The organism is uncultured Ruegeria sp. (genome assembly GCF_947497005.1).
Classification (GTDB): Bacteria; Pseudomonadota; Alphaproteobacteria; order Rhodobacterales; family Rhodobacteraceae; genus Ruegeria.
Genome location: NZ_CANMFF010000014.1, coordinates 56,019 through 111,381 on the forward strand (window position 1 = coordinate 56,019; position 55,363 = coordinate 111,381).

General features: G+C 58.2%; 58 protein-coding genes (2 of these 58 only partly in view). 31 read left to right on the top strand and 27 right to left on the bottom strand.

The window, feature by feature from the left end; translation table 11 throughout:
* Together Q0816_RS18360 and Q0816_RS18365 are read left to right on the top strand one after the other, a co-directional pair.
* A protein-coding gene (locus tag Q0816_RS18360; protein ID WP_298853352.1) for a bifunctional 4-hydroxy-2-oxoglutarate aldolase/2-dehydro-3-deoxy-phosphogluconate aldolase crosses the window boundary here: on the top strand, positions 1–70 show its end. It extends 563 nt beyond the left edge of the window; 70 of the gene's 633 nt are visible here — the last part of the coding sequence; its start codon lies beyond the left edge, outside the window; it ends in the stop codon at positions 68–70.
* A 51-nt stretch (positions 71–121) separates the two neighbouring features.
* Positions 122–1,312 (top strand): aminotransferase class V-fold PLP-dependent enzyme, encoded by a 1,191-nt coding sequence (locus Q0816_RS18365; protein WP_298853353.1) that lies wholly within the window; start codon positions 122–124, stop codon positions 1,310–1,312.
* Between the two features lie 124 nt (positions 1,313–1,436).
* On the opposite strand, the gene Q0816_RS18370 is transcribed toward Q0816_RS18365, so the two are convergent.
* Positions 1,437–2,552 carry a pyridoxal phosphate-dependent aminotransferase gene (locus Q0816_RS18370; RefSeq protein WP_298853355.1) on the bottom strand — a complete coding sequence of 372 codons (1,116 nt, stop codon included), beginning with the start codon at positions 2,550–2,552 and terminating at the stop codon, positions 1,437–1,439.
* Between the two features lie 87 nt (positions 2,553–2,639).
* Here Q0816_RS18370 and Q0816_RS18375 point away from each other — a divergent pair, with 87 nt between their 5' ends.
* The gene (locus Q0816_RS18375) at positions 2,640–3,710 is read left to right on the top strand and encodes an SMP-30/gluconolactonase/LRE family protein (protein WP_298853357.1); all 1,071 of its coding nucleotides are present in this window, start codon (positions 2,640–2,642) and stop codon (positions 3,708–3,710) included.
* Positions 3,711–3,775: 65 nt separating this feature from the next.
* Positions 3,776–4,558, top strand: a complete 783-nt coding sequence (locus Q0816_RS18380; protein ID WP_298853359.1) for a crotonase/enoyl-CoA hydratase family protein — start codon at positions 3,776–3,778, stop codon at positions 4,556–4,558.
* On the opposite strand, the gene Q0816_RS18385 is transcribed toward Q0816_RS18380, so the two are convergent.
* From Q0816_RS18385 to Q0816_RS18400, 4 genes are all read right to left on the bottom strand, one after another.
* On the bottom strand, positions 4,559–4,891 hold the full coding sequence (locus Q0816_RS18385; protein ID WP_298853508.1) for a DUF1992 domain-containing protein: 333 nt from the start codon (positions 4,889–4,891) through the stop codon (positions 4,559–4,561).
* Positions 4,892–4,930: 39 nt separating this feature from the next.
* Positions 4,931–6,094 carry a benzoate/H(+) symporter BenE family transporter gene (locus tag Q0816_RS18390; protein ID WP_298853362.1) on the bottom strand — a complete coding sequence of 388 codons (1,164 nt, stop codon included), beginning with the start codon at positions 6,092–6,094 and terminating at the stop codon, positions 4,931–4,933.
* 144 nt (positions 6,095–6,238) lie between these two features.
* Positions 6,239–9,394, bottom strand: coding sequence for a valine--tRNA ligase (locus Q0816_RS18395; RefSeq protein WP_298853364.1), 3,156 nt, complete (start codon positions 9,392–9,394; stop codon positions 6,239–6,241).
* Positions 9,395–9,473: 79 nt separating this feature from the next.
* A complete protein-coding gene (locus Q0816_RS18400) occupies positions 9,474–10,202 on the bottom strand; it encodes a dienelactone hydrolase family protein (RefSeq protein WP_298853367.1) in 729 nt (242 codons plus the stop codon).
* Between the two features lie 114 nt (positions 10,203–10,316).
* On the opposite strand from Q0816_RS18400, the gene Q0816_RS18405 reads away from it, so the two are divergent.
* A complete protein-coding gene (locus Q0816_RS18405) occupies positions 10,317–12,608 on the top strand; it encodes a xanthine dehydrogenase family protein molybdopterin-binding subunit (RefSeq protein WP_298853369.1) in 2,292 nt (763 codons plus the stop codon).
* Positions 12,586–13,662, top strand: coding sequence for a DUF2235 domain-containing protein (locus tag Q0816_RS18410; RefSeq protein ID WP_298853371.1), 1,077 nt, complete (start codon positions 12,586–12,588; stop codon positions 13,660–13,662). The genes Q0816_RS18405 and Q0816_RS18410 overlap by 23 nt, the downstream gene beginning before the upstream one ends.
* A 228-nt stretch (positions 13,663–13,890) precedes the next feature.
* On the opposite strand, the gene Q0816_RS18415 is transcribed toward Q0816_RS18410, so the two are convergent.
* Positions 13,891–14,157 carry a hypothetical protein gene (locus Q0816_RS18415; protein ID WP_298853373.1) on the bottom strand — a complete coding sequence of 89 codons (267 nt, stop codon included), beginning with the start codon at positions 14,155–14,157 and terminating at the stop codon, positions 13,891–13,893.
* A gap of 375 nt (positions 14,158–14,532) precedes the next feature.
* Positions 14,533–15,108: a GcrA family cell cycle regulator gene (locus Q0816_RS18420; protein ID WP_298853375.1), complete on the bottom strand. Its 576-nt coding sequence runs from the start codon at positions 15,106–15,108 to the stop codon at positions 14,533–14,535.
* 126 nt (positions 15,109–15,234) lie between these two features.
* Here Q0816_RS18420 and Q0816_RS18425 point away from each other — a divergent pair, with 126 nt between their 5' ends.
* Positions 15,235–16,038, top strand: a complete 804-nt coding sequence (locus tag Q0816_RS18425; protein ID WP_298853377.1) for an ABC transporter permease — start codon at positions 15,235–15,237, stop codon at positions 16,036–16,038.
* Here Q0816_RS18425 and Q0816_RS18430 read toward each other — a convergent pair.
* Both Q0816_RS18430 and Q0816_RS18435 read right to left on the bottom strand, forming a co-directional pair.
* Entirely contained in the window at positions 16,035–17,270 is a 1,236-nt protein-coding gene (locus tag Q0816_RS18430; protein ID WP_298853379.1) for an MFS transporter, read from the bottom strand. The genes Q0816_RS18425 and Q0816_RS18430 overlap by 4 nt on opposite strands.
* A 101-nt stretch (positions 17,271–17,371) precedes the next feature.
* On the bottom strand, positions 17,372–18,256 hold the full coding sequence (locus Q0816_RS18435) for a DMT family transporter (protein WP_298853510.1): 885 nt from the start codon (positions 18,254–18,256) through the stop codon (positions 17,372–17,374).
* A gap of 273 nt (positions 18,257–18,529) precedes the next feature.
* On the opposite strand from Q0816_RS18435, the gene Q0816_RS18440 reads away from it, so the two are divergent.
* A complete protein-coding gene (locus Q0816_RS18440; RefSeq protein WP_298853381.1) occupies positions 18,530–19,717 on the top strand; it encodes an aspartate aminotransferase family protein in 1,188 nt (395 codons plus the stop codon).
* Positions 19,718–19,791: 74 nt separating this feature from the next.
* Positions 19,792–20,718 carry an ornithine carbamoyltransferase gene (gene argF, locus Q0816_RS18445; protein WP_298853384.1) on the top strand — a complete coding sequence of 309 codons (927 nt, stop codon included), beginning with the start codon at positions 19,792–19,794 and terminating at the stop codon, positions 20,716–20,718.
* Here argF and Q0816_RS18450 read toward each other — a convergent pair.
* Complete coding sequence (locus tag Q0816_RS18450) at positions 20,715–21,308, bottom strand: ferric reductase-like transmembrane domain-containing protein (protein ID WP_298853386.1); 594 nt, start codon at positions 21,306–21,308, stop codon at positions 20,715–20,717. The two genes, argF and Q0816_RS18450, sit on opposite strands and share 4 nt — an antisense overlap.
* A gap of 3 nt (positions 21,309–21,311) precedes the next feature.
* Positions 21,312–21,800, bottom strand: coding sequence for a twin-arginine translocation pathway signal (locus tag Q0816_RS18455; RefSeq protein ID WP_298853388.1), 489 nt, complete (start codon positions 21,798–21,800; stop codon positions 21,312–21,314).
* A 275-nt stretch (positions 21,801–22,075) separates the two neighbouring features.
* On the opposite strand from Q0816_RS18455, the gene Q0816_RS18460 reads away from it, so the two are divergent.
* Positions 22,076–23,038: a pirin family protein gene (locus Q0816_RS18460; protein ID WP_298853390.1), complete on the top strand. Its 963-nt coding sequence runs from the start codon at positions 22,076–22,078 to the stop codon at positions 23,036–23,038.
* A 77-nt stretch (positions 23,039–23,115) separates the two neighbouring features.
* Positions 23,116–24,090 (top strand): 2-dehydropantoate 2-reductase, encoded by a 975-nt coding sequence (locus Q0816_RS18465; protein ID WP_298853392.1) that lies wholly within the window; start codon positions 23,116–23,118, stop codon positions 24,088–24,090.
* A gap of 9 nt (positions 24,091–24,099) precedes the next feature.
* On the opposite strand, the gene Q0816_RS18470 is transcribed toward Q0816_RS18465, so the two are convergent.
* From Q0816_RS18470 to hrpB, 3 genes are all read right to left on the bottom strand, one after another.
* On the bottom strand, positions 24,100–25,578 hold the full coding sequence (locus tag Q0816_RS18470) for an inorganic phosphate transporter (protein WP_298853394.1): 1,479 nt from the start codon (positions 25,576–25,578) through the stop codon (positions 24,100–24,102).
* An 89-nt stretch (positions 25,579–25,667) separates the two neighbouring features.
* A complete protein-coding gene (locus Q0816_RS18475; RefSeq protein WP_298853395.1) occupies positions 25,668–26,126 on the bottom strand; it encodes an NUDIX hydrolase in 459 nt (152 codons plus the stop codon).
* A 168-nt stretch (positions 26,127–26,294) separates the two neighbouring features.
* Complete coding sequence (gene hrpB / locus Q0816_RS18480) at positions 26,295–28,748, bottom strand: ATP-dependent helicase HrpB (protein ID WP_298853512.1); 2,454 nt, start codon at positions 28,746–28,748, stop codon at positions 26,295–26,297.
* Positions 28,749–28,921: 173 nt separating this feature from the next.
* Here hrpB and meaB point away from each other — a divergent pair, with 173 nt between their 5' ends.
* The 4 genes from meaB to Q0816_RS18500 all read left to right on the top strand — a co-directional run bounded on the left by meaB (position 28,922) and on the right by Q0816_RS18500 (position 31,606).
* Positions 28,922–29,893 (top strand): methylmalonyl Co-A mutase-associated GTPase MeaB, encoded by a 972-nt coding sequence (gene meaB, locus Q0816_RS18485; RefSeq protein WP_298853397.1) that lies wholly within the window; start codon positions 28,922–28,924, stop codon positions 29,891–29,893.
* A gap of 186 nt (positions 29,894–30,079) precedes the next feature.
* The gene (rpmB, locus tag Q0816_RS18490) at positions 30,080–30,367 is read left to right on the top strand and encodes a 50S ribosomal protein L28 (protein ID WP_170362546.1); all 288 of its coding nucleotides are present in this window, start codon (positions 30,080–30,082) and stop codon (positions 30,365–30,367) included.
* Positions 30,368–30,774: 407 nt separating this feature from the next.
* Positions 30,775–31,125, top strand: coding sequence for a hypothetical protein (locus Q0816_RS18495; protein WP_298853406.1), 351 nt, complete (start codon positions 30,775–30,777; stop codon positions 31,123–31,125).
* Positions 31,126–31,165: 40 nt separating this feature from the next.
* Positions 31,166–31,606 (top strand): copper chaperone PCu(A)C, encoded by a 441-nt coding sequence (locus Q0816_RS18500; RefSeq protein WP_298853408.1) that lies wholly within the window; start codon positions 31,166–31,168, stop codon positions 31,604–31,606.
* Positions 31,607–31,731: 125 nt separating this feature from the next.
* On the opposite strand, the gene Q0816_RS18505 is transcribed toward Q0816_RS18500, so the two are convergent.
* Entirely contained in the window at positions 31,732–32,340 is a 609-nt protein-coding gene (locus Q0816_RS18505) for an HdeD family acid-resistance protein (RefSeq protein ID WP_298853410.1), read from the bottom strand.
* A 61-nt stretch (positions 32,341–32,401) separates the two neighbouring features.
* The gene (locus Q0816_RS18510; RefSeq protein ID WP_298853515.1) at positions 32,402–33,100 is read right to left on the bottom strand and encodes an NAD-dependent deacylase; all 699 of its coding nucleotides are present in this window, start codon (positions 33,098–33,100) and stop codon (positions 32,402–32,404) included.
* A 28-nt stretch (positions 33,101–33,128) separates the two neighbouring features.
* Between Q0816_RS18510 and Q0816_RS18515 the strand changes: the two genes are divergently transcribed.
* Positions 33,129–33,572 (top strand): low molecular weight protein-tyrosine-phosphatase, encoded by a 444-nt coding sequence (locus Q0816_RS18515; protein WP_298853412.1) that lies wholly within the window; start codon positions 33,129–33,131, stop codon positions 33,570–33,572.
* On the opposite strand, the gene Q0816_RS18520 is transcribed toward Q0816_RS18515, so the two are convergent.
* Together Q0816_RS18520 and Q0816_RS18525 are read right to left on the bottom strand one after the other, a co-directional pair.
* Positions 33,569–34,522, bottom strand: a complete 954-nt coding sequence (locus Q0816_RS18520; RefSeq protein ID WP_298853414.1) for a LysR family transcriptional regulator — start codon at positions 34,520–34,522, stop codon at positions 33,569–33,571. The genes Q0816_RS18515 and Q0816_RS18520 overlap by 4 nt on opposite strands.
* Before the next feature lie 65 nt (positions 34,523–34,587).
* Positions 34,588–34,896 (bottom strand): hypothetical protein, encoded by a 309-nt coding sequence (locus Q0816_RS18525; RefSeq protein ID WP_298853417.1) that lies wholly within the window; start codon positions 34,894–34,896, stop codon positions 34,588–34,590.
* A gap of 194 nt (positions 34,897–35,090) precedes the next feature.
* On the opposite strand from Q0816_RS18525, the gene Q0816_RS18530 reads away from it, so the two are divergent.
* The 3 genes from Q0816_RS18530 to Q0816_RS18540 all read left to right on the top strand — a co-directional run bounded on the left by Q0816_RS18530 (position 35,091) and on the right by Q0816_RS18540 (position 38,837).
* Positions 35,091–36,101: a hypothetical protein gene (locus Q0816_RS18530; RefSeq protein ID WP_298853419.1), complete on the top strand. Its 1,011-nt coding sequence runs from the start codon at positions 35,091–35,093 to the stop codon at positions 36,099–36,101.
* 157 nt (positions 36,102–36,258) lie between these two features.
* On the top strand, positions 36,259–38,073 hold the full coding sequence (gene lepA / locus Q0816_RS18535; protein WP_298853421.1) for a translation elongation factor 4: 1,815 nt from the start codon (positions 36,259–36,261) through the stop codon (positions 38,071–38,073).
* Positions 38,074–38,240: 167 nt separating this feature from the next.
* Positions 38,241–38,837 (top strand): hypothetical protein, encoded by a 597-nt coding sequence (locus Q0816_RS18540; protein ID WP_298853423.1) that lies wholly within the window; start codon positions 38,241–38,243, stop codon positions 38,835–38,837.
* A 339-nt stretch (positions 38,838–39,176) separates the two neighbouring features.
* Here the strand turns inward: Q0816_RS18540 and Q0816_RS18545 are convergent, their stop codons facing one another.
* Positions 39,177–40,058 (bottom strand): class I SAM-dependent methyltransferase, encoded by an 882-nt coding sequence (locus Q0816_RS18545; protein ID WP_298853425.1) that lies wholly within the window; start codon positions 40,056–40,058, stop codon positions 39,177–39,179.
* A gap of 211 nt (positions 40,059–40,269) precedes the next feature.
* Here Q0816_RS18545 and Q0816_RS18550 point away from each other — a divergent pair, with 211 nt between their 5' ends.
* Together Q0816_RS18550 and Q0816_RS18555 are read left to right on the top strand one after the other, a co-directional pair.
* Positions 40,270–40,590, top strand: coding sequence for a hypothetical protein (locus Q0816_RS18550; RefSeq protein ID WP_298853427.1), 321 nt, complete (start codon positions 40,270–40,272; stop codon positions 40,588–40,590).
* Between the two features lie 105 nt (positions 40,591–40,695).
* Complete coding sequence (locus Q0816_RS18555; RefSeq protein ID WP_298853428.1) at positions 40,696–41,145, top strand: hypothetical protein; 450 nt, start codon at positions 40,696–40,698, stop codon at positions 41,143–41,145.
* A gap of 74 nt (positions 41,146–41,219) precedes the next feature.
* Here the strand turns inward: Q0816_RS18555 and Q0816_RS18560 are convergent, their stop codons facing one another.
* From Q0816_RS18560 to Q0816_RS18575, 4 genes are all read right to left on the bottom strand, one after another.
* Entirely contained in the window at positions 41,220–41,462 is a 243-nt protein-coding gene (locus Q0816_RS18560) for a hypothetical protein (RefSeq protein ID WP_298853430.1), read from the bottom strand.
* Between the two features lie 27 nt (positions 41,463–41,489).
* Positions 41,490–41,663 (bottom strand): type II toxin-antitoxin system Phd/YefM family antitoxin, encoded by a 174-nt coding sequence (locus Q0816_RS18565; protein WP_298853432.1) that lies wholly within the window; start codon positions 41,661–41,663, stop codon positions 41,490–41,492.
* An 833-nt stretch (positions 41,664–42,496) separates the two neighbouring features.
* Complete coding sequence (locus Q0816_RS18570; protein ID WP_298853434.1) at positions 42,497–42,634, bottom strand: entericidin A/B family lipoprotein; 138 nt, start codon at positions 42,632–42,634, stop codon at positions 42,497–42,499.
* Positions 42,635–42,694: 60 nt separating this feature from the next.
* Positions 42,695–43,036, bottom strand: a complete 342-nt coding sequence (locus tag Q0816_RS18575) for a helix-turn-helix transcriptional regulator (RefSeq protein WP_298853436.1) — start codon at positions 43,034–43,036, stop codon at positions 42,695–42,697.
* 368 nt (positions 43,037–43,404) lie between these two features.
* Between Q0816_RS18575 and Q0816_RS18580 the strand changes: the two genes are divergently transcribed.
* The 6 genes from Q0816_RS18580 (at position 43,405) to Q0816_RS18605 (ending at position 47,289) form a co-directional block, all read left to right on the top strand.
* Positions 43,405–44,037 carry an ATP-dependent Clp protease proteolytic subunit gene (locus Q0816_RS18580; protein WP_298853438.1) on the top strand — a complete coding sequence of 211 codons (633 nt, stop codon included), beginning with the start codon at positions 43,405–43,407 and terminating at the stop codon, positions 44,035–44,037.
* A 132-nt stretch (positions 44,038–44,169) separates the two neighbouring features.
* A complete protein-coding gene (gene clpX, locus Q0816_RS18585) occupies positions 44,170–45,438 on the top strand; it encodes an ATP-dependent Clp protease ATP-binding subunit ClpX (protein ID WP_298853440.1) in 1,269 nt (422 codons plus the stop codon).
* Between the two features lie 196 nt (positions 45,439–45,634).
* Positions 45,635–45,997, top strand: coding sequence for a RidA family protein (locus Q0816_RS18590; RefSeq protein ID WP_298853442.1), 363 nt, complete (start codon positions 45,635–45,637; stop codon positions 45,995–45,997).
* A gap of 79 nt (positions 45,998–46,076) precedes the next feature.
* Positions 46,077–46,460, top strand: a complete 384-nt coding sequence (locus Q0816_RS18595; RefSeq protein ID WP_298853444.1) for an NADH:ubiquinone oxidoreductase subunit NDUFA12 — start codon at positions 46,077–46,079, stop codon at positions 46,458–46,460.
* A gap of 11 nt (positions 46,461–46,471) precedes the next feature.
* On the top strand, positions 46,472–46,924 hold the full coding sequence (gene mlaD / locus Q0816_RS18600; protein ID WP_298853447.1) for an outer membrane lipid asymmetry maintenance protein MlaD: 453 nt from the start codon (positions 46,472–46,474) through the stop codon (positions 46,922–46,924).
* Complete coding sequence (locus Q0816_RS18605) at positions 46,921–47,289, top strand: DUF2155 domain-containing protein (RefSeq protein WP_298853449.1); 369 nt, start codon at positions 46,921–46,923, stop codon at positions 47,287–47,289. Before mlaD ends, Q0816_RS18605 begins: the two co-directional genes overlap by 4 nt.
* Here the strand turns inward: Q0816_RS18605 and aat are convergent.
* The 4 genes from aat to Q0816_RS18625 all read right to left on the bottom strand — a co-directional run bounded on the left by aat (position 47,244) and on the right by Q0816_RS18625 (position 50,466).
* Complete coding sequence (aat, locus tag Q0816_RS18610; RefSeq protein ID WP_298853451.1) at positions 47,244–47,876, bottom strand: leucyl/phenylalanyl-tRNA--protein transferase; 633 nt, start codon at positions 47,874–47,876, stop codon at positions 47,244–47,246. The genes Q0816_RS18605 and aat overlap by 46 nt on opposite strands.
* A gap of 48 nt (positions 47,877–47,924) precedes the next feature.
* Positions 47,925–49,274 (bottom strand): acetyl-CoA carboxylase biotin carboxylase subunit, encoded by a 1,350-nt coding sequence (gene accC, locus Q0816_RS18615; RefSeq protein WP_298853452.1) that lies wholly within the window; start codon positions 49,272–49,274, stop codon positions 47,925–47,927.
* A gap of 9 nt (positions 49,275–49,283) precedes the next feature.
* A complete protein-coding gene (accB, locus tag Q0816_RS18620) occupies positions 49,284–49,778 on the bottom strand; it encodes an acetyl-CoA carboxylase biotin carboxyl carrier protein (RefSeq protein WP_298853454.1) in 495 nt (164 codons plus the stop codon).
* A gap of 151 nt (positions 49,779–49,929) precedes the next feature.
* The gene (locus Q0816_RS18625) at positions 49,930–50,466 is read right to left on the bottom strand and encodes a LuxR C-terminal-related transcriptional regulator (protein WP_298853456.1); all 537 of its coding nucleotides are present in this window, start codon (positions 50,464–50,466) and stop codon (positions 49,930–49,932) included.
* A gap of 198 nt (positions 50,467–50,664) precedes the next feature.
* On the opposite strand from Q0816_RS18625, the gene Q0816_RS18630 reads away from it, so the two are divergent.
* The 4 genes from Q0816_RS18630 to Q0816_RS18645 form a co-directional block, all read left to right on the top strand.
* The gene (locus tag Q0816_RS18630; RefSeq protein ID WP_298853458.1) at positions 50,665–51,957 is read left to right on the top strand and encodes a helix-turn-helix domain-containing protein; all 1,293 of its coding nucleotides are present in this window, start codon (positions 50,665–50,667) and stop codon (positions 51,955–51,957) included.
* A 77-nt stretch (positions 51,958–52,034) separates the two neighbouring features.
* Positions 52,035–52,415 carry a response regulator gene (locus Q0816_RS18635; RefSeq protein ID WP_298853461.1) on the top strand — a complete coding sequence of 127 codons (381 nt, stop codon included), beginning with the start codon at positions 52,035–52,037 and terminating at the stop codon, positions 52,413–52,415.
* Positions 52,415–52,720, top strand: coding sequence for a hypothetical protein (locus tag Q0816_RS18640; RefSeq protein ID WP_298853464.1), 306 nt, complete (start codon positions 52,415–52,417; stop codon positions 52,718–52,720). The genes Q0816_RS18635 and Q0816_RS18640 overlap by 1 nt, the downstream gene beginning before the upstream one ends.
* Positions 52,720–55,363: the 5' portion of a sensor histidine kinase gene (locus Q0816_RS18645; RefSeq protein ID WP_298853467.1), read on the top strand. It continues 35 nt past the right edge of the window; 2,644 of the gene's 2,679 nt are visible here — the first part of the coding sequence; the start codon lies at positions 52,720–52,722; the stop codon falls past the right edge of the window. Before Q0816_RS18640 ends, Q0816_RS18645 begins: the two co-directional genes overlap by 1 nt.

The following is a 55,363-nucleotide window of genomic DNA, read 5'->3' on the forward strand; positions in this document are numbered from 1 at the left end:
GATGGTCGAGAGCGGAGATTGGGCCGGGATCCAAACACTTGCGCGCGAGGCATCGAAGCTGGCGGATTGACGCCGCGCGACCCCTGAGTAATGTGGGCGTCAATTCAGACAGGTTGACCCCATGACACAGACAGGTGCCCATTCCGAAGGGCGGACATATCTGGCCATTCCAGGCCCTTCGGTGATGCCGGACGCGGTCCTGCAGGCCATGCATCGCCCATCGCCCAATATCTATGAAGGCGAGCTTATCGACATGATGCCAGCTCTGACCCGTGATCTGTGTCGGGTTGCGGGCACACAGCACAACGTTGCCATCTATATCGCCAACGGCCACGGCACGTGGGAAGCCGCTCTGTCCAACGTGATTGCTCCCGGCGAAACCGTTCTGGCACCCGCTTCGGGACGGTTCACCCACGGCTGGGCCGAAATGGCCGAGGGGATCGGGGCAAAAGCGCAGCTGATCGACTTCGGAACGTCCTCAGCATGGGATTTCGACCGGATCGCAGATGCGCTGCGTTCGGACGATTACCATCAGATCAAGGCCGTTCTGGCGGTGCATGTGGATACCTCCAGTTCGATCCGCAACGATATCCCGGCGTTGCGCAAACTTCTAGACGATCTGGACCACCCGGCGCTGTTGATGGCCGACTGCATTGCCTCGCTGGGCTGCGACCGGTTCGAGATGGACGAGTGGGGCGTCGATGTCACCGTCACCGCCTGTCAAAAAGGTCTGATGACACCGGCAGGGGTCGGCTTTGTCTTTTTCAACGAAAAGGCGCAGGCCAAGCGGTCCGCCATGCCGCGCGTCTCGCAATACTGGGATTGGCAGTCGCGCGCCAATCCGGACCTGTTCTATCAATATTTCAACGGCACCGCGCCTACACATCACCTCTACGGTTTGCGCGCGGCACTGGATCTGATCCACGCGGAAGGGATCGAGCAGGTCTGGGCCCGCCACGAACGCCTCGCCAATGCCATATGGGCGGCGTGTGAGACATGGGAGGAAGGCGGCGCGTTGCATCTGAACGTTGCCGACCGTGCCCACCGCAGCCACGCCGTCACCGCTCTGCGCCTGACGGATGGCCGGGGCACCGCCCTTCGCGCCTTCACCGAAAACCAGTTGGGCCTGACGCTGGGCATTGGCTTGGGGATGGAGGACCATGACGGCTGTTTCCGCCTCGGCCATATGGGTCACGTCAACGGTCAGATGGTGCTGGCCATTCTGGGTGGCATGGAAACGGCCATGGCCGCACTCGATATCCCCCGTGGCAAAGGGGCTCTCGAAACCGCCGCTGCGGTGCTCGCTGCCTGATATAGTTTTGGCATCTCAGCCCAGATCGGCCTCTTCATCGGGCTATAAATACCTTCTGGGGAATCGCGCTTTGGCGCGATGGGGGCAGACAGCCCCCTTTTCCCAAACCAAAAGATAAGGGAGATCATTCAAATCGTGCCCGCGCCGTCGCAAGTGCCTTGGGCAAAGCGGTGGCAAACGCATCCAGATCAGAAGCCTCGCCACAGCTTACCCGAATGCACCTGTTCTGCGGTGCTGCAAACGGCATTCGAACAAAAATTTCCTGCGCAACCAGTGCATCCAATACGGCATTGGCAAAAATCCCGTCCTGTCCACAGTCGATCGCCACGAAATTGGTGGCCGAAGGCAGGGGTTCCAATCCGTTGGCACGGGCTATAGTTCCTATCCGTTCACGCGCCTCTGCGATCTGTGCCTGTATGTGCTCCAGCCACGTGCCATCTTGTAAAGCCGCCAAAGCCCCGGCCTGCGCCGCGCGGTTTATGCCGAAATGATTGCGCACTTTGTTGAAAGCCGCGATCAGTTCCGGCGTGCTTAGGGCATACCCAACCCGCGCACCCGCCATACCATAAACCTTTGAGAAGGTCCGCATTCGGATCACGCGAGGGTCATCCACGCTAAGAGGTGCCGCTGTCCCGTCCGGTGCGCATTCCACATAAGCTTCATCCAGGACCAGCAGGCATCCCTCGGGCAACGCGTCCATCGCGGCTACAATATCCGCGCCGGAATGCCAACTTCCCATCGGATTGTCGGGATTGGCCAGATAGACCAGCTTGGCACCAACCTCAGCAGCCTTGGCAAACAGGGCCGAGGGGTCTTCGTGATCACCTGAATACGGCACCTTGTGAAGAACACCGCCGAACCCGGCCACATGATAGTTGAAGGTCGGATAGGCTCCGTCTGATGTGACCACAGTATCTCCGGGGCCGACGATCAAGCGCACCAGATATCCCAAAAGCCCGTCAATTCCTTCACCTACAACGATATTGTCCCGTGACACACCATGATGGTCCGCCAGTGCATGGCGCAGGTCATAGTTTTCGGGATCGCCATACATCCAACTCTGGGACGCGGCCTGCGCCATAGCTTCGATTGCATGCGGTGAGGGGCCAAAGACGCTTTCATTTGCTCCCAATCGCGCAACAAATGGCGCACCGCGTTGACGCTCTTGCGTTTCAGGGCCGACAAAGGGCACGGTGGAGGGCAGGGATTGGGCAAGCGAGGTGTATCGAGGTCCGGTCATGTCCGCAGATAACCTCAAGCCCATTCATTGAGCAAGCGCACACCACGCTTGGGTGCGCTGGAAAAGACATACGAAAAAGGAGCGCAGATGCGCATTATCTTTGCCGCTATTCTCCTGGGCCTTGCCTATCTTCTATTCTGGCCCGTCCCCGTTGCGCCTGTTGCTGTTGAGATGCCGGACGATAGCGGGTTCACTGGGGATTTCGTTGAAAACACGGGGCTCGACGCAGCGCAGTTGATCCAACTGCCGGGGAAAGAGATTGGCCCTGAAGATATCGCGGTGATGCCTGATGGAACAGTCTACACAACCAGCCTGTCTGGCATCCTCTACCGCATTGACGAGGCAGAACCGATTGAAGTCGACCAAATTGGCGGGCGTCCTTTGGGCCTTAGGGCAGGGCCGGATGGCGCGCTTTACATCGCTGACAGCTTTCGGGGTGTGATGCGTTGGTCTGGTCCGGGTTCGCTGGAAACCGTGGTGGCTGACATCGACGGTGCGCCGGTGATCTATGCCAACCAGCTGGATGTAGCACGAGATGGCACGATCTTTTTCTCGAACTCCTCTGACAGGTTCGACCCTGAAACCATGGGTGGGACCAAGCCGACCTCGGTCCTGACCATTTGGGAACAGTCCGATACAGGCTATGTCGCCCGTCACACGCCCGACGGCCGCACTGAGAAGATCGCCGAGGGATTTGTTTATACCAACGGCGTCGCCCTTTCACCTGATGAAGATTTTCTGCTGATCGCGGAAACAGGTCGCGCGCGTGTGCACAAGCTTTGGCTGACCGGACAAAAAGCGGGACAGCAAGAAATCTTGCTGGAAAACCTGCCCGGCTATCCTGACAACCTTGAAGCACAGGGGGACGGCACTTATTGGATGGCCTTCGCCAGCCCCCGTGTGCCATCCGAGGCTCTGATGCCGTACCCCTTTCTACGCAAGGTCATCTGGCGGTTGGGCCCGACTGTGCGCCCCGCGCCGATCCATCGTGGCATGATGGTGCAGTTCGATGGCGATGGCACGATCCTGCGCACATTACAGGACCCACAAGGCCGCTTGGGTATCACAACAGGGGGCAAGGTCGCAGGCGATCAGTTCTATGTCATGACCCTCGACTCCCCTTGGTTCGGCCGGATGCCCATCAGCGATATGCCCTGACGTCGCAGTGGTATTGCGCAGCCCGTCCGGGCATGGTTACCGCAATTGAATTTCGGGAGGTCCCCATGTCACGCGTATCTGTCACCTACCAAGATCACGTTGCCCATGTCACTTTGACCCGAGGCGATAAGATGAATGCCTTGGATGACGCGATGATCAAGGCGCTGCTGTCCGCCGGGCAAGAGGTCGCCGCCTCGGACGCCCGCGCCGTGGTTTTGTCCGGTGAGGGCAAGAGCTTTTGCGCCGGGCTCGACATGGCAAGCTTCGCAAAGATGGCGCATATGGACCCAACCGAATGGCTGATGACCCGCAGCCAAGAGGACGCCAACGAGATGCAGGAACTGGCCCTGATTTGGCGTCGTGTCCCAGTGCCGGTGATCTGCGCCATTCAGGGCGTGGCCTATGGTGGTGGCCTGCAGATCGCGCTGGGCGCGGATATCCGTATCGCGCACCCCGAGGCGAAGCTGGCCGTGATGGAAATGAAATGGGGCATTATCCCAGACATGGGCGGCATGGTTCTGTTGCCCCGACTGGTTCGCTCGGATGTGCTGCGCCTGCTGACCTACACAGCCCGCCCCATCGGTGCATCGCAAGCAGCCGATTGGGGTCTTGTTACGCAGCTGTCCGATGATCCGCTGACCGAAGCTCTGGCGATTGCCGAGAGTATCGCTGGCCAAAGCCCCTCGGCCATCCGTGCCGCCAAGCGCCTGATCGAAGTTGCTGAATCTCAGGGGCGTGCCGACGTTCTGATGGCGGAATCTGCTGAGCAAGTGGAACTAATTGGACAGCCTGATCAGATGGAAGTGGTTATGGCGCAAATGCAGGGCCGCAAGCCCGACTTCAAATGATCAACGCATAAAGGCCCGCCGCGCATCGCGGGCCATGTTGTAGCGCATCTCCAGATCGGCAATCCGCGCCATTGCGGCCTTGCGGTCGGCTGGGTCAGTCAGGGCTGAATAATTTTGCCGCTCCGCGTCGAGCTGCTTTTTGATGTCGAACTCTTCTGGCAAGACACCGGCCTGCGCCATGATCCGGTGACCGGCGGCGATGGCCGGATCACTCATGGCCTCTGAGGATCGGTCGGGCAATGGTTGGCCTTCGCCGTCCAAACCCTGCAATTGACCCTCGGCCTGCGCTTTTTTGATCTGGCGTTCGACCAGTTTTCCCAAGGCTCCAAACATGTGCATATCATACCGCCTGTGGTGTTCTGATGGAAGGGATCACCGCACTCGGTTTGTCACCAGATAGGCGATACCTCCAGCCAGAAGCCCCCAGACCGCAGCCCCCATTCCAAAAACCGTGATGCCAGAGGCGGTGATGGCCAGCGTCAAAATGGCAGCCTCCCGCTCGGCTGGGACATCCAGCGCGGCGTGAATCGCGTTGGCCAGTACCCCGATCAGGGCAACCCCCGCCAGGGTGCCCATCAGCAGAGGGTCGGCAAGGGAGGCAAAGCTGGTGATCGCCACGGCAAAGATGCCGAAGAGGCAGTAGAACACGCCGCCCATGATCGCCGACCAGTAGCGTTGCGCTGGATCGGGGTGGCTATCCTCGTTCGAACACATCGCGGCGGTGATGGCGGCCAGGCAGGTCGCAGGCGCTCCGAACGAGGCGGACAGAAGGCTCGCGCCGCCAACAGATGAAAACAGTTGGCCGGGAACCGGAGCGAAGCCATAGCTGCGCATGACCGCGACACCGGGAATGTTCTGCGTCGCCATGGTGACAATGAACAGCGGTAGGCCGATCCCGAAGGCCGACGCGATCGAGAAGGACGGCATCGTCCAGACCGGTGCCGCAATCAGACGATCCGGCATCAGTTGCGCGTTGCCAGCGTTCAGCGACACAATAATGGCTGCCGCAACCACTGCGGCCGGGACAGCGAACAAACGGTTGACCCGCCCGGCAAGGAACCATGTCAGGATCACAGGCAGTGCCTGCCACGGAATCTCCACCGCTGCCTTGAACGGCACGAGGCAAAGCGGCAAGAGAACACCCGCCAGCATCGCTTGCGCCAGTGTTGTCGGGATTGCAGCTGCCAGCCGTCCCAGCGGTTTCCACAGCCCGGCCAGAACAGTCAGTGCCCCGGCGCACAGAAATGCTCCGATTGCGCCAGAAAAGCCTTCGGCTGGGGCGGTGGAAACGGCCAGCAACGCAACCCCCGGGGTCGACCACGCCACGCTGATGGGCATCTTGTACCAAAGGCTTAGAGCGATGGCCGCAAGCCCCATCGCGATTGCCGCGCTCATCAGACCCGACGCAGCCTGCGCCGGGGACGCAGCCATCGCATCCAGCCCCTGAAGAACGATGGGGAACGAGCTGAAGAATCCGACTATAGCTACAACCAACCCAGTTGAGACGGTCTGCATCGGAGGGAAATGTCGCACCATCATGGCCTCAGAGGATTGTTTCGCAGAAGTGCTAACAAGTGCGGGGCGGCACGAACAAGGGGGAAAGTACTGAGCGCAAAGAAAAACCCCCCCGTCAGATGTGACCGAGGGGTGGGGTTCTGAGTATTTATGAAAAGACGAAAATCAGGCGATTTCGGCCAGCCGGGCGAGGGCTTCGTTCAGTTTCGCCTCTTCTTCTTCACGTGCGGCAAGGTTGGCCTTGGCTTCGGCAACAACCTCTTCCGGGGCCGAAGCTACGAATTTGGGATTGTTCAGTCGCCCGCGCAGCCCGCCGAGTTCCTTGGCCAGCTTGCTCTTTGCTTTCTCCAAACGCTCCTTTTCAGCACCGATGTCGATGATATCCGCCAGCGGCAGGCCAAACGATGCGCCGGGGGCCGCAATCGAAATGGTGCCCTTGGGCAGTTCATCTGCTTTGGTCAGGCTGTCGATCCTTGCGAGACGCTTGATTAACGCCTCGTTGCGGTCCCAGGCGGCTTGGCCGTTGGCGTCGATCTCGGTCACCAGCATCGGCACATACAGGCCAGCCGGAACCCGCATCTGCGCGCGGGCCGAACGGGTGTTTTCGATCACCGAAATTACCCAGTTCATCTCACGGTCCGCATCCGCGTCGATCAGGTCACCGGCGGCGTAGGTCGGCCAGTCGGCGTGGACGACCATCTTGGCGCGGCTGCCGGTCAGACCCCACAACTCTTCGGTGATGAAGGGCATGATCGGATGGAGCAGGACCATGCACTGATCCAGAACCCAGCGCATGGTGGCGCGGGTTTCGGCCTGTGCTTCGGCATCTTCGCCCTGCAGCAGTGGCTTGGAGAGCTCCACATACCAGTCGCATACCTTGCCCCAGACAAAGGCATAAAGCCCGTTTGCGGCATCGTTGAAGCGATAGTTTTCCAGCGCCGCATCAACTTCTTCGCGCACGCGGGCGGTTTCGCCGATGATCCAGCGGTTTACGGCGGCCTTGGGCTTCAGATCGGCCACATCCAGCTGCGGAACGGCGTCGGTGAAGACCTCGTTCATTTCGGCAAAACGGACGGCGTTCCACAGTTTCGTGCCGAAGTTGCGGTAGCCGGTGATGCGTTCGCGGGACAGTTTCAGCACACCGCCGATGGCGGCCATTGAGGCGTTGGTAAAGCGCAGCGCGTCGGCGCCGAATTCGTCCACAATCTCCAGCGGGTCGATGACATTGCCGGTGGTCTTGGACATCTTCTTGCCCTTCTCGTCGCGGACGAGCTGGTGCAGGTAGACAGTGTGGAACGGGATCTGATCGACCACGGCCAGTTGCATCATCATCATCCGGGCGACCCAGAAGAACAGGATGTCGAAGCCGGTGATCAGAACGTCCGTGGGAAAGTAGCGCTCCAACTCCTCGGTTTGCTCAGGCCAGCCCAACGTGCCGATGGGCCAGAGGCCGGATGAGAACCAGGTGTCGAGGACGTCAGGGTCACGCCAAACCGGATATACCAGCTTGGTCGGATCTTGTTCGATTGCATACTGCGCAAGGCTTTCGGCGAATTGATGGATCGCTTCCTGCTTGTCGGCGACTTCGATGACGGTCGCGTGGCTCAGCGGGCTGGGAATGTTGGCGTTGTCATCAAGGAACTTTTCGGTAACGGCCTCAAGGCTGGGTGCACATTCCATGATATTGCCACGGTGCAGCATGCCACCTTCGTTCAGCAAGCGACCCATCTCGACGAGGTCGAGGCTTCCGTCATTGTCGTCGTCGATGAACTCTTCTGCTGACAGGTCGAGACCGTACCAAACCGGAATTTGGTGTCCCCACCACAACTGGCGCGAGATGCACCAAGGCTCGATGTTTTCCAGCCAGTGGTAATAGGTTTTCTCGCCCGATTCAGGGATGATCTTGACCGTGCCGTCTTTGACCGCATCCAGCGCGGGACCAACGACCTTTTCGGCATCCACGAACCATTGGTCGGTGAACATCGGCTCGATGACAACCTTCGAGCGGTCGCCGAAGGGCTGCATGATCGGTTTGCTTTCGACCAGCGGCACCAGTGCCGCCGGGTCGTCGTCTTCGGCCAGCTTGGTGCCCAGAACTGGATCGTCGGCGCTCGTCATGACGGCCAGACCATCGGCGGTGATCTCTTCCACCACCTTCGCCCGGGCCTCGAACCGATCCAGCCCGCGCAGGTGATCGGGGACCAAGTTAATCGCGTCGATCTCGTTCTCGGTGAATTCACGCCCGCGCGCGTATTCCTGCGCCTTGCCCGCCTCTTCGGCGTAAGGCGCGCCATCGGCCCGCATCGCGCCTTTGGTGTCCATCAGACGATACATTGGAATGCCGCCGCGCTTGGCCACCATGTTGTCGTTAAAGTCATGCGCGCCGGTGATCTTCACCGCGCCCGAGCCGAAAACCGGATCGGGGTAGTCATCGGTGATGATCGGAATCTGGCGGCGATGCTCTTTCGGCCCGACCGGAATTTCGCAGAGCTTCCCGACAATTGGCGCGTACCGCTCATCCGAAGGATGAACCGCAACCGCACCGTCTCCCAGCATCGTTTCGGGCCGTGTGGTGGCGATCGAGATATAATCGCGCTCTTCCTCAAGGACGATGTTTCCATCCTCGTCTTTTTCGACATAAGTGTAGGTCTCACCGCCTGCCAAGGGGTATTTGAAGTGCCACATGTGGCCCGCGACTTCGATGTTCTCGACCTCAAGATCCGAGATAGCGGTCTCAAATTGCGGATCCCAGTTGACCAGTCGCTTGCCGCGATAGATCAGGCCCTTTTCGTACATGTCGACGAAAACCTTGATCACAGCGTCATGGAAATTGGCCGAGTTCTCATGCCCCGTACGCGGATCGCCCGCGGCTCCGGCCATGGTAAACGCGTTGCGCGACCAGTCGCAGGATGACCCCAGACGTTTCAGCTGCTCGATGATCGTGCCGCCGTATTCGCCCTTCCATTCCCAGACTTTTTCGAGGAATTTCTCTCGGCCCAGTTCATTGCGGCTGGGTTGCTGGGTCGCGGCCAGCATCTTCTCGACCTGCATCTGGGTGGCGATGCCCGCGTGGTCCTGACCCGGCTGCCACAGCGTGTCAAAGCCGCGCATTCGGTGCCAGCGGATCAAAATATCCTGTAGCGTGTTGTTGAACGCGTGGCCCACGTGCAGCGCGCCGGTCACGTTGGGCGGCGGGATCATGATGGTAAAGCTCTCATCGCGCGAGCGGTTCGCGCCTGCCTTGAAGGCTCCGGCCTGTTCCCAGGCCTCATAGATGAGGGCCTCGGCCTCGGCCGCGTTGAATGTCTTTTCCATCGCCATGGGATGCGTCCTGCGTCAACAAATTTGGGTCTGCGCCTGCAATAGCGAATGCACGCGCCAAGGGGAAGGCCCTGTACGCCTAAGCCGTGCCAAAGCGGGCTTTGAAATAGGAATCCACGCGTTGATAGGCCGGATCATGGAAATCCAGCGTCAGCAACGAATGGTCCTTGCCCGGAAATTCCAGCGTTTCCAGCAGATCGCCGAATGCTTGCTCGAGCGCTTGCATCAGTTTCTTCGGTGCAAGCTTGTCTTCGGAATACCGCATCGCCAAACCGGGGCCTTTCGCAGCCATACCTGCCGAAGCCGCTCCGACGTCCTGCGCGCTCATGTGCAGGTGCCTGCCACCGAAGATGGGAAGCGCGGGTTGGCTGGCTACACCGCCCAGAACAGCGTCCTCGGCCATTAGCGTAAGCGCAAAACTACCCGTCAGGCACATGCCAATCACACCGACGCCTGCGCTGTTTTCGCGCTGTTTGATTTCACGGGTCAAAGCACGCATCCAGCCTGCGATGGGGCTCTGCTTGCCTCGGGCGAAAATAATGAACTCTCGCCGTACGCAAAACAGTCGAGCCATGTTCTTGGCCATCTCGGTCTTTCCATAGGTCCCAAACAAATGAGGCAGATAAACGCGAAAGCCGGATGCGTTGAGCTTCGCGGCAAGCTCCAGCGTTTCGGGCCCAATCCCGGGCAACTCCTGCAGGATCAGGATGGGGTGGCCGCCACCGCCGACATATACGTCATGGGTGGCCGTGTGTCCGCTGGTCATTGGGGCGGAGAAAGGAAAAACGGTATCATGGGTCCAGCTCATGTTTGAAAGCTACCTGAACATCCATCGGGCGCAAACGAATTTCCGTGAGCCCAGCTGGACATCGCCGAAGCACGGGCTAGGCTCGCGCCCATGATCGCGCAGGAGGGTTACCCCATGGAAAAGTTCGGCAAAAGCCAGCCCGTCAAACGAACCGAGGATCAACGGTTTCTGACCGGGCAGGGGCGTTACATGGATGATGCTGTACCCGAGAACGCTTTGATTGCGGCCTTCTTCCGCAGCCCGGTCGCCCATGGTGACATCACATCGCTGGATCTTGAGGCCGCGCGGGCTGCTGACGGAGTTCGACTGATCATGACGCTGGACGACCTGGCGGCAACAGGTATCGACACGGTTCTGAACGCGGCCGTTTTGCACAACCGCGATGGGTCCAAGGCGGCATCGCCGGATCGGCACATGTTGGCCAAGGATCGCGTACGCTTTGTGGGCGAGCCGGTAGCCGTGGTCATTGCAGACACACTGAGTCAGGCGCAGGACGCGGTTGAATTGATTTGGATGGACGCGGAAGAGCACCCTGCCAAGTTGGACGTTAACGCGGGTGGCGAGACCTTGCACACGGAAGCGCCTGATAACCGTGCTTTTGACTGGGGGTTGGGCGACGAAACCACCACCGAAGCTGCGTTTCAGTCCGCCGCTCATACTGTGTCACTGAACGTCGCAGACAATCGGGTCATCATTAGCTCGCTGGAGCCGCGTGGCTGCCAAGCCGACTGGTTTGACGGGCGTCTTCATTTTTCCTATGGCGGGCAGGGTGTCTGGGCGATGAAGGCGCAACTGGCGCAAAAACTGAAACTTGATGCCGAAGACATCCGCGTCACCACCCCGGATGTGGGTGGCGGGTTCGGTATGAAAGTGATGCCCTATCCCGAGTATTTCTGCGTCGCGGTGGCCGCGATGAAACTGGGCCAACCCGTTCACTGGATGTCCGACCGGTCCGAAGCGATGCTGTCGGACCACCATGGTCGCGACCTGACTTCGCTGGCACAGCTGGCCTTTGACGGCGATTACAAGATTACGGCCTACCGGGTCCACAGCAAGGTGAACCTTGGCGCCTATAACAGCCATTTTGGGCAGGCAATCCAGACCAGCCTGTTCAGCAAGGTGCTGATGGGTGTCTACGACGTCCAGACCACTTATTTGCGGGTCGAAGGGTTCTATACAAACACGACGCAGGTCGACGCATATCGCGGCGCAGGTCGGCCCGAGGCGATTTACGTGCTTGAACGCGCGATGGATCGTGCCGCGCGCGAGCTGGGCGTTGACCCATGGGAATTGCGGCGCAAGAACTTCATTCGCCCCGGCGATTTTCCTTATACCTCTGCCACTGGCGAAACTTACGATGTTGGTGATTTCGACATGATCCTCAGCCGCGCGGCTGAGCAGACAACTGGGTTTGACGCCCGCAAAGCTGTAGATGCCGAACGGGGCCTGATCCGCGGGCAGGGACTCTGTTACTACATTGAAAGTATTTTGGGGGACCCTTCCGAAAACTCGAAGGTCGAGTTTTGCGAGGATGGCACGGTGAATCTCTACGTTGGAACCCAATCGAACGGGCAGGGGCATGAGACGGTATATGCGCAGTTCCTGTCGGATCAGACCGGCGTTCCGATGGACCACGTCATTGTCATTCAGGGCGATACCGACCGGCTTGCCCATGGCGGGGGCACGGGTGGTTCACGCTCGGTCACGGTGCAAAGCACCGCAACTCTGGCCACGATTGACAAGATGATCGCCGCATTCACGCCTTATCTTGCCGATAAGATGGGGGTTGAGGAAAGTGATGTGAGTTTTGACCACGAGACATTCCGAGCGCCGGGCTCCAACCTGACGCCGACCCTGATCGAAGCAGCCGAGATGGCGCGCATCGACGGGCGCATGGATCTGCTACAGCATGACGCCCGCGCCAACCTGGATGCGCGCAGCTATCCCAACGGTGCGCATGTTGCCGAAGTCGTGATCGATTCCTACACTGGCAAAACATGGGTGGACCGCTATACTGTGGTTGATGATTTTGGTAACCTTATCAATCCGATGCTGGCCGAAGGGCAGGTGCATGGCGGGGTGGTGCAAGGCATCGGTCAAGCCTTGGATGAACGTGTGGTGCATGACGATCACGGACAACTGCTCACGGCTTCGTTTATGGATTACGCCTTGCCCCGTGCAGCGGACATACCCATGATTAAGTTTACCTCGGCGCCGGTTCCGTCAACCTCCAACCCGATGGGGATGAAAGGATGTGGTGAGGCCGGCACAGTGGGCGCGCTGGCTGCTGTGGCAAACGCGGTTCAGGATGCGCTCTGGGACCACGGGGTGCGGCAGGCGGATATGCCTTTCACACCTCACAGAGTATGGGAATTGCTGACGCATGAAACTGTCGCGGCTGAGTAGAAAGGTTCTGGGATGGCTCGGGCGACCTTTGCGGTCCGAGCATTCCGCCGAGACGCGGCACCGCGAACCAATCAGCCATGTCATCATCCTTGACGGCACCATGTCCACGCTCGAGCCGGGCCGCGAAACTCATGCAGGCCAGACCCTGCGCCTGTGTTGCGAGATGGGTAGCAAGGTTTCGGTCTTCTATGAGGCAGGGGTACAATGGGAAAGCTGGAAATCCTCTTTGGATGTGATGATGGGCCGGGGCATTAACCGGCAAATCCGCCGTGCTTATGGCTATCTGGCGTCACGCTACAAACCCGGCGACAGGATCTTTTTCATTGGCTATTCGCGGGGTGCTTACGGTGTACGCAGTCTGGCCGGGGTGATCGACATGATCGGCCTGCTCAAGGCCGAACACGCGACCGAGCGGAACATTCTGCAGGCCTATCGCCATTATGAGTGCAATCCAAGCGGCACCGCCGCCCGCGATTTCCGCCGCCGCTTCTGCCACGAGGATGTCGAGATCGAGATGATCGGTGTCTGGGATACGGTCAAGGCGCTGGGCCTGCGCCTGCCGCTGCTCTGGCGCTGGGCCGAGGAGCGTCATGCCTTTCACAACCACCAGTTGGGCCCGGCCACGCGCCACGGCTATCACGCCATGGCACTGGATGAGACACGCGAGGTGTTCGAGCCGGTCCTGTGGAAATGCACGCCCGAGTTCAAAGGCCATGTGGAACAGGTATGGTTCCGCGGCACACACGGTGACATCGGAGGGCAATTGAATACCTATGAAGAGGCGCGTCCACTCAGCAACATTTCCCTGATCTGGATGCTGGACAAGGCCGAGATGCACGGATTGCCGTTGCCCGAGGGCTGGCGCGATCGTTTTCCCATAGATACGCATGCCCCGTCGGTTGGCACATGGCGCGGCTGGGGCAAGATTTTCCTTCTGCGCAAACACCGCAAAGTCGGGCGAGATCAGTCAGAGCGCCTACATGTCTCGGTATCGCCGGACGAGCTGCCCGGTTGGGTCGCGATGCCGAGTCTGCCGTCACATCCTGCGCAGTAGTTTTTACTTCGGAACGCAGACATTTCTGACCGGTTCGACCAGTGTATCCGGGCGTTCAACAAGATCGAAACGCCAACGTCTTGGCGACCAGCTAAACACCCTCTGTTCTTCAGGATAATCTACTACCAACAAACCGTGAAAATACCAAAAGGATGTGGACTTGTATCCGGTCTTTGTCGTGTAGAACGAAACCCCGCGCAATTCGTACAGGGCTTCAACTGGAGAATTCTATGCATGTTCAGCGATGCAATATGGCGCGCCATTTGAGATCATGTGCGCCTGAATAAGAACCATTGGAACTGTAAACAGAGACCAAAGCGCTGTCAGGGTTGAAACCGATATCCCAACCTTTGCAGCCCATGAAGATTGCGGTTTATGCCCGCGACCGGACCAGATGAGAAAGCTGGATGCGATGGCGATGGTCAAGCTGATACCATGCAAGGCTTGAATGTCAGTAAAGGGTCCAAAAACGCCAGATGCCAGTGTCAGAAACATTCCCAGAATGATTGAGAAACCCGCAAGAAATCTGGCAAGAATTCGTGGGATCGGACGCATTCCCAGTAGGGCAAGACAGCTAACGAATGCGGGTATAACTGGAATGAGCCACAAGGATAAAAACAGGCCTTGGAAGAGTAAATGTAGGGTTTTCTTGTTCGTGTCGGCTTCAAATAGATAGGGATCTATGGGCTGAATGTAGGCAGCCAATATCAACAAAGCAAAGACAGAGAACAGGACTTTGTATTTTAGGTCCGACTGAATGGCGAAATCTCTCTGGCCAAAAAATTACTGCCCACCTGTCTTGCGATGGGCGGGCAGCTAACACAAAATTCAAATGTCACGCCGCAAATACCGGCGTGCACAACTAAACGTCTATCGCCGCCGATCCCGGCGCGAGCTCATGGGCTGGAAGGCCACGCCTACATGGGCCTCGCAGTACGGCTTGCCTGCCTCGACCGGCAGGCCGCAGAACCAGAAATCCTCGGTTGCGGGGTCGCCGACGGGCCATTTGCAGGTTTTCTCGGTCAGTTCCATCAGGGTCAGCTTCTTGGCCTTCTTCTCGATCTCGTTGACCTTGGCCAGCGCTTCGGGGCTGATTTCATTGGCCGACGGCTGCGGTGGCAGCGGTTGACCGGCGGGGATGATCTGGCGGCGCGCCGGAATGGCGGGTTTCGCCTCGGCGGTTGGGGCAGGCGCCGGACGCGCCGGCTCGGTCTTAGGTGCGGGTTTGGGTTTGGCCTCGGCCTTGGGGGCGGGTGCCGGTTTTTCTTTCGGTTCCGCCTTGGCCGGGGATGCGCCTGTTGCCCGGTTGGACAAGCCCAGGCGATGCACCTTGCCGATCACCGCATTGCGGGTCACGCCACCCAGTTCCTTGGCAATCTGGCTGGCCGACTGGCCCTCGCCCCACATCTTCTTCAGCAGTTCTACGCGCTCGTCTGTCCAGGACATCGTTTGCCTTTCAAAAGCGGAAAGCGGCCCCGGATTCGGGCCGCCTTGGGAATTCGTCTCAGCCCCCTATTCTAAACACTGCAGCCCGAGTTACAAGCAGTCTTCGAATCAGTTTGAGGGCATAGCATGCAGAATCCGGCAGATCAGGTTGAACGTCGCTTTGGTACGGTCAACTGGATGGGGCTTTATACGCTGGCACAGCGCGAGACCCTGCGCTTTCTGGCGGTCTGGACCCAGACCGTACTGGCGCCGCTGGTGACGGCAGGGTTGTTCCTGCTGATCTTCACCATCGCAATCGGCCCAAGCCGGCCCGATGTCATGGGCGTCCCATTTGTGATGTTTCTGGCCCCGGGGATCATGATGATGACAGTGATCCAGAACGCCTTTGCCAACACCTCATCTTCAATGGTGATCGCCAAAGTACAAGGTAATATCGTTGATACTTTGATGCCGCCACTATCACCGCTTGAGATTCTTTTAGGCTATCTGGCGGGTGGCATCGCCCGTGGAGTGATGATTGCGCTGGTGATCTCAATTGCGTTGCTGGTTTTCCTTTCCATCGCGCCTCAGCACCCGCTGATTGCATTGATCTTCATCGTTCTGGGAGGCGCCTTCATGGGCGCGCTGGGCCTGTTTGCCGGTATCTTTGCCAACAAGTTCGACCAGATGGCCGCGATCACCAACTTCATCGTCACGCCGTTGGCCTTCCTGTCGGGCACATTCTACTCGGTCGAGGCGCTGCCCCCGGTCCTGAACCGTCTGACCCACCTAAATCCGGTATTCTATCTGATCGACGGGCTACGCTATGGAATGATCGGAGTGTCGGACAGCTCTCCGTGGCTGGGCATGGCGGTTTGCGCGGTTGCAACATTTGTGATCGGGGTCATCACCTGGCAGATGCTGCGCACCGGGTACCGGCTCAAGGCTTAACTCGGTTCCACTAACGTTTCGGGTTGCAACGCCAGCCGTGGCCTTCCCAGCCGGGGATGCAGGCGCGCGGCAACGACCCACGCACCAAACAGGGCCATGCCTCCGGCTGCGAAAACCCCAGCCACGGGGGTCGCCAACAAAACAAACGACGCGATGCCGGGTGTCAGAATGCCCGCGACGTCGCGATAGCTGGAATAGATCGCCGACATCTCGGTGCGTTCGGACGGCTTTACCGCCATCAGGAAGGGCAATCCGGCGCAGATATCCAGCACGATCAACCAGGCAGAGCCCAAAACCAGCGCCATAACAGCTGCGACTGGCCAGCCCGCGATGACGCTGGCCAAAACAAAACACCCTCCGGCAGCGGCAAAGCCGATACGGACCGCAACTTTCAAGGACCGGGCCTGCACCCACCGCAGAATCAGCGGTGCAGCCAGCAGCATCGCATTCGTGCACGACAACAGGATGCCGCCCAACTGGTCTCCCAGCCCGTTTTCAATCGCGAAAATGGGCAGATAAACCACGTAAATCCACCACCCGCAGGACCGTATCATCGCAAAAAGATATCCTGCGATCAGACGGGGTTGGGCAAAGAACCGGGGCAGGAAGGCCAATGGGTTCTTGGCTGGTCCACGCGCTTTGGTGATCAGCTTGCCGTTGCCCAGGCGCATCCTCCAGAACAGGGCCAGCATTGCCATCGCCGCAACGGCGCTGATAGCAAACGGGGCAGGGGCCCAGAGCTCCATCAACAGAACGCCCGCAATCGGGCCGCCCGTCCATCCAAGGGCGCTGTAAAACATGCGGCTGGTCTCGCAACGGCCAAGTTCAATCTTGCTGATGTAGTCCAGCACATAGGCATTGAAGCAAACAAAAGTGATAACAGTGGCCACGGTGTTTAGAGCCAGCGCGCTGACGACGGCCTCCGGGCTGCCCTCAATCGCCAGCAAAGCGCTGCCGATGAACATGGCACAACCCACGGAATACGCCCATCTGCGTGGAATGAAACGGATGAGGAAAGGCACCATCAGCCCGACCAGCAACGATATGATGCCAACCAGGAAATACAGGAACGAGACCGAAGACGCGTCCCCCAGCGCCCGATACATCGCCAGCGGAAAGACCGAGATGAGAATGCCGCGCACGATGGCCTCGCTTCCGGCCAGAATTCCGAAGTCGCGGACCGATGGGGCAGGTGCGTGGCGCACCCATTCAGGAATACGGCGCTCGTGCATGGCAAACTCTCAAAACAACTCGGTCCAGAATGCGCCCACTGGATAGCCGTTCATGAAAGTTTGCGACATACAGGTCGCCCCTGAACCGATCTGTCTTTTTTTCAGGGCCGGCGTTGCACCGCTTCGCGCCAGACCAGGATCAGCCCACCAGTCAGGATGGTCGCTGACCCGATCAGGCTGATCCAGCCAGGAATCACATCGAAAACCGCAAAATCGTAAAGGGCGGCGAAGATCAGCGTTGCATAGCTGATCGGGGCCACAAAAGACGCATCTGCCCGCGCCATGCCGTTGACAAAACACGCCTGCGCACAGGCCATCAGGACGCCGATCCCCACCAATGCGCCCCATTGTTGTGGGGTCGGCATCTGAAAGACGAAGCTGACTGCGATCGTGGCGATCACCAACCCCATCGTGTTGTTGATCAGCAATATTTGGACCGGAGGCTCGCGGCCAGACAACTTCTTGATAAAGATCAGCTCCATCCCGATCAGCGCGGCCGCCGCCAGCGCCAAAAGGGCAGCGGGCTGAAAGCTCGCAGGCGTCGGGCGCAGAAGGATCAGCGCGCCGGTCAGGGCAACGGCCGCCGCCATCCAGCGCCATGGGCCAACACGTTCGCCGAGCAGCGGAATGGCCAGAACCATGCCGAAGACGGGGTTCAGAAAGGATATCGCCGTCGCATCCGCCATCGGAATGAAGGCAACCGAGGCGAACATCAACGTCACCCCGGCCCAACCAAAGCTGGTTCGCCCGACATGAAGCCCCCAATGGGGTCGCACCAGCCTCGGTTTCAGGATCGCAACTGCCGACAGGATGACGAGCAGGGCAAACATAAACCGTCCATGACTGATCTGCACCGCATGCAAGGGCGGCCCCAACGCATCCGTCCCCAGCGCTTTGGCCAGCAACGTGGTCGCTGCGATAAAGGCGGTAGCGACAAAGATCAGCGCTGCCGCAAGTGGCGGATTGTGGGGTTTTGGTTCGAACATGGCCCAGCGGTGCGTGGTAGCACAAACTTTGGCAAGCGTAAAATTCGACCTGTGCAAAATATCGGCTTCCCAAGACCTGTAACCGTCGCTATATGGGCAGCCATGATCAAACTCGTGCATATCCAACTGCTCCGACGCCGACGCATCTCTGCGTAACCGGCCTGTTTGATCTCATGTGCCCTCCAATTCGGCACAAACCTCACCAAATCTGTTGACGAACCGGGCCTTCGTGTATCACTCACGAGGCTCATACTACCTGAAAAGGATGATCCCATGATCCCGTCCGTTCTGCCGACCTATAACCGTGCGCCCCTGACATTCGTGAAGGGCGAAGGAGCCTGGCTGACCGAGGCGGATGGCCGACGTTTTCTGGACCTTGGCGCCGGGATCGCGGTGAACGCGCTGGGCCACGCCCATCCGGCGCTGGTGGCCGCACTGACCGAGCAGGCGCATGCGCTGTGGCACGTTTCGAACCTCTACAACATCCCGCAACAGCAGGCGCTGGCGGACAAGCTGGTCGAACACACCTTCGCGGATACGGTGTTTTTCACCAACTCCGGTACGGAATCCTGCGAACTGGCCGTAAAAATGGCGCGCAAGTATTTCTATGACAAAGGCCAGCCCGAGCGGGTCGAAATCATCACCTTCGACGGCTCCTTCCATGGTCGGTCCTCGGCAGGCATCGCAGCTGCCGGGTCCGAGAAGATGACCCAAGGCTTCGGCCCATTGCTGCCCGGCTTTGTGCATCTGACCTTCGGCGATCTGGACGGCGTCACAGACGCCATTACCGAAAAAACCGCTGCGATCCTGATCGAACCGGTTCAGGGCGAAGGCGGTATTCGCCCCGTTCCTGACGCGGAACTCAAAGCACTGCGCCAGATCTGTGACGACAACGGACTGCTGCTGATCCTGGACGAGGTGCAATGCGGCGTTGGCCGGACCGGCAAGCTGTTCGCGCACGAATGGGCCGGGATCACACCCGACATCATGATGGTCGCCAAGGGCATCGGCGGCGGCTTTCCTCTGGGCGCTGTGCTGGCCACCGAAGACGCGGCCTCTGGTATGACCGCAGGCACCCACGGCTCGACCTATGGCGGCAACCCGTTGGGCTGCGCAGTGGGCTGCGCGGTGATCGATCAAGTTGCGACACCCTCCTTCCTCGAAGGCGTCAACCGCAAGGCCGGGCTTCTGCGCCAAAAACTCGAAGGCCTGATCGCTGAGCACCCCGAAGTTTTCGAAGAGGTACGCGGCTCGGGCCTAATGCTTGGGCTCAAATGCAAGGCAGTCAATATTGACGTGGTCAACGCGGGCTATGACAACCGGGTCATCACTGTCCCCGCCGCCGACAATGTGATCCGTCTGCTGCCGCCGCTGACTCTGACCGAGGATGACATCGCGCAGGCCGTGATCCGCCTCGACAAAGCTGCAAAACAGATCGAAACCCAGCTCGCAACTGCCTGAGCTTCATCTTTTCCCAAATACTCCGGGGGTGTGGGGGCTGGCCCCCACCCGCCATCAGCCAAAAGCGAAGCAAAATGAACCATTTCCTCGACATCCATAAAACCGATGCCACCGACCTGCGGGCCATGATCGATCAGGCAGGTGCGATGAAACAGGCGCGCCTGGGCCGTCCCAAGGCAGCGCTTGACGACGAACAGGCGCTGAAAGACCGCATGGTCGCGCTGATCTTCGAAAAACCCTCAACTCGTACACGTGTCTCCTTTGATGTGGGCGTGCGCCAGATGGGCGGTCAGACCATGGTGCTGTCCGGTAAGGACATGCAATTGGGCCACGGGGAAACCATCGCTGACACCGCTCGGGTGCTGTCGCGCTATGTTGACATGATCATGATCCGGACGTTTGACGAAACCATCCTGACCGAAATGGCCGAATACTCGGACGTGCCCGTCATCAACGGCCTGACTGACCGCACACATCCCTGCCAGATCATGGCCGACGTGCTGACCTTCGAAGAGCACCGAGGCCCCATCGCGGGCAAAAAGGTGGTGTGGACCGGTGATGGCAACAATGTTTGCGCCTCGTTCCTGCACGCCGCTGGCCAGTTCGGGTTCGATCTCACCTTCACCGGCCCGGCCCAGCTTGATCCGGAAGAAGAGTTTATGGGGCTTGCCCGCCAAAAGGGATCGAAAATCGTGATCGAACGGGACCCGCACAAAGCGGTTGAAGGCGCCGATCTGGTTGTTGCCGACACCTGGGTTTCAATGCACGATTCCCAGTCCGCCAAGGAACGGCGGCACAACATGCTGCGTCCCTATCAGGTCAATACCGAGCTGATGTCGCATGCCAAACCAGACGCGTTGTTCATGCACTGCCTGCCTGCCCACCGCGAGGAAGAGGCGACATCCGAGGTCATGGATGGCCCAAACTCGGTCATCTTCGATGAGGCTGAAAATCGCCTGCACGCACAGAAAGCGGTAATGCGCTGGTGTTTGGGTGTCTAACGCCCGATCTCCCAAACCCGCATTTTGGCGAGCGTCAGAACGCTCGCCACCACGACCAGCACGCAAAGAATCGTTTTCGTCATGATCTCCATCGTGCCTTCGATCAGCATCGCATGTACAACGCTGCCTAGGATAGTGACACCGGCCAGCCCCGTGTGACCCAAGCGCCAGATGCGGAACCTCAGTCTCAGGCGTTTACGCAACACCCCCATCATAGCCGCAGCAAACCCGGACCACATGGCGAAAACACCCCAAGCGGAAAAGGGGGTGGCTGACACGAAAAGCAGCGCATCCAGAACGTCCGGTGGGCTCGTGATCCACAAGCCACCGACGTGGATCAGAATGGCTGCAACAAGCGCAAGACCGCACTTCTTGTGCCAATGACGACTGGTCACCGGTTTCAGCCCTGGCAACCAGCGCCCAGCCAGCAAGGGTTGCATCAGCAAAAGGCACATTCCGATGATACCCGCAAACCCTGCAAGGATGTAAACCGGCTGACGCCAAGCCAGATAGGGGCTGAAGGCTGCCGCAATGATCGGCACCAGAAGAACGGCGATCAATACCGCCCAGATCGCAATGCGCCTCAGCACGTATCAGACTGGCTGCAACACGAAATGCGCGGCAAGGGTCTTGTCCTTCGCACTCGACATCACCGGACGTAGGAACACCGGCGCAAACTCATCGCTGTCATAAGCCAGATGTCCATGCGGCTGCCCGAAGGCGGGCACGATCTGCGGCATCTCCAGCCGGAACTCTCCGTTCGCGTCGGTCAGTGTTGCTCCGTGGCTTTGGGGATCGCGCTCATGGCCTTCAGTCGTATGTGCCCAAATCTGAATGCGCTGTCCGGGCAGGGGCGTGCCATCGCCAGCACGTCGCACCGTGCCTGTCATCCAGAACCCACCGCCGCCAATCCGATCTACGATCGGCGCACCGGCGCGATAGTTGTTGGAGCCGCCCCGCATTGATGGGGTTGGGGCAAGGCCACTGGCTTGCGCAGGCACAATCAGGCCGGTTGCCCCGGAAGCAAGGGCTGCACCACCCACAACCATCAGCGAACGACGAGAAAATAGAACACCACTCATGCCAACATCTTTCCTGTGACAGTTTTTGTTGCCCGATAAATGCCGGGCGGCCTTGCTGCAGAAAGATAGCACAATTGAAACACATTCCGAGGCCGCGCCATAAATTGTGATTTGTACCGGTTGGCCCGTGCTCAGGTGGCTTATGCCGGACGCAGAAGGATGAACATAAACGTGAAACCCGCACTGACTTGTGCGAAAATGCGAATAGATTTCGTGAAAACGGCTTTAAATCCTGCATAGGTGAACCGTACGCCGCCAACCATAGGAGCGTAGCAATGAGCTGGAATCCAACCCATGGCCCCGACTGCCTGTCCGACAATGCAGCCCTCGACACATTGATCATCCCCCGTGCCCGCGATCTGGGCGGATTCGAAGTGCGCCGGGCGCTGCCTTCGGTCAAACGCCAGCTGGTTGGCCCGTTCATCTTTTTTGACCAGATGGGCCCCGCCGAATTCATTACCGACGGTGGTATTGACGTGCGACCACACCCGCATATTGGGCTGGGCACTGTCACCTACCTGTATCAGGGAGAGTTTGAACACCGCGACAGCCTTGGCACGCATCAGATGATTTATCCGGGTGAAGTCAACTGGATGGTTGCTGGCCGTGGCGTGACTCATTCCGAACGCACCAGTGACGAGACGCGTGGCAAGAAGCACAGCCTGTTTGGCATCCAGACATGGATCGCCTTGCCCGAAGCGCAAGAGGATATGGAGCCGGACTTTGAACATCACAAACAGACCGCGCTGCCGCATATTCAGGACGCAGGCGTCAGTGCCCAGCTGATCCTGGGCTCGGCCTATGGCGAGACCAGCCCGGTCACTATGCTCTCGGAAACCTTCTATCTGGATGTGCAGTTTGAACCCGGCGCGTCCTTCCCGCTGCCAGATGATCATGAAGATCGCGGGGTCTATGTCACGCAAGGCTCGGTTGAAATCGCAGGCGACACGTTCGACGAGGGCCGAATGATGGTGTTCCGCCCCGGTGACAAGCTGTCGGTCAAGGCGGGCCCTCTGGGCGCCAGGCTGATGCTGCTGGGCGGCGCGACCCTGAATGAGGACCGCTATATCTGGTGGAATTTCGTCTCGTCTTCGAAGGAAAAGATCGAAACCGCAACCCGTGAGTGGAAAAGCGCCGATTGGGCCAATGGTGCGTTCCACCTGCCACCGGGTGATGATCAGGAATTTATCCCTATTTCCGAAGAGCTTGAGCGCACAAAGCCCCGACTAGCGCGCTGACACTCGCCGTCTTGGTCGGGTGGGCTTGTGTAACGGGCCGTTTGCGGTGATCCTTTCGGTATACCGGAGGGGGTATCATGAAACTTGTCCTCGCAGGCGCGGGCAGCATTGGCTGCTACTGTGGTGCCTTGCTGGCCCGCTCGGGGCACGCCGTGACCCTGCTGGGCCGTGCCCGTGTGCTGGACCCGATCCGAGAGCACGGGCTGACAGTCACAGACTTTGATGGCCTTGATTACACTGTTCCGACCGGGTTTTTGACACTTACCGAAGATCCGGCTTGTCTTGGTCAGGCCGAACTCGTTATCGTGACCGTCAAATCGGGTGCTACGACGGACATAGCCGGACAAATTGGCGCCATGGCACCTCAGGATGCGCCAGTCCTGTCCTGGCAAAACGGGATCGATGCCGCCATAACACTGCGCGACGCGCTGCCAGGGCGCGATGTACGGGCCGGAATGGTTCCCTTTAACGTCGTACCAACCGGCCCTGCCACCTATCACCGGGCCACGTCGGGCGAGATCGTCATCCAGAATGGCCCCGGCGATCTGGACGCGCATCTCAGCGTCGCGGACCTTCCCGTCACGCCAAGCGACCAGATTGAGGCCGTGCAGTGGGGCAAGCTGGTGATCAACCTGAACAACGCGCTCAATGCCTTGTCAGGTCTAACGCTTGTGAAACAGCTGATGAACCGCGAGTGGCGCAACCTCATGGCGGATCAGATGACCGAGGCGTTATCCGTGCTCAAGGCGGCTGGGTACCCCGTGGCCTCGACCACGCCGCTCCCGGCCTGGATGACCCCGCATATTCTGCGACTGCCGACACCGCTGTTTACCCGGATTGCAGCCCGGATGCTGACAATCGACCCCAGCGCGCGCACATCCATGGCCTATGATCTGATGGCAGAACGCCAAACGGAAATTGACAGCCTGCAAGGTCATATCATGCAGCTGGGCCACAAAACCGGAATACCGACGCCCATTTGTACGCAGGTGTCCGATCTGATCAAACATGCGCCCGATCATCCGCTATCTCCGGAACAGATACGGCTCTGACCACATAGGTCAGACGAAAGCCGTCAGCATCCAGTAGATTGCGGCCGACATGGTTGCGGCAGCTGGCACAGTCACGATCCAGGCCGCCACGATCGTCATGAAATGCGACCGCCGTACCAACTTGCGCCGTCTGTATTCTTCCGGGGCAAGCCTGCGGGGCATCTCGCGCTGAGAATTGGTCTGCTTCCGCCGACGATCTGAGTGCCATTCGCGGTAGAAGCCGACGCCAAAGACCGCACCAACGGCAATATGGGTCGAGCTGACCGGCAGGCCCAGCCAACTGGCCACAATGACCGTGATTGCCGCCGACAGCGCTACACAAAAGGCACGCATCGGGTTCAGTTTTGTGATCTGGCTGCCCACCATCCGGATCAGCTTGGGGCCGAAAAGGAACAGACCAAATGAAATTCCGAACGCGCCGATGATCATCACCCACAGAGGGATCGAAACCTTCGTCGCGAAATCCCCGAACTCTGCCGCATGAACAATCGCCGCCAACGGACCAACCGCATTGGCCACGTCATTCGCGCCATGGGCAAAGCTCAGAAACGTGGCCGAGATGACCAAAGGCAGGCCAAATAGGGTTTTCAGCGACCGCGTCCGGTTCTCCAGCCCTTCAGATTTGCGCCGCACCCAGGGTACGGTGACGGACCAGGCCAGCAGACCCGCGCCCAACCCGATCAGCAGTGCCATCTCCAGATCAACATTAACGATCCGCTTCAGGCCTTTGACAGACAGATAGGTGGCAAAGGCCCCTGCCATCACCGCCACAAGGATGGGAACCCATTTGCGGGCTGCAGCAATCTTGTCGTCCTGATACTGGATCTTGACTTTGATCAACGCCAGAAAACCCGCCGCAACCACGCCCCCAAGTACCGGAGAGATCACCCAACTGGCCGCAATTGCGCTCATCGTGCCCCAGCTCACCGCGCTCAGGCCTGCTGCTGCAACCCCGGCACCCATGACCCCGCCCACAACCGAATGCGTGGTCGAGACCGGCGCACCGAGCCAGGTCGCCAGATTGACCCACATGGCCGAAGAGATCAAAGCCGCCATCATGGCCCAGATGAACACATCGCTGTTCTGCACCGAGGCCGGATCGATGATCCCCTTGGAGATGGTCGAGACCACATCACCCCCGGCCAGCAATGCGCCCGCGCTTTCGGCAATGGCGGCAATCAAAATGGCGCCACCCATGGTCAGCGCGTTTGCTCCAACCGCCGGACCCATGTTGTTGGCCACATCATTGGCGCCGATATTAATCGCCATGTAGGCCCCAAACGCAGCCGCCGCGACGACAATATAATTGCCATCCGCCTGACCAAACAGAACGGCTGCTGTCAGCCCGGCTAGCGCCATGAAAGCCAGCGCAATGCCCGGTGCCAACATCGGGCGCGCCACATGCGTATTTGCGGTTTCGACGCGCGAAATCCGATTCAGGTCGCTGTCCAGCGCTTGCCAGCGTGGTTTTGGGTTTGTGTCAGACATTGGCTTGGCCGGATTTTGGAAGATCGCACGCACCTAACGATTTCCTTTTCAAGGAGCAAGCTGGGCGCGATCAAATTGTCGCGAATTCGTTATAGTTGGCGGAGCAAGGCCTGCAATTCGGGTTCCCTTACACGCGTGGCCGCGTCAGCCGGTGAAAACCAGTTGCGCTCGCGCTGATCGGCTTCGGGATATTCCTCGGCCAATGCACGCACCGAAATCCGATACACGTTGGTCAAAACCGGCTGCGCTGATCCGTCCTTGAGGATCTTGTCATATGTGAAGCGGCCGAAGGGATCATTGTGAACGGCATCCGCGCGCACCCCGGCCTCTTCCCAGGCTTCCTGCAGGGCAGTTTCCGCACCATTCAGGCCATCGATTGGCCAGCCTTTTGGAATGATCCAGCGTCCGGTATCCCGGCTGGTGATCAACAAAACCTCTTCATGATCTTCCTGGATACGCGTGCACAGAGCGGCAAACTGCACCCGTCGGGGGCGCAAGAATAGAGGTCGCCCGACCTCTTCCCAGATATTTCGCAGCCATACACTCATAAGTGGCTCGTCAATCCAATTCCTGTTTTGGCAATGGGTGCGACATAACAGTGGAAAAGGTGAATTTCAATTTAACCTTCCAAAATTTTCCTGATTTTGACTGATTTTGGGGGTAAAACTAAGAATTTTGTGGGTTTTGAGTCGCATTTATGGAGTTTTGGCAAACAACTAATCGCGCCTTCGCTTGACCCTCAGCGTGGGGTCGGCCTGTGTCGGATCTTCGGGCCATGGATGTTTGGGGTATTGCGCGCGCATATCTTTGCGCACATCCGCGTAAGAGCCCGCCCAAAATCCCGGAAGGTCGCGCGTGATCTGGATCGGGCGCTGCGCGGGTGACAGCAGGGTGATCTTCAAGGGTTGACCGCCGACCGCCGGATGCCGGGTCACGCCGAACACCTCCTGCAACCGGACCGAGATTTCAGGCACCGCCGCGCTGTAATCTATCGGCACCTTGCGCCCCAGAGGCGTTTGGAACGATCCCGGCGCGCGCCTGTCCAATTCCTGCGTCTGCGCCCAATCCAGCCGTGCACGCAGGGCAGGCAACAGGTCGAACCGCTTCCAGCCCTCTGCATTCTTTACACCTGACAGCATGGGTAGCAGCCAGTCGTCCAATTCGGTCATCAGGCCCTCGATCGAGAAATCGGGCAGGTTAATCCCGTCCGCACGCACCAGCTCGACCCGGGCCGCCAACCGCGCCGCGGCGCCGTCCAGCCGCAAACCCAGATCGCGCACCCCGTCCAGCATCGCCCGCGCCACGTCTTCGTCCGGGACGTCCTTCCAGATGCGGTCATCCAACGTGATTGCACCGAACCGCTCCTGTTGCCGCGACACAACCCGCCGGTCGCGTTTTGACCACGCACAACTCTCGACCCATTTGATCTGATCCGCGAACTGATCGCGGATTTCCCGTTCCGAGATCTGGGCGGCCATCCGCACCTTGGCCTCACGCGGGTTCCCGTCGGTGTCAGTAACAACCAGAAACGGGGCGTTGGCCAACGTGTCGCTACTGTCCAGACCAACACCTTTTCCACCCGACAGTACGTAACGCGGCGCATCGCCCTTGCGTCGTTGCCCGATGCGGTCAGGATAAGCGAGGGCGGCCATGGCGGCGGGGCTCACGTCAGCAGAGTCGCCCGTGGCCTGTTTCCGCAGCCGTTTGGCTTCGGAATTTATCCGATCCACGGCACCCATGTTTACCTGCCAGACGCGGTTGCGTTGAAAGGCCCGGACGTCCCGCAGCGCCTCTTGCCGCAAGGCGATATCCACCGGGGCACCACGCAGAGGGTCACGTTCGGCCATCAATGCGGCCAGAGGCGCGGCCTTTGGCCCGGCACGCACAAGCATATGCCCCAACCGGGGATGCAAGGGCAGCGCGGCCAGCGCCCGACCGTGTTCGGTGATCCGCCCCTTCTCATCCAGTGCGCCTAGCATTTTCAGCAACACACGTGCCTCGGCCATCGTTCCTTCGGGTGGCGGTGTCAGAAAGGCGAGGTCGGTGGTGGCAGCGCCCCATAGGGCCAGCTCCAGCGCCAGTCCGGTCAAGTCCGCAGCCTCGATTTCGGCAGGCGGATAGGCGGCCAGTGCACCTTCCTCACCTTTCGACCAAAGCCGGTAACAAACCCCTTCTGCTACACGTCCCGCACGGCCTGCACGCTGGGTGGCCTCGGCCCGTGTCACCCGTTCAGTCACCAGCCGCGACATGCCCGATCCCGGATCAAACCGCGCCCGTCGGGCCTGCCCCATGTCCACCACGACCTTGATATCGGGGATGGTCAGCGAGGTTTCGGCAATCGATGTCGCCAGCACCACTTTGCGGCCTTGTTCAGCAGGGGCAATCGCCGCACGCTGTGCTGCAAAAGGCATGGCACCAAACAGCGGGCGCACCACGCAACTATCGGGCAAACATCCGCTCAGCGCACCTTCTGCTCGCCGAATCTCACCTTCGCCTGGCAGAAAAACCAGCACCCCGCCGCCTGCCTTACGCGTTTCGCGCTCGGCCTGCGTCACCAGATCGATCAGCGCATCCAACCGTCGCGCTTGCGCGCCCAAAGGTCGTTCCAGCCAGCGCGTCTCAACCGGAAAGCTGCGCCCCTCTGACGTGACCAACGGTGCTGTCATCAACTGGCCAACGGGGTCTGCATCCAGCGTCGCGGACATGGCCAGCAAAATCAGATCGTCCCGCAGCACACCCGTCACCTCGAGGCACAAGGCCAACCCCAGATCGGCGTTCAGCGATCGTTCGTGGAATTCGTCAAAGATCACCGCGCTGACGCCGGGCAGATCCGGATCGGATTGCAGCATCCGCGTCAGGATGCCTTCGGTCACCACCTCGATCCGGGTGTCCTTTGACACTTTTGCATCGCCCCGCACGCGGTAACCAACGGTTTGGCCGACACGTTCACAGAGGGTCTCCGCCATCCGCTCGGCCGCGGCCCGTGCCGCCAGCCGCCGAGGCTCCAGCATCACGATCTTGCCGTCGCACAATCCCGCCTCGAGCATTGCCAGAGGCACCCGCGTGGTCTTGCCCGCCCCGGGCGGCGCCTGCAGCACTGCACGTCCATGCGCACGCAGCGTGTCCAGCAGTTCGGGAATGGCGTCGTCGATGGGCAGGCGTATTGTCATCCGGCCCTTATCCGCCATCGCGCAGGTGGCGTCCAGTTCCCCGCAGTTGTAGGCTGCCTGCTCGCGCACGAAATGACGCAGCTTCTGCATTGATCGCATTTCCTGCCACCTCCGGTCTGGACAAACGCCCCCGGAGCACGGCAACTATCCTTGCCTCAAGGATCGGGACAGGAATGCAGACAGACAGCCTTAGCGACAGGATTTTGAAGGGCGAGCGCCGGGCGCTGGCGCGCGCAATCACTCTGGTGGAAAGCAACCGCACTGATCATCGTGCTCAGGCCAGCGCGCTTTTGGCACAGCTTGCCGGATCGGGGCGGCAGGCGCTGCGGATCGGTCTGTCGGGTACTCCGGGTGTTGGGAAATCCACCTTCATCGAAAGCTTTGGCATGAAGTTGACGGGGCAGGGGCTACGCGTCGCGGTTCTGGCGGTCGATCCCAGCTCGGCCCGTTCGGGTGGTTCGATTCTGGGGGACAAGACCCGGATGGAACGCCTGAGCCGGGAAAAGAACGCTTTCATTCGGCCATCGCCCAGCCAAAGCCACCTTGGCGGCGTTGCCCGACGTACCCGTGAAGCCATCGCCCTGTGCGAGGCCGCAGGCTATGACGTAGTGCTGATAGAAACTGTAGGCGTGGGGCAATCGGAAACGGTGGTGTCCGAGTTGTCAGACCTGTTCCTGCTGCTGCTGGCCCCGGCTGGCGGTGATGAATTGCAGGGCGTCAAACGAGGCATCATGGAAATGGCGGATATTATTCTGATCAACAAGGCGGATGGCGACCTGAAGGCCACGGCGACACGGACCTGTGCCGATTATGCAGGCGCACTGCGTCTGTTGCGTAAACGCCCACAGGACCCCAAATTCTTTCCCAAGGCTATGACCGTATCTGCAGTCGAAGAGCAGGGGCTTGAACAGGCCTGGGACGAGATGCAGTCCCTGATCCAATGGCGTCGCGACAATGGTATTTGGGAGGCCAACCGTGCCGCGCAGGCACGTTACTGGTTCGATCAGGAGGTGCGTCACGCCCTTCTTGCCCGCCTTGACACGCCGCAAGCCAAGGCCGAGATGGAACGACTGAACGCCGAGGTTTCGGCCGGACATCTGAATCCCGTCAGCGCGGCCGAGGAGCTGCTCAGTACGCTGACCTGAAAAGGCCGAAAGGGGCAGGGTTTCTCAGGCCCGCGCAAAATGAAAGATTTCGCGCAGCCTGTCTTGACCCTCCCTGTGATTCCCACTACACGCATCCAACCAGTTTTCGGGCGCGACTTCGGGTTGTGCCCCTTGTGATTTGGCCGAGGGCTTTGTGCCCGGCCTCCAGATACAAAGGAATAAACCATGTCGCGCCGTTGCGAACTGACCGGAAAAGGCCCGATGACTGGCAACAATGTCAGCCACGCCAAAAACAGAACTCGTCGTCGTTTTCTGCCAAACCTGAACGACGTTACCCTGCAGTCCGAGACTCTGGGTCGCGGTGTTAAGCTGCGCATCTCGGCCGCTGCCCTGCGTTCGGTTGACCACCGTGGTGGTCTGGACGCGTTCCTGGCCAAAGCCAAGGACGATGAACTGTCGGCGAATGCTCTGAAAGTGAAAAAGGAAATCGCCAAGGCACAAGCCACGGCCTAAGCCTTTTCGCTTATGGAATTTCAGGCCCCGTACCCTTGTGGCGCGGGGCTTTTTCTTTTTGAGCCGCCTGTTACTGCCTTACATTGTTTTCAATTTCGAAATTATTTTTCGCTATTGGTGAATTGCTTCACATACGGAATTCCGAATCTGACCTAGGGTCACTGTCATTCATCAGGCGGGGGCCACATTATGACGTTAAAAAGTTTCTACCTTTTCCTGTTCCTAGCCGCGGTTTTTCGCAAAGCAATTTCGGCTTGCACGCGGATGCAGCGCAGGGTGAACCGGTCCCACACCAGCTTCAATACAAGCAAGGTGAAAAGACCGGAAATAGACTACTGAAATCAGCTTCAAGCGCGACCCTTTGGCGCTTGAAGCCACTCTGCTGACTGACCTATACCGGGGTCAGAATGAGACCTGCAATAGCCAGATTCCTGCCCTACATTTTGTCCGTGCTTTTGGTTCTGACCGGGCAGGGCATCGCTGTTTCGCGTGGCATGGAAAGGGCAGTTGGTCAGATGGTGCTGTGCACGGGCGCCGGGCCAGTCGTTGTCTATAAGGACGAAGACGGACAACCTACTGCACCGCCACACTACTGCCCGGATTATGCGCTGTCCCTGATGGGCGCGATTGCCGTACCCGCCACATCCTTGCCGACAGCGCCGGAGCTGACGCAACCTGTACCGCTGAGGCATCTGGGCGACCAAATCGCTTTGCCGGTCCCCGGAACCTCGGCCCGCGCGCCGCCTGTATATGTTTGAAAACAAACCATTTTCAATCCTAAAACACAGGAGAGGCACGATGTCCCTCAAAACCACTCTGCTTGCAACTCTGGCCGCTGTAACATTGGCCATCCCCGGTTTTGCCGAAGGCACCATCACAGTTGATGACGCCTATGCCCGGTCGTCGGGCAAAACCGCCAAAGCCGGCGCCGCGTTCATGATGATCCAGAATCAGGGCGATACAGACGACCGTTTGATTGGCGTGACGTCTGAAGCCGCCGCTCGGGTTGAGCTGCATACGCATAAAGTCGATGACAACGGCGTGGCCAAGATGGTGCATGTCGAAGAGGGCTTTGCGATTCCGGCAGGCGAGACCCACATGCTGAAACGCGGTGGTGACCATGTGATGTTCATGGGGCTGACCGCTCCGTTTGAACAAGACGCCACGGTTCCGGTAACGCTGATCTTTGAAAAGGCTGGTGAGGTCGAGATCGAAATCCTCGTCGATCTGAAGCGTTAGGACAAGGGCGGCCACGGATCACATTCGAACTAAGGCAACACCTGTCTTCGGGCCGCGCTGCGGCCGTCATCCATATGTCAGGCCGGGCATTGCCCGGCCTGATAGCGTTGTGACAAGTGCTGGTACTATTTGTTGATGGTTTTCATGCCGACACGGTCGCCGGCCTGTCGGAACCGGGAGGCCAGCCAGAACATGACGGCTGCCATGGCCAGAGCTGAAAACGCGATGCCCCATCCCAATGCAACAAGTGCGACTGTCGGCCAGATCATCAAAATAAGCCCGACGACAAGCGCAACGAACCCTGAGACACGCATGGATCCGCGTTGCGGGTCTCTTTCTTGCATCTGCCCTGCGGCCGCCAGTGAGCCGATTCCGATGATCAGCGCCCACGCGCCCATCAGGAAAAAGGCCAGTTTGACCGTACCTTCCGGCCAGATCAGCAGAATAAGCCCGATCAGCAGTGCGCCAATCGCCGCGCCGCCCAGCACGCCGCGTCGTCCGACCCCCAAAAGCGTCAGGCCGCCATCGAGGATCAGCAGCACACCGACCAGTCGCAACAGGATTGCAATGCTGCCCGACGGCCAGAACAGGGCGGCAATGCCGACAAGTCCTGCCAGAATCCCGCGCAGCAGAAAGGTCCACCACAGGCTGGAAAGCTGCTCTCCCAGCATGTCGCGCCCGGCCATGCTGTCTTCTTCCAGAATTTCACCGGTCCGGGGATCTTGATCGGTCATGGCTGGTCCTCCAGTCGTTTCGGATATAGTTTACACAAATTAAACCAGCGTTGTCTGCACCTTAAGAGTGTCGCGTAAACAATTGCCCGACCCATCGCGGAACCGTTTGCGTGGCCTGGCCGATGACCCTCTCGTCAAACCCGGATGCACCCAGCGACGGTTCCAGATTGATTTCGATCGTCCGTGCGCCCGCCGCTTGTGCTTCGTGCACAAAGGCCGCTGCCGGATAAACCTGACCCGAGGTGCCAATAGCGGCAAAAAGAAACGCGCTGGCCAGATGATCGTAAATCTCGTCCATGAAATACGGCATCTCGCCGAACCAGACCACATCGGGCCTGGCCGTAGGCTGCGCGCAGGCAGGGCAGGGCTCCCCTACCGCCATCTCAGACGGGGCAGTCCAGCGATGACCGCAAGCCGAACATAAGGCGCCCGCCAACGTTCCGTGCATGTGGATGACATCCGTCGCGCCACCCGCCTCATGCAGACTGTCCACGTTCTGGGTCACGATCACAACCTCTCCGGGCCAGTCCCGTTGCAATCGGGCCAGTGCTTCGTGCGCAGCATTGGGCTGAACTTTGGCGGCCTGAACACGGCGCGCATTGTAAAACCCCTGAACCAGTGCCGGGTCGCGCGCGAACCCGTCCGGTGTCGCGACATCCTCGATCCGGTTTTGCGCCCATAACCCACCCTCGTCGCGAAAGGTGCTCAGCCCGCTTTCGGCCGAAATTCCGGCTCCGGTCAGAATGACGATCTTTTCCATTTCCCCGCCGCGCGGTACACCATTACGCATGTCACACCGTATCCTCTTTGTCTGTTTGGGCAATATCTGCCGTTCGCCTGCTGCCGAGGGCGTATTTCGCGCCCGTGCGCCGCATCATGTAACCGATAGTGCCGGAACCATGGGCTGGCATGCAGGCAACCCGCCTTATAGTCCAATGCAAGTGGCGGCGAAGGGCAGAGATATCGACCTCAGCGATCTGCGCGCCCGTCAGTTCTGTGCCGCTGATTTCGACCGGTTCGACCTGATCATCGGCATGGACGCCAACAACATCGCCGATATCGAGGACCTGCGCCCAATGGGCAACGATACCCCGGTGCACCTGTTGACCGCTTTCGCGCCCGAAACCGGGGCGGATCATGTGCCTGACCCGTATTACACAAGGAATTTCGATGGCGCGCTAGACCTGATCGAAGCAGCGGTCGAAGGCCTTACCGCGCATCTGGACGCTTAACCGCCGATCACCCGCAGCGGTCCGTTCAGCCAGGGCAGTTTGGCCAGCGCCGGATCCAGGATCTGTTTCTGCATCAGGCGGCGCGTCATGCCTGCAACCTCTTGGGGTACCTGATCAGACCAGTCTGTTCGAGCCAACAGAGAAATTGTACGTGAGAAATCACCGAACGGGGCAGGGTGGGCCTCCAGCCCCTCATGGAACCGCGCCGCGCGCATGAAGCCTAGCGGCGTCGTGATTGCCCAGCCAAGGCCGCGCGCAACCATTGCCATCAGCGCCATGTGCGAGCCGATCTCAAAGCGTTCCTCAAACTGCTGCGACCCGCGTGCAAGATGCGCCTCGATCTGGCGGCTGATCAGTTGCTCGCGCGCATAGCGCAGAAACGGTAGCCTCTCTTGCGCGGCCTCGACGCCACCGGCCCCCTGTGGGGCCACCAGAATGAACGGATCACGGACCAGAGGGTATTCAACCACCCCATCCAGAACCTCGCCGCTATGAGCGGTGACAGCCATATGTAATCGTTGCTCGTCCAACGCTTCGAACAGATCGAGGCTCGACAAGGTGATCAGCTTGAAATTTGACCGGGTCAGGCTGTCGGCCAGCAACGTGGCCAGCCGCGGCGTCAGATCATTGTCAAAATCGTCGATCAACCCGATGGAGAGCGTGGTCAGATGCCCCAGATCCATGACCGACAGCTCGCTTTGCGCCATCTGCAACTCGGCCAGCACTGTCTCGGCCCGCGCCAGAAAGCTGCGCCCGGCCTGCGTCAGCCGCATCGGTCGACGCCCGTGGTCCACAAGTTCGGTTCCCAGCGCCTTTTCCAGATTACGCAATTGCTGGCTGACCGACGGCTGGCTGAGCCCGGTGATCTCGGCCGCCTGCGCCACCGATCCCGTCCGCGCCAGCGCCTCGAACACTTCAAGGCCTCGCAGGGTCAGCCCTTTCATAATCATACAAAATCCCTTTCGCTGCGCCTTTCTGGGGCGCAGCGTGGATCAGGTCAAGCGTTCTGAACGGGTTAGCTGCAGATCGCCTTCGCCATCTGACCGAAGTTCTGATACCGATCCCACAGCGCATCATCGCGCGCGGTTTTCGACATCTTCAACTCCTGCGCCTGATGCGGATCGCTAAACCACTTCGAGACGGTCTTCTGATCGCTGCGGGTCAGCGCCTGATTGGCAACCCGCTGAATGCAGTTGCACCGATCCCGTGTCGCCGCCGACCGGTCTGAAGCCAGACACGCCCGTTTGATCTGCGCCGCGTCCGCAACCGGAGCCACCGCCGTAAGCGATGCCGCACAAAATGCGATGAGGAGGAACTGTTTCATACTCGAGCCTCGTTTTTTGCCTGCCCGGACGGGTCTGACGCCCCTCTCGGTCTGCGGCGGAGTATGAATCAAACGGGGGGAGGGATCAATTGTTTTGACAGGCAAATCAAACGGTGTTGATTTGGCGTGACGCAGAACGACAGATTGAGGTGTGTCAGTAACGAAATTGAGCAGTCAAATCATGGGGTAGGACAGTGAATTCGATCAAGACACTCTTTTTAACAGCCGCCATTTGCCTGTCTTCGATAGCGGTCATTTCGGAAGCTGGTTCTTTGCAAGGCGAAGACGCGCCGGAGTTCCAGGGTGCGGTTCGGGCGTGGTTGGATGGCGACGATTTACGCGCGTTGCAAGATTTGTCTGAGCAGGCTCAACAGGGAAACGCCGCGGCTCAAATACTGCTCGCGAGCATCGCAAGCCGGAGCAGTTTTCATTCTCACGTAACCGCAGATATGGATCGAAAAGAACGCATTGAACTTCTGCGCAAGTCAGGAGGCTTATCCGGCAAAACTTGGCTGACCGAAGCGCAGAATTCAGAGCCTTTGGCACTGGCACTTCTTCAAGCTTCAAGAATAGGAGAGAAAGCTCCGGCAATTGCTGCGCTGGTGGAATTGGGTGAACCACAGACGGCGATGATTGCCGCTCAATCCATGCTTTTGAACGGCAAAGCGGGAGAGCTGATTTCTGTCTTGCAAGGGCTTGATGGCAAGCTTCCCAAAGAAGCCGATGTTTTGTTAGTTTGGGCGTTGTTTCAAGCATCGCAGGGCTCAGCCAATCGCTATGCCGGTTCTGCGCGAGTAGCTGGCACGCTTTCGGGCGATGAGCGATTTCTTGAATCTGAATTGGCGTGGGGTGCGTTCACTCCAAGAGAACTAGTAGAAAATTCGGACGTTCGTGAAGCAGCGACTAGATTGAGCGGAGAGATAGAGGCTTGGACACCCATTCGGAACTTCTGCAGTGAACACTGCTCGGGCGAAGTGTCTGTCTGCACAGCCACTGGGGCTACCTTGCTATCCTCACCTTTCACTCCGAGAAGTCCGCTTCAGGGTCTGATTTCCAATGAGCGATATTGGGCAAGTGAACGCATTGAAGGCGACGTTGTTCGTTCAATTGTCGATCTCAGACAATGGAACTCTGATCTAGGCGTAACTTACAACCACTGTTTCATGTCCAATATGCAGAAACTTCAACATCAGCATCTGCCGTAGCAGGGCGTGTAGCACCATTGCATTGTCGAGTTGAGCCTGAAATCGATCTCGGGCTACCCCTCGCTTTTTCGTCCAATGCAAAGTGAGGCTACTTTGGTCTTGGCAACTCGTCTTGTACCATTGACCACAGCCCATTTCCGACGCATATCCCCAACCCATGACAAACCTCGCTCATATCCGCAATTTCTCCATCGTCGCGCATATCGACCATGGCAAATCCACCCTTGCTGACCGGCTCATCCAAGAGACCGGAACGGTCAAGGATCGCGACATGAAAGAACAGCTGCTCGACAGCATGGATATCGAGCGCGAGCGTGGCATTACCATCAAGGCCAACACGGTCCGCATCGACTATACCGCCGACAATGGCGAGAATTACGTGCTGAACCTGATCGACACCCCCGGCCACGTGGATTTTGCCTATGAGGTCAGCCGGTCCATGCGCGCGGTCGAGGGCTCGCTGCTGGTTGTGGACTCGACGCAAGGGGTCGAAGCGCAGACGCTGGCGAATGTGTACCAAGCCATCGACGCCGATCATGACATCGTGCCCGTGCTGAACAAGATCGACCTGCCTGCCTCCGATTGTGACCGCGTGGCCGAACAGATCGAGGATGTGATCGGCATCGACGCATCTGAGGCCATTCAGGTCAGCGCCAAGACCGGGCAGGGCATCCATGAGACGCTGGAATCCATCGTCACTCACCTGCCAGCGCCCAAAGGCACGCTTGACGCGCCGCTCAAGGCGATGCTGGTGGATTCCTGGTACGACGCCTATCTCGGTGTCATCGTTCTGGTCCGCATCATGGACGGTACGCTGAAAAAGGGCATGCGGGTCAAGTTCATGTCGAACAACACCCTGCACCATGTCGACCGCGTTGGCGTCTTCCGCCCCGAGATGGAGATGGTGGACTCGCTTGGCCCCGGTGAGATCGGCTTTCTCACCGCCTCGATCAAACAGGTCCGCGACACCCGTGTCGGTGACACCATCACCAATGACCGCAACGGCACCGAAGTGGCGCTGGATGGTTTCAAACCCGCGCAGCCGGTGGTGTTCTGTGGTCTGTTCCCCGTGGACTCCGCCGAATTCGAAGACCTGCGCGACGCGATCGACAAACTGGCCCTTAACGACGCCAGCTTCAGCTTTGAAATGGAAACCTCTGCCGCGCTTGGTTTTGGTTTCCGGTGTGGCTTCCTTGGGCTGCTGCACCTTGAGGTGATCCGCGACCGTATTGAGCGCGAATATGATATCGAGCTGATCACCACCGCGCCGTCGGTGATCTATCACGTCTACATGAAAGCCAAAGAAGGTGTGGAGGGGGAGATGATCGAGCTGCATAACCCCGCCGACATGCCCGACCCGTCCAAGGTCGACCATATCGAGGAACCGCGCATCAAGGCGACCATCCTTGTGCCGGACGAATTCCTCGGCGACGTGCTGAAACTGTGTCAGGACCGCCGTGGCATCCAGATGGACCTGACCTATGCGGGCTCCCGCGCCATGGTCGTTTATGACCTGCCGCTGAACGAAGTCGTCTTTGACTTCTATGACCGTCTGAAATCGGTGACCAAGGGCTATGCCTCGTTCGACTACCAGATGACCGGCTATACCGAGGATAATCTGGTCAAGATGTCGGTGCTGGTGAATGACGAACCCGTTGACGCGCTGTCAACCATGGTTCATCGCGACCGGGCCGAGATGCGGGGCCGGGCGATGTGCGAAAAGCTGAAAGATCTGATCCCGCGCCACATGTTCAAAATCCCGATCCAGGCCGCCATCGGAGGCAAGGTCATCGCGCGCGAGACCCTCTCGGCCTTACGCAAGGACGTGACCGCGAAATGCTACGGCGGCGACGCCACGCGGAAACGCAAGCTGCTGGACAAGCAGAAGGCGGGTAAGAAGAAAATGCGCCAGTTCGGGAAGGTCGATATCCCGCAGGAGGCGTTTATCAGCGCCTTAAAAATGGACAGCTGAAGGTTGTCGATTTTTACGGCGGGTGGGCGAAAGCGGTTGGCGCAGCCAACTGCGTGCCCACACGGTGGAAATTACTAACACCTTGGCATATCTACCTAAATAACCTAGCCGAATGGGCACTCACTCGGTATTCTATTTTTCTGAAATTTGGGTTTGGGGTTAGAAACTTGAAAAGACCATACAAGTACGTTGTCGGAGTTGTGGGAATAGCGTCCGCAATTGTTCTATGGAAGGTTTTTGATTGGTCGCTGACCACGATTTCAGGAGCTTCGGATTCCGTAAAAGGTGCGGCGATAGCTGCGATAGGCTCAGTGATTGTATTCTTCTTAGGAAGATACTTTGAGCAGAGACGAGAAGCAAAACAGCGAATATCTGTGGAGAAAATAGAAATCTACAAGCGGTTCTATGATTTTTATTTCAATACAATGCACCACCAAAAAATCCACGGACAGCCCATCGATGGAAATAAGATTCTCAAGGATATGTTGGAGTTTCACAAAGATGTGGTGTTTTGGGGCTCTGACGAAGTAATTCGAGCATATTTGGACTACAAAGATTGCCTCACCAGATTTTCCGCAGAGTCTCCGGACGAAAGCCGCGATCTAGCTGAACGTCTTGCAGAGGTGATGAAAGCGGTAGCTAAGGTCCTAGTTGCGATGCGGCGGGACGTTGGATACAATTTCACAACCATCTCGGCAAACGAACTTGCAAGAATGCAGTTAGCAGACGACGTGGATTCACGGAGAGTATTCGACCACCTATAACGTCTTGGGTTGACGGATTTCTCGATTGGCCACTCATTTTGAACACTTCCAATCAACCTACCCGCCCGGCGGCACCGTCGGGCCGCGCCGATCCGCGCCCGTCAAACCAAAGGTTTGCCTCCGGCAAAACGGGCGGCGCGATTGGCCTCCCCTCGGGTCGAAGTTGCTCTCTGTTCTGCTGTTCAAACGCCGCTATCCGCGATGTATGTCTGCAATTATCAAGAAAATATCAAGATGATATTCTTGGTTGCCCTCTGACCTGTCAACCTTTGTAAACGTTTTGATTTACGAGCTAAACTGGAGTTTCGAATGCGTCGCTTCAAACTAAAAACCACCAGTTCAGGTTTTGGCTCGCACCACGTGAACCTCGCACTCTGTCAGGTCGTATTCCGTGTAATCAATCGGTTTGGTAAAGTTGAGACGTCTCAATTGTCTGTCTGCAATCCGAACCGGCCTAAGGTTGAAATCATCGTGTACTACGAACGCCCCAGATGGCATGAGGGATTGGAGTGCCAAGACCTCTCTTAGGTGAGTGTCTTTGGCTCCGTCGAGATGCAGGAAATCGATTTTCGCATCAGGATGCTTCAGGCTGTATGCTGGAGCTTCGACCAGAGAATTTCCTTTTATCAGCTCAACCCGGTCAGCGAATTTGTATTTTAGCCAATTGAACGCTGCAGGTACGTAAATGTCGACCCGAGCCCATCGGCGGCTTAATCTCTGGCAGACATCCACGCCAACACACTTAAGTTCCGGATTGGCCATGAGCGCCAACAACATGCTGTGGCCCGCGTTCACGCCTATTTCGAACAGGCAGGTGGAGCGTCGCGCCAATTCAAAGAAATTTCTTCGCTTGGGCTCGAATTTTTCAACAAACGGGAGTGTTTGGAAACCTTGAGCCAGGTGCCCGTAAAACAGATTGCCGTTTAGTACTGGAGGTTCTCCCGCCCGCTGTAGTGAATGCGCGACGTACTGATTGAGATCGCGCAAGTTTTCAGCCCACTGTGCTGAAGACAAGAGATCGTCATAGTCTGAAGGTTGGAAGTCTGGAGACACAGTAATAACCCAAAATATTCTTCGATATCTTTTCACGCGATGTTTTTTAAAGCTTCGGAGTGAAGGAAAGTAAACCCTCGAAACTAACTGCTCGTGCTCGTCAAGTTTAAGCTGCTGTGATCGCTCTGTAGATGTGTCGTATTGAATGCTGCTGGAACGTCGCGCCAATGTTAACCTGAACGTTTGCCTCCGGCAAAACGGGCGGCGCTTTTGCTGTAAGGCAGGCTTCAACCCGCCCCGCGGGGATGGATTGGTGGGTTGAAAACCCGCCCGACGTAGGATGGGTTTTCAACCCATCTCATACTGTGACCAACCTCACAGCCCAACCTTAACCCTCCTGCTACACTTGACCAAACGGCAACCTCGGCAGGAGGCCCCAATGTCCACATCCATGATCCCCATCATCGCTCTTGGGTCGGCGGGTCTCTATTCCGTGGCCATGATCTCGATGAAGTTCTGGTGGAAACTCCCCGGTGTTGGCCTGACCCTTCTGATCGTTGCAACCCTGCTGGCGGCGGCCACACTGGAACTCGCCGCCCTGCGCAACGAGCGTCTGGGCATCATCTATACCGGCATTCTGGGGGCCGAGGTCGTGTTGATCGCCATCGCCTCGTATTTTCTGTTCGGTGAAAACTTCTCGTATCGCGAAGGGATTGGCATCGCGCTGGTCATTGTCGGCACGGCTCTGGCCTGGGCCTGAGATCCAAGTCTAAGCGTCCGCTGAATCAATCATGAAGTTTCCCTCAGGTAAGTTGCAACCGGTATGCACTCTCCCAATCTGTTTACCAGACAAAGGAGAGAGCCCATGACCAGATACATGACTGCCGGAGCAGCCGCTTTGGCCACGACCCTCGCCCTTGGAACGGCCGCATTGGCCGATACCACACCCGACCTGCGGGGCACGTGGCTGGGGTCTTACACAACTGTCCAGCCCAGCCATTACTACAAGGGCGATCAGCCCCGGTTCAATCAAGCCGAATGGGTGCTGGATGTGCAGCTTCAAGACGGCAACGTCTTTTGGGGGCCCAGCAAATGGCGTCGCGATGGCGATACTGTATGGAATGAATACGAAGCCACCGGCACCATCAGCCTGGATGGGTCAGGTTCGATTGGCATCGTTGAAACCTCGCCGCTGGTGATTGGCGCAAATGCGTTGATCGACGCGCGGTACGAAGATGGAAAGATCTATGCGGATTTCCGTAGCCTGCGGAACGGAACGACCTACAGCACCGTTCTGGAACGTCAGGTGAACTGAAGCGTGTCCGGCCTGGTCGGATTGTAGGGGGTATGTACCGCTGCTGCACATGGACTACGGCGGAGGTTAGTAGGTTACCACGGCTGGGTCGGACCGCTTCTCAATATTTGAGACCATCGTCTCCACAGCGAGGAGGCGGGCCGGGCGGCCAGTTCACCGCCTGCGACAGGGTCCAGACCACCCCGCGCAAGAATGCGGCGTTCCCCGGCGCGGGTCATCTGGATCTCGCGAACCTTTAGCGTGGCTTCGCTCGCGGTGACATAGTTGCCGTCCGGCCCCGGTTCCATCCCCGGAATGTTGCGCCCTTGCGACCACATTCCGCGTATACCCGATTGCGGGTGTTTCTACTTGATCTCATCGTCATCCTGCAAATGCCAGATCCAGTTGACCTCGGCGATCGAAACAAGCGCGGCCAGCGGTTTGCCGCGCCGGGTCAGGGTGATCACCTCGCGTGGGTCTTGGGCGCGGGTGACCAGCGCCCCCAGATGGGCGCGAGCATGGGAAATGGTGCAACGCATCGGCGAATCTCCGTGTGTACGATTCGAATGATCGGGGGTCTGAGGGTTGTGCAAACCCTGCAGTTTTCACCCAACCGGATGTGCGGCGGCCTTTGCATCTGCAGCATCCGGCAAAATTTAGGCGCTAGGCCCAAGCCTGAACATTTCCCGGTTCAAACATGCGTGGATTCGAAATTTCTCGAATTATCCACAAAGATTTCCCGTAAGATATAAACAGCTTATCCCCGTCTAATTTTCATGCTGCGGTGCTATTTTCTTGTCGGATACGGGGCGCAATGCAACAGTCTGAACACCGCACAGGTTCTTCGGAACTTGATGTGGAACGCAAAGGCCCGGGGGTCTTGGCAGAGAGAGCGGATCTTAGGATTTGCGTTGAACTGCAATGGCTTACCGGTTGGTGATCAACCGAGCATGGGTTTCGTACCCAGATCGGGTGGCCGCCTTCTCAGAAGGCCGATGCACGCTGCGATGTTCCTTCGGGATCAAAGCGGCAGCTGCAGTCTCTCAGGGGGCTGGGGCAGCTGGATCGGGGTGTCTTTCGGGGCGCATCGACCCGGTAAGGCGTCAGGAGTGTCCGAAAGGACGCATGCATAGACCGCGTCTGCGCACCTGACGCCTTTTCCTTTGCTGGAACTCGGTTTCATACAGGCTACCACTCACCCCTTCCGAAAAGGGATCGGGGCTCTTCTGCGTGTGCAAAAGAGCCCCTATTTAGCGTCAGATGATGCAATGCCGCGTCTATGCACCTGTAAGGCAAAGGTTACCTCGTTCAGGTGCATCTAGCAACCATATCTTGCGTTGAGTTTTGCGATCTCCGCAAGATAGGGGCGCGATTAAAGGTTTTCTTGAACGTCCGTAGCCGCGCCCTGGATGGCGTCCCCAGCCTTTTCGATGTCCTTGCCGGCGCCTTTTGCGGTTTCACAGGCTGTCAAAGCAAACAGGCTCAGGCCAATCAGAATTACACGGATCATAGTTGTCTCCTTGGTGCTCGATCATGTTTCGGTAGCACCATTTTTCAGGCGGAGCCAGTATTAGGCCGCGTCGCTGCTGCAAAACAGTTCGTAGACGACTTCGAGCATGCGGCGCGGACGGTCATCCGCCAGACGATAATAGATGGCCTTGCCTTCTCTGCGGGGGGTCACCAGCCCTTCCAGCCGCAGGCGGGAAAGTTGTTGCGAAACAGCGGCTTGTCTGGCGGACAATAGTTCTTCCAGTTCCGTGACAGATTTTTCGCCCGATACGAGGTGGCACAGGATCATCAATCGGCCTTCGTGGCTTATTGCCTTGAGGAAGTTAGATGCGCGCGTCGCGTTGTTGACCATAAGGCCAAATTCTTCTTGGGACATGTCCTGGGACAGCTGGGGAAGTGCCATCGATTGTGTTCCTTGCAAACCCGTTGGCCGGGCGATATTTCCAAAACGTAAAGAGCCGTGAATGTGAGCCCTTTCAGTACATGTTTCGTACATTTATCACTATATGTATGAATCAAAATATCGTGATGAATAAAAGGGGAATTCAGATCGAACGTTCCCGCAATCCATGGTGACGCGCGAAACACTGGGAAACTGCCTGGTGGGTCACTCGAGGAAACCTGGGGCAGTTCTCCTGTGGATTGACGGCGACCAATAATCGGTCAGCGTTCTCGCTTGCCCCCCTTGCAGCCCCCCGGAGCCGACACTAAGACTCACGTAATACTTGTGGGGATATTGTCCCGATCCATAGCAAAACAGGCAGGTTACGAATGTTCGATCCCATAGATACCTACATGAATACGCTTGTTCCCATGGTCGTTGAGCAGACCAGCCGGGGCGAGCGCGCCTATGATATTTTCTCTCGCCTGCTGAAAGAGAGGATCATTTTCATCAATGGTCCGATTCATGATGGGATGAGCCATCTGGTGGTGGCGCAATTGCTTCACCTCGAGGCAGAAAACCCGAACAAGGAAATCTCGATCTACATCAACTCGCCCGGCGGCGTGGTGACCAGCGGTTTGTCGATTTACGATACAATGCAGTATATCAAGCCGAAATGTTCCACGTTGGTGATCGGTCAGGCGGCCTCAATGGGCTCTGTTCTGCTCGCCGGTGGCGATAAGGGTATGCGCTTTTCACTGCCCAACAGCCGGATCATGGTCCACCAGCCCAGCGGTGGATACCAGGGCCAGGCCAGCGACATCATGATTCATGCAGCCGAGACGCAAAAGCTTAAGGATCGCCTGTATGACATCTACGTGCGTCATACCGGGCAAACGAAAAAGGCGGTTGAAAAAGCACTGGACCGTGACAATTTCATGAGCCCGGAAGAGGCCAAGGAATGGGGTCACATCGACGAGATTGTCGAGAACCGTGCAAAAATGGACACGGAAGAGGCCTGAGGCCAATACCCCGCGTCACCGACGCGGGGGTCATTTTGAGATTGTAGCCGCCAGAGTGCTGGCCTAAGCTGCACACACAGGCGAAAGCGCACCCCGGAAAGGGGCGCAGGGACGAAGCCCGAAAGGTAGATCATGGCGACGAATTCAGGCGGCGACGGGAAAAACACGCTCTACTGCAGCTTCTGCGGCAAAAGCCAGCATGAGGTCCGTAAGCTGATCGCAGGCCCGACCGTTTTTATCTGTGATGAATGCGTTGAGTTGTGCATGGACATCATCCGTGAAGAGACCAAGGCCAGCGGGCTGAAGTCGTCTGACGGTGTTCCGACGCCCAAGGATATCTGCGAAGTACTGGACGACTATGTGATCGGACAGGCGACCGCAAAACGTGTTCTGTCGGTTGCTGTTCACAACCACTACAAACGTCTGAATCATGCCCAGAAAGCGGGCAGCGATATCGAGCTGGCGAAGTCCAACATCCTGCTGATTGGCCCGACCGGCTGCGGCAAGACGCTGCTGGCCCAGACACTGGCGCGCATTCTGGATGTGCCGTTCACAATGGCGGATGCGACCACGCTGACCGAGGCCGGTTATGTGGGTGAGGATGTCGAGAACATCATCCTCAAACTACTGCAGTCCAGTGAATACAATGTTGAACGTGCGCAACGCGGCATCGTGTATATCGACGAAGTCGACAAGATTACCCGCAAGTCCGAAAACCCTTCGATCACGCGCGACGTGTCGGGTGAGGGCGTACAGCAGGCTCTGTTGAAGCTGATGGAAGGTACTGTGGCCAGCGTTCCGCCACAGGGGGGGCGCAAGCATCCGCAGCAGGAATTCCTGCAGGTGGACACCACGAATATCCTATTCATCTGTGGTGGTGCTTTTGCAGGTCTGGACAAGATCATCGCACAGCGCGGCAAGGGCTCGGCGATGGGCTTTGGCGCCGACGTGCGTGATAACGATGATCGCGGCGTGGGCGAGATATTCAAGGATCTGGAGCCTGAGGATCTGCTGAAATTTGGCCTGATTCCGGAATTCGTCGGTCGTCTGCCGGTTCTGGCGACGCTGGAGGATCTGGATGAAGACGCACTGGTCACTATCCTGACCAAGCCCAAGAACGCTTTGGTCAAGCAGTATCAGCGTCTTTTCGAATTGGAAGATGCGGAACTGGGCTTTACTGACGATGCGCTGAAGGCGATTGCCAAGAAAGCCATCGAGCGCAAAACCGGCGCGCGGGGTCTGCGGTCGATCCTGGAAGATATTCTGCTGGATACCATGTTCGAACTGCCGGGCATGAAGAATGTCAGCGAAGTTGTGGTGAACGAAGAGGCTGTGATTTCGGAATCCCAGCCACTGTTCATCTATACGGACGCCACACCGGAATCGGCGTCAGCTGGTTAAGGTCGGCCTCTGACCACACCTGTGGTTCTAATTGTTGATCCGGTAAAGGGGGCTCTGCCCCCGCCACCGTTCGGGCACCTCCCCCGAGGTATTTTCAGCCAGATGAACGGGGGATCATTCGTTTTTCTTCGGAAAGATATCCGCGCGTAAGCGGTTGTAAATCCTGCGGTTTTCCAAGCGATAAAGGTGAATGTCCATGACGGTTCAACGCATTTCCTCGGGCGGTGAGTTCGAAGCAAAGGTTGGATACTGCCGCGCGGTAGTCGCGGGCGGTTGGGTTCACGTGGCTGGTACTGTCGGGAAGGGTGAAGGTGCGGTCGAACAATGCCGGTCGGCGTTGGGTATCATCGAAAAGGCTTTGGCAGAGGCGGGCGCGAGCTTTGCAGATGTGGTTCGGGTCACTTACATGTTGCCGGATCGCAGCGAGTTCGAACCGTGCTGGCCGATTTTGGCCGTGACCTTCGGAGCCAATCCACCGGTTGCGACAATGATCGAATGCGGTTTGATCGATCCGAAATTCAGGATCGAGATCGAAGTGACCGCTATTTTGCCGCAGTGACGCAGGTGGCGCTTGGGGTACTGGACCTTGGCGAGCCTTTGGTCCATACCTTTCGTCGACGAAATGCCGGAGGCACCCGATGGGAATCCTGAACAGTCTTTTGCGAGCCGTGACGTGGTGGAACGGGGCAACGCTGAACACGCAGATTTATACTGCGCGCAAAGGCGTGAAAGTGGGCGAAGACAATGAAGGGAATGTGTTTTACCGCACGGCTGATGACAGCAAGCGCTGGGTGATCTTCAATGGTGAGGCAGAAGCCAGCCGAGTTGATCCCGAATGGCATGGCTGGTTGCACCGCACTTGGGACGAACCTCCGACGGACAAGCCGCTGCCGCACAAATCCTGGGAAAAACCACATCAGGAAAATCTGACCGGTACCGCACTGGCCTATGCGCCTGCTGGTTCGCTGCGTCGCGCAGAGCCGGTTGAACGTAAAGACTATGAGGCCTGGAGCCCGGAATAAACGAGGCGAAGATGTCGACCCATAACTGGACCGAAGTTTTTGTCGGCGGCGTCGTGCTGGCCGGCGCCTTGGCGTTTGGTGTTTATGCCAGCCAATCGACCGGATTGTCACAAGGCCCCGCAGGCTATGAGCTGGGCGCGTCCTTCCGGTCGCTGGAAGGTGTGGGCGTTGGCACGGATGTTCGCCTTGCCGGTGTCAAGATTGGAACCGTGACAGGCGTCGACCTGAACCCTGAGACCTACCGTGCAGACACGACATTTACCATCGCCGACGGGATTCTGGTGCCGGACGACAGCGCGATTGTGATCTCGTCCGAAGGTCTGCTGGGGGGCAATTTTGTCGAGGTCATGCCGGGCGGGTCGCTGTTTTACTTCGAGTCCGGTGACGAGATTGAGGATACGCAGGGTGCGGTCAGCCTGATCTCGCTTCTGGTCAAGTTCGTGGCTGGAGATGGCGGCGAATGATACGTGCCATACTGTGCGCTTTGTTGTTGGCCGGAACCAGTGCAGTTGCACAGCAGAAAGTTCAGTCAGCCCCAGGCGCAATGCTGCGTGGGTTGGACAAAGTCAACGGTCAGACTGTCGATGTTGAATTGCAGACTGGTCAGACGGAAACCGTCTTTGGGCTGGATGTTGCCTTGGGGGACTGCCGTTATCCCGTGGACAACCCAACGGGTGACGCGTTTGCCTATCTGACCATCTGGGAAACCGGCAAGGCCGATCAGTTGTTTGACGGCTGGATGATTGCCACGTCCCCCGCGTTGAACGCTTTGGATCATGCGCGTTATGACGTTTGGGTCATACGCTGTATCACACCCGCGGCGGACTGATGTAATGGCGCTGTGAAATCGGCGCTGAGGTTCAGGGCCTCTGCCAGGTCTTTTTTGTAGGCGCTGCGCGGGATCTCAATAGCCCCTAGCGATGCCAGATGCGCGGTCAGGAACTGCGTGTCAAACAGGTGAAACCCGGTTTGCCGCAGGCGGTCTACAAGATAGGCGAGGGCGATTTTCGATGCATCCGTGCGGCGTGAAAACATGCTTTCGCCGAAGAAGGCGGCCCCCAGGGTAACGCCGTAAACACCCCCCACAAGCGTGGTGTCATCCCAGACCTCGAGTGAATGCGCATAGCCGGATTGGTGCAGCTGACGATAGAGGTCGTGCAGCTCGGCATTGATCCAGGTATCGGCCCGGTCTGCGCACCCGTCGACGACGCCGATAAAACTCTGATTGATTGAAATCTCGAAACCACAGTTTCGGATGCGGCGTGCCAGGCTTCGGGAAATGTGAAACCCATCCAATGGAAAGACGCCGCGAAGCTTTGGATCGACCCAGAACAGGTCGGAATCATCGCGATGTTCTGCCATCGGAAATATCCCGATGGAATACCCATGCAGCAAAAGTTCGGGGGACAAGCTCATGTCGGGAACGAGGTTACCGGAGGGAATGATCCCTCCGACGCTTGGTGATTATTTTTCCATGTTCTCCGCAAGCCAACGCTCCAGCCAGTGGATGTTGTAATCGCCGCTGTGCAGATCGGGTTCCTGCAACAGGACGTGGAACAGGGGGATCGTGGTGTCGATCCCGTCGACAATCAACTCGCCCAGCGCGCGTTCCAGCCGCGCAAGTGCTTCGGCCCGATCACGGCCTTGCACGATCAGTTTGGCGATCAGGGAATCATAGTAGGGCGGAATCGAGTAGCCGTCATAGAGCGCCGAGTCCATCCGAACGCCCAGGCCACCCGGCGCGTGATACGCGGTGATTCTACCGGGGCAGGGCGAGAAGTTGGGCAGTTTTTCGGCGTTGATCCGAACCTCGATGGCGTGGCCGTTGATCACAAGATCTTCCTGCCCGAAGGACATCGGCTCACCTGCGGCAACAAGGATCTGTTCGCGCACCAGATCGACACCAAAGATGCCTTCGGTCACCGGATGTTCCACCTGCAGACGGGTGTTCATTTCGATGAAATAGAACTCACCGTTCTCATAGAGAAACTCGATCGTGCCCGCACCGATATAGTTGATCTTGGCGACTGCGTCGGCACAGACTTTGCCAATCTTGGCGCGTTCTTCCGGTGTGATACTGGGGCCAGGAGCTTCTTCAAAGACCTTCTGGTGGCGGCGCTGCAGCGAACAGTCGCGTTCGCCCAGATGGACAGCGTTACCCTTACCGTCACCAAAAACCTGAATTTCGATATGTCGCGGCGTGGTCAGATATTTCTCGATATAGACCTCGTCATTGCCAAAGGCAGCTTTGCCCTCGGCCCGCGCAGTCATGAAGGCGCTTTCCATCTCACCAGCGTTCATCGCGACTTTCATACCGCGACCGCCGCCACCGGCAGTGGCTTTGATGATGACGGGATACCCGAATTCTTCACCGATCTTTTTGGCAGTTGCCAAATCGGGCACACCACCATCGGATCCGGGAACGCAGGGCACGCCCAGGGCTTTCATCGTATCCTTGGCAGTGATCTTGTCGCCCATGACGCGGATATGCTCCGCAGTGGGGCCGATAAAGGTCAGGCCGTGGTCTTCGACGATCTGCACGAATTCGGCATTCTCGGACAGGAAGCCATAGCCAGGATGGATCGCCTGCGCGCCGGTGATTTCACAGGCCGAGATAATCGCGGGCACTGACAGATAGCTTTGCGGGCTGGGCGGAGGGCCGATGCAGACAGATTCGTCCGCCATGCGTACATGCATCGCATCGCTGTCGGCGGTGGAATGGACGGCGACCGTCTTGATCCCCATCTCGCGCGCGGCACGGATTACGCGCAGGGCAATCTCGCCTCGGTTGGCAATCAGGATTTTGTCGAACATGGGTCCGCCTTACTCGATGATGACCAGAGGGGTGCCGAATTCCACTGCATCGCCATCGCCGACAAGGATGCGCTTGATGGCGCCCGATTTGGGCGCGTGGATGTGGTTCATGGTTTTCATGGCTTCGACGATCAGCAGCGTGTCGCCTTCGGACACCGTCGCACCGACCGTAATAAAGGATGGTGCGCCTGGTTCCGGCTGCATGTACACGGTGCCAACCATGGGCGATGTTACGGCGCCAGGGTGGCTGGCCGGGTCTTCCTGCGCGGCGGGAGCTTCGGCAGCAACAGGAGTAGCTACCGGAGCTGCCAAGGGTGCTGCCGCTGGGACAGCCACCTGAACCGGAGCGGCTGCGGCCTGTGTCATGCGGCTCACGCGTACGTTCAGGCTGTCTTCTTCGCCATATTCACGCTTGACCTGCAGTTCGGTCAGATCGTTATCGCGCAGCAACTCGGCCAGAGCCTTGATGAATGCAACATCCGCGTCGTGTTTGATATCTGTCATGAGTGTCCTCGACGGTTCCCCTTTGGCCCGTCTGTTTTTTGCGGGCTCTGATCAATTTATTCAGGGTTATAGGCTAAGCGGCGGTGCATGAAAAGCGCCGACTCGCACCATCACAGGTGGGATTTTCGCATAATTAAAAGGGTCAGGCGGGTCACAGGGGCATCCCTGACAGTTTGGCGACAAGTTCGGGCAATTTGCGGGCGCCGAATTTTTCAAGCAGGCGCGCGCGATAGGCCTCGATTGTGCGGTAACTCAGCCCAAGTTCGGCACCAATTTCCTTGGCGGACAGGCCACGGCAGGACAGGATCGCCACTTCGCGTTCACGAACGGTCAATTCGACAATAGGTCGTTCTTCCGAAATATCGGAAAAGCTCCAAATTCCATGCCGGAACGGGTCGTCAGGTGTCAAGGACCGTCCGCGCGCCCGGCACCAGAACAAATCACTATTCCGGCGGCGCATGACACGCTCATCCGCGTAGTACCCGGTGTCACGCATCACCTGCAGGCTGCGCTCTCCGATCCTTTCCCAATCAGCGACCGAGGGGTAGAGATGCAGCAACGGCATGTTCCGGTAATCGGCCTCTTCTCCGCCAAATGTGCGGGCGAATTGCAGATTGCAGCGCCTGATGATCCGGTTTTCCAGCTCAACAAGCCCGATCGGCGCATATTCAAAGGCGGGGTCACTCATTTGCCTATCGTGCAGGGAAACTACGCGGAATAGAAGGGGATATGCGAATTCTTGTAACCGCCGGCGCGCTTTGGCGATGTCAGGTTAATTTAAAATAGTAAATGATGTAAATTTTTTCTGAAAATTTGTACTTAACATGCAGAAATTGATAATATGTTCTGAAAACAGTTAATGGGTGCTGGTCAGGAGAAAGCAAACATGCGCGATATGTTGACTGGATGCCGCATTCGTGAGCGGCGGCAAATCGCTGGACTGCGGCAGGCGGAACTGGCGCGTTTGGCCGGGATATCGGCGTCTTATCTGAACCTGATCGAACACAATCGCCGTCGGATCGGGGGCAAGTTGCTGGTGGATATAGCGTCTGCATTGGCGGTTGAACCTTCTGTTCTGACCCGGGGGATTGAGGCGACTCTTGTGTCGGCCCTGCGTGAAGCTGCGGATGATGCCATCGGGCAGAAGGCCGAAGTGGACGGGCTGGAGGAATTCGCCGGGCGGTTTCCCGGATGGGCAGGGGTTCTGGCGCAGATGCACCGCCGGGTTGTGTCGCTTGAGCGGAATGTCGAGACCTTGTCCGACCGTCTGACCCATGACCCTCATCTGGCTGCGTCCATGCACGAAGTGTTGTCAACCGCAGCCGCGATTCGATCAACGGCAGCCATTCTTGCGGATACGAAAGATATCGAAGCCGAATGGCGCGAACGGTTTCACAAGAACCTGCATCAGGACGCAGAACGATTGGCCGGAAGTTCCAAGGCTCTGGTGACCTTTCTGGACGAAAGCGACTCGGCGGTGGATCCGCGCGGTGTACCGCTTGAAGAGGTCGAGGGGTTCATTAAGTCCCGCGGGTACAGTTTCTCGGAACTGGAAGAGGGAGAAGATGTCGATGCCGTTGATCTGAGCAGTCTCAATACGTCATCTGCTCGTGCTGTGGCGCGCGAGTTTCTGAATATGTGTCGCGCTGATGCGCGGGCCTTGCCGCTGGATGCCCTCAGATCCGAACTTGGGGGGCAAGACCCGGACCCCGTTGAACTGGCGCATCGGTTCTCGGTGGATGTTGCCACCGTGCTCAGGCGTTTGGCGGTTTTGCCTGATGACATTTTGGCGCAACCTGTTGGCATGGCATTGTGCGATGCGTCCGGTAGCATTTTGTTTCTTAAGCCTATTCCGGGCTTTGCTTTGTCAAGGCATGGAGAGGTTTGCCCGTTGTGGCCGTTGTTTACGGCTTTGAGCCGGCCGCTGGTTCCCGTTCGCAAGCAGGTGATTCAGATGGGTCGAGCTTCCGCCGAATTCGAGTGTTTCGCCTATGCCTGGCCCTATGCCCTATCGGGGTATGATCAGGAGCCTGCCTATCGCTCGGTCATGATGGTGCGTCCGATCAAGGACGTTTCAGCCAATACACCGATCACGGAGGTCGGGTCGAACTGCCGGGTCTGTCCCAGCAATGTGTGCAAAGCCCGCCGCGAACCATCAATTCTGAGCGAAGGTTTTTGACACTTTCCCGCCAGAACGCTTAGTCTGACGGGGACCGGTCCCGGGATGGATGACCGGTTTGGGGAGGAACTGAAAATATGAGCCGTAAGGTTCTTTTGATAGAGGACGAGCCGAACATTGCTGAGGCAATCCGGTTCCTGCTGACCCGCGAGGGGTGGCAGGTTGAGACGCATGGCGATGGAACGGACGCTGTCCAGGTAATTGCGGGAGCACAGCCAGACCTGGTCATCCTGGACGTAATGTTGCCGGGCAAGAGTGGCATGGATATTCTGCGCGATATCCGAGAGATGGAAGAGCTGGCAGGTTTGCCGGTTTTGATGCTGACGGCGCGCGGGCAATCACGTGATAGGGAAATGGCCGAAAACGCCGGCGTCAGCCGTTTCATGACCAAGCCCTTTTCGAATGCGGAAGTACTGACAGCAGTGCGTGATCTTCACGCGCAGGCGACTCGATTGTGATGTCTGGCGAGGGCAACAAAGATAAACCCTCTGGCGCAAGACCCTCGCTTTTTCTGGAACGTCAAAGCTATCGCCGCCGCAGGTTGACGGATGCGGCGCGGCTTTCACCTTTTTTGGGGGCAACCTTGCTGGCCCTTCCTTTACTGTGGCCCGACCGGTCCAGCGGAGGTGCGGCAGTGCCCTTGTCGTCTGCGATGTACTATATTTTTGCCTGCTGGGGCGCGCTGATCCTGGCGGGGCTGATTTTTGGCATTGCCGCCCGCCGTATCAGCGCGCGCGAAGAACGTGACGCGGACATTGAGTGATGGCCACCATAAATGTTCTGATTCTGGTTTGCCTTGGTTATGTCGTCTTTCTGTTTGCGGTGGCTTTCGCGGCTGATCGCATGGCCGCAGCAGGGCGGGGCAAATGGCTTCGATCACCTCTGATCTATACGTTGTCATTGTCGATCTATTGCACCGCCTGGACATTTTATGGGGCGGTGGGCAATGCCGCGCGGTCGGGGTTGGAATTCGTCACGATTTACCTCGGACCCACTCTGGTGATGGTCAGCTGGTGGTGGGGATTGCGCAAGCTGGTGCGGGTCGGTCGCAGTCAGCGGGTAACCTCAATCGCGGACCTGTTGTCATCACGCTATGGCAAGTCGAACACATTGGCCGTGTGTGTGACCATTCTGGCGGTGCTTGGCGGGACGCCCTACATCGCGCTTCAGCTGCAATCGATAACCCTGTCTTTCTCGATCTTTGCCGAAGCTGATCCGTCTGGTCTGTATCGCGAAGGCTCCAGTGTGTTTTGGGTGGCCGCGGGGCTTGCCGTGTTTGCCATTCTCTTTGGCACACGCAATCTGGACGTAAACGAGCGCCACCACGGCGTTGTGACGGCGATCGCCGTTGAAGCCGTTGTCAAATTGTTTGCGCTGATCGCTGTGGGTGTATTCGTGGTGTGGGGCATTGCAGGTGGTGTTGGCCCGATGATGGAGCGGATCGATGCCTCGGAAATCGGACAGTGGAATGTTGATGCAGGACGCTGGACAACTTTCATTTTCCTGTCTGCTGCTGCCTTTATCTGCTTGCCGCGCATGTTTCAGGTGCTGGTGGTTGAAAACGATGATGAGGGGCATCTTCGAACTGCCGCCTGGGCATTCCCGCTCTATCTGCTGTTGATGAGCCTGTTTGTCGTGCCAATTGCTGTTGTCGGTCTGGATCTGTTGCCAGAGGGGGCCAATCCCGACTTGTTCGTACTGACCGTGCCGCTGTCGCAGGGCAATGACTGGCTGGCGATGTTGTCCTTCATTGGCGGATTCTCGTCCGCAACCTCGATGGTCATCGTCAGCGCCATGGCCCTGTCAACGATGGTGTCGAACCATGTGGTCATGCCCATCTGGCTGAACACACATGAAGGCACGGGGTCGGTCTCGGGCGATGTGCGAAGTGTTGTTTTGATGGCGCGCCGTATATCCATCGCCGCCATCATGGCGCTTGGCTACTTCTACTACCGACTGTCCGGGGGCGGAGCGGCGCTGGCCTCGATCGGGTTGATTGCCTTTGCTGGTATCTCTCAGATTCTGCCTGCTCTGGTCGGGGGGCTGTTCTGGCGCGGCGCGACCCGGACGGGGGCGCTGGTTGGGCTGACCGTTGGCTTTATATTTTGGATATATACGCTGCTGTTACCGGGTATGGGCGAGCCCTGGATGCCGGAAACCGTGCTGCAGAACGGGCTGTTCGGCCTTGGTTGGCTGCGCCCTCATGCTCTGTTCGGGATCGAAGGGATCGATCCGATGGTCCATACTGTGATGTGGTCACTGTCCCTGAATACAATTGCGTTTTGTGTTGCCTCTCTGCTGAGTTTTCCCAGCCCTCTGGAGCGTTTGCAGGGCGCGCAGTTCGTCAACGTTTTCGATCACTCGGTCTCACCGCGTGGTTGGTCCGGATCGGTGGCGCAAAGCGAAGACCTGATGATCATGACACAACGTATTCTGGGCACCTCGCCGGCGCAGGATTTCTTTCAGACCGAGGCTGAAAAACAGGGTGGTCGGTCGCACATGCCGGAACCGACGCCGGGTTTTCTCAACCGTCTGGAACGAGAGTTGAGCGGGTCAGTTGGCACCGCAACGGCACATGCGATGATTGGACAGATTGTGGGGGGGTCTTCGGTTTCGGTTGAAGATTTGTTGGCGGTTGCGGATGAATCGGCACAACTGCTGGAATATTCGGGTCAGTTGGAAGAAAAGTCATCGGAACTCAGCCGCACGGCGCGCCAACTGCGCGAGGCAAACACCAAGCTCACACAGATTTCCGAGCAAAAAGACAGTTTCCTGAGTCAGGTCAGTCATGAATTGCGCACGCCGATGACCTCGATCCGCGCGTTTTCTGAGATCATGCGCGACACTGAAGGGCTGACGAACGAAGAACAGACCCGCTATGCCGCGATCATTCACGATGAGGCGTTGCGCCTGACTCGGCTATTGGACGATTTGCTGGATTTGAGCGTTCTGGAAAACGGGCAGGTCAATCTGAATCTCAGCGATGACAGTTTGCGTTCAGTCTTGGATCGTGCCGTGTCCAGCGCGCTGGCCGGAGCAGACCGGAAGATCACGGTCCGGCGCACCTTCCCGGCAGAGCGTATCTTACTGCATACGGATCTGGACCGGTTGGGGCAGGTGTTCATCAACCTGATCTCGAACGCACAGAAATATTGTGACGCGGAAGAGCCGGTCTTGGTCATATCGGCCCACGATGTTGGCGGGCGGGTCATCATCGATTTCACCGACAATGGCAGTGGCATCCCGCCCGGAGCGCGTTCGATGGTATTCGAAAAATTTGCCCGCGTCGGCGTTGACAAGGCGGGTGGCGCAGGTCTAGGCCTGGCCATTTGCCGCGAGATCATGCAACGGCTTGGCGGCGAGATCACCTATCTGCCGGGGCAGGGCGGGGCGGCTTTCCGGGTCA

Bases quoted from the DNA above. Each gene is read 5' to 3' on its own strand.
- Q0816_RS18365 (WP_298853353.1), top strand. From the start codon at position 122: ATGACACAGACAGGTGCCCATTCCGAAGGGCGGACATATCTGGCCATT.
- Q0816_RS18370 (WP_298853355.1), bottom strand. From the start codon at position 2,552: ATGACCGGACCTCGATACACCTCGCTTGCCCAATCCCTGCCCTCCACC.
- Q0816_RS18375 (WP_298853357.1), top strand. From the start codon at position 2,640: ATGCGCATTATCTTTGCCGCTATTCTCCTGGGCCTTGCCTATCTTCTA.
- Q0816_RS18380 (WP_298853359.1), top strand. From the start codon at position 3,776: ATGTCACGCGTATCTGTCACCTACCAAGATCACGTTGCCCATGTCACT.
- Q0816_RS18385 (WP_298853508.1), bottom strand. From the start codon at position 4,891: ATGTTTGGAGCCTTGGGAAAACTGGTCGAACGCCAGATCAAAAAAGCG.
- Q0816_RS18390 (WP_298853362.1), bottom strand. From the start codon at position 6,094: ATGGTGCGACATTTCCCTCCGATGCAGACCGTCTCAACTGGGTTGGTT.
- Q0816_RS18395 (WP_298853364.1), bottom strand. From the start codon at position 9,394: ATGGCGATGGAAAAGACATTCAACGCGGCCGAGGCCGAGGCCCTCATC.
- Q0816_RS18400 (WP_298853367.1), bottom strand. From the start codon at position 10,202: ATGAGCTGGACCCATGATACCGTTTTTCCTTTCTCCGCCCCAATGACC.
- Q0816_RS18405 (WP_298853369.1), top strand. From the start codon at position 10,317: ATGGAAAAGTTCGGCAAAAGCCAGCCCGTCAAACGAACCGAGGATCAA.
- Q0816_RS18410 (WP_298853371.1), top strand. From the start codon at position 12,586: ATGAAACTGTCGCGGCTGAGTAGAAAGGTTCTGGGATGGCTCGGGCGA.
- Q0816_RS18415 (WP_298853373.1), bottom strand. From the start codon at position 14,157: ATGTTTCTGACACTGGCATCTGGCGTTTTTGGACCCTTTACTGACATT.
- Q0816_RS18420 (WP_298853375.1), bottom strand. From the start codon at position 15,108: ATGTCCTGGACAGACGAGCGCGTAGAACTGCTGAAGAAGATGTGGGGC.
- Q0816_RS18425 (WP_298853377.1), top strand. From the start codon at position 15,235: ATGCAGAATCCGGCAGATCAGGTTGAACGTCGCTTTGGTACGGTCAAC.
- Q0816_RS18430 (WP_298853379.1), bottom strand. From the start codon at position 17,270: ATGCACGAGCGCCGTATTCCTGAATGGGTGCGCCACGCACCTGCCCCA.
- Q0816_RS18435 (WP_298853510.1), bottom strand. From the start codon at position 18,256: ATGTTCGAACCAAAACCCCACAATCCGCCACTTGCGGCAGCGCTGATC.
- Q0816_RS18440 (WP_298853381.1), top strand. From the start codon at position 18,530: ATGATCCCGTCCGTTCTGCCGACCTATAACCGTGCGCCCCTGACATTC.
- argF (WP_298853384.1), top strand. From the start codon at position 19,792: ATGAACCATTTCCTCGACATCCATAAAACCGATGCCACCGACCTGCGG.
- Q0816_RS18455 (WP_298853388.1), bottom strand. From the start codon at position 21,800: ATGAGTGGTGTTCTATTTTCTCGTCGTTCGCTGATGGTTGTGGGTGGT.
- Q0816_RS18460 (WP_298853390.1), top strand. From the start codon at position 22,076: ATGAGCTGGAATCCAACCCATGGCCCCGACTGCCTGTCCGACAATGCA.
- Q0816_RS18465 (WP_298853392.1), top strand. From the start codon at position 23,116: ATGAAACTTGTCCTCGCAGGCGCGGGCAGCATTGGCTGCTACTGTGGT.
- Q0816_RS18470 (WP_298853394.1), bottom strand. From the start codon at position 25,578: ATGTCTGACACAAACCCAAAACCACGCTGGCAAGCGCTGGACAGCGAC.
- Q0816_RS18475 (WP_298853395.1), bottom strand. From the start codon at position 26,126: ATGAGTGTATGGCTGCGAAATATCTGGGAAGAGGTCGGGCGACCTCTA.
- hrpB (WP_298853512.1), bottom strand. From the start codon at position 28,748: ATGACAATACGCCTGCCCATCGACGACGCCATTCCCGAACTGCTGGAC.
- meaB (WP_298853397.1), top strand. From the start codon at position 28,922: ATGCAGACAGACAGCCTTAGCGACAGGATTTTGAAGGGCGAGCGCCGG.
- rpmB (WP_170362546.1), top strand. From the start codon at position 30,080: ATGTCGCGCCGTTGCGAACTGACCGGAAAAGGCCCGATGACTGGCAAC.
- Q0816_RS18495 (WP_298853406.1), top strand. From the start codon at position 30,775: ATGAGACCTGCAATAGCCAGATTCCTGCCCTACATTTTGTCCGTGCTT.
- Q0816_RS18500 (WP_298853408.1), top strand. From the start codon at position 31,166: ATGTCCCTCAAAACCACTCTGCTTGCAACTCTGGCCGCTGTAACATTG.
- Q0816_RS18505 (WP_298853410.1), bottom strand. From the start codon at position 32,340: ATGACCGATCAAGATCCCCGGACCGGTGAAATTCTGGAAGAAGACAGC.
- Q0816_RS18510 (WP_298853515.1), bottom strand. From the start codon at position 33,100: ATGGAAAAGATCGTCATTCTGACCGGAGCCGGAATTTCGGCCGAAAGC.
- Q0816_RS18515 (WP_298853412.1), top strand. From the start codon at position 33,129: ATGTCACACCGTATCCTCTTTGTCTGTTTGGGCAATATCTGCCGTTCG.
- Q0816_RS18520 (WP_298853414.1), bottom strand. From the start codon at position 34,522: ATGATTATGAAAGGGCTGACCCTGCGAGGCCTTGAAGTGTTCGAGGCG.
- Q0816_RS18525 (WP_298853417.1), bottom strand. From the start codon at position 34,896: ATGAAACAGTTCCTCCTCATCGCATTTTGTGCGGCATCGCTTACGGCG.
- lepA (WP_298853421.1), top strand. From the start codon at position 36,259: ATGACAAACCTCGCTCATATCCGCAATTTCTCCATCGTCGCGCATATC.
- Q0816_RS18550 (WP_298853427.1), top strand. From the start codon at position 40,270: ATGTCCACATCCATGATCCCCATCATCGCTCTTGGGTCGGCGGGTCTC.
- Q0816_RS18555 (WP_298853428.1), top strand. From the start codon at position 40,696: ATGACCAGATACATGACTGCCGGAGCAGCCGCTTTGGCCACGACCCTC.
- Q0816_RS18560 (WP_298853430.1), bottom strand. From the start codon at position 41,462: ATGTGGTCGCAAGGGCGCAACATTCCGGGGATGGAACCGGGGCCGGAC.
- Q0816_RS18565 (WP_298853432.1), bottom strand. From the start codon at position 41,663: ATGCGTTGCACCATTTCCCATGCTCGCGCCCATCTGGGGGCGCTGGTC.
- Q0816_RS18570 (WP_298853434.1), bottom strand. From the start codon at position 42,634: ATGATCCGTGTAATTCTGATTGGCCTGAGCCTGTTTGCTTTGACAGCC.
- Q0816_RS18575 (WP_298853436.1), bottom strand. From the start codon at position 43,036: ATGGCACTTCCCCAGCTGTCCCAGGACATGTCCCAAGAAGAATTTGGC.
- Q0816_RS18580 (WP_298853438.1), top strand. From the start codon at position 43,405: ATGTTCGATCCCATAGATACCTACATGAATACGCTTGTTCCCATGGTC.
- clpX (WP_298853440.1), top strand. From the start codon at position 44,170: ATGGCGACGAATTCAGGCGGCGACGGGAAAAACACGCTCTACTGCAGC.
- Q0816_RS18590 (WP_298853442.1), top strand. From the start codon at position 45,635: ATGACGGTTCAACGCATTTCCTCGGGCGGTGAGTTCGAAGCAAAGGTT.
- Q0816_RS18595 (WP_298853444.1), top strand. From the start codon at position 46,077: ATGGGAATCCTGAACAGTCTTTTGCGAGCCGTGACGTGGTGGAACGGG.
- mlaD (WP_298853447.1), top strand. From the start codon at position 46,472: ATGTCGACCCATAACTGGACCGAAGTTTTTGTCGGCGGCGTCGTGCTG.
- Q0816_RS18605 (WP_298853449.1), top strand. From the start codon at position 46,921: ATGATACGTGCCATACTGTGCGCTTTGTTGTTGGCCGGAACCAGTGCA.
- aat (WP_298853451.1), bottom strand. From the start codon at position 47,876: ATGAGCTTGTCCCCCGAACTTTTGCTGCATGGGTATTCCATCGGGATA.
- accC (WP_298853452.1), bottom strand. From the start codon at position 49,274: ATGTTCGACAAAATCCTGATTGCCAACCGAGGCGAGATTGCCCTGCGC.
- accB (WP_298853454.1), bottom strand. From the start codon at position 49,778: ATGACAGATATCAAACACGACGCGGATGTTGCATTCATCAAGGCTCTG.
- Q0816_RS18625 (WP_298853456.1), bottom strand. From the start codon at position 50,466: ATGAGTGACCCCGCCTTTGAATATGCGCCGATCGGGCTTGTTGAGCTG.
- Q0816_RS18630 (WP_298853458.1), top strand. From the start codon at position 50,665: ATGCGCGATATGTTGACTGGATGCCGCATTCGTGAGCGGCGGCAAATC.
- Q0816_RS18635 (WP_298853461.1), top strand. From the start codon at position 52,035: ATGAGCCGTAAGGTTCTTTTGATAGAGGACGAGCCGAACATTGCTGAG.
- Q0816_RS18640 (WP_298853464.1), top strand. From the start codon at position 52,415: ATGTCTGGCGAGGGCAACAAAGATAAACCCTCTGGCGCAAGACCCTCG.